The sequence below is a fragment of the Rhizobium sp. P1_E1 genome, from assembly GCF_056406015.1.
Window position 1 is genome coordinate 1 of sequence record NZ_JBFUAY010000026.1, and the last position, 55890, is coordinate 55890.

The 55890-nt window shown below is 61.5% G+C and carries 43 protein-coding genes, 1 pseudogene and 1 riboswitch; of the genes and pseudogenes, 24 read left to right on the forward strand and 20 right to left on the reverse strand.

The window, feature by feature from the left end; all coding sequences use genetic code 11:
* A partial coding sequence (locus AC1D1Z_RS12285; protein ID WP_477850678.1) for a pilus assembly protein TadG-related protein occupies nucleotides 1-1589 on the reverse strand: 1589 nt, incomplete at its 3' end.
* A gap of 7 nt (nucleotides 1590-1596) precedes the next feature.
* A complete protein-coding gene (locus AC1D1Z_RS12290) occupies nucleotides 1597-2019 on the reverse strand; it encodes a TadE/TadG family type IV pilus assembly protein (protein WP_130758827.1) in 423 nt (140 codons plus the stop codon).
* Nucleotides 2020-2386: 367 nt separating this feature from the next.
* Between AC1D1Z_RS12290 and AC1D1Z_RS12295 the strand changes: the two genes are divergently transcribed.
* On the forward strand, nucleotides 2387-2785 hold the full coding sequence (locus tag AC1D1Z_RS12295; RefSeq protein ID WP_113542094.1) for a GFA family protein: 399 nt from the start codon (nucleotides 2387-2389) through the stop codon (nucleotides 2783-2785).
* Between the two features lie 92 nt (nucleotides 2786-2877).
* Here the strand turns inward: AC1D1Z_RS12295 and AC1D1Z_RS12300 are convergent, their stop codons facing one another.
* A complete protein-coding gene (locus tag AC1D1Z_RS12300; RefSeq protein WP_026188414.1) occupies nucleotides 2878-3408 on the reverse strand; it encodes a DUF1003 domain-containing protein in 531 nt (176 codons plus the stop codon).
* A gap of 192 nt (nucleotides 3409-3600) precedes the next feature.
* Between AC1D1Z_RS12300 and AC1D1Z_RS12305 the strand changes: the two genes are divergently transcribed.
* On the forward strand, nucleotides 3601-5280 hold the full coding sequence (locus tag AC1D1Z_RS12305) for an NAD+ synthase (protein ID WP_130652518.1): 1680 nt from the start codon (nucleotides 3601-3603) through the stop codon (nucleotides 5278-5280).
* A 25-nt stretch (nucleotides 5281-5305) separates the two neighbouring features.
* Nucleotides 5306-6133, forward strand: a complete 828-nt coding sequence (locus tag AC1D1Z_RS12310) for a TolB family protein (RefSeq protein WP_477850650.1) — start codon at nucleotides 5306-5308, stop codon at nucleotides 6131-6133.
* On the opposite strand, the gene AC1D1Z_RS12315 is transcribed toward AC1D1Z_RS12310, so the two are convergent.
* The 4 genes from AC1D1Z_RS12315 to AC1D1Z_RS12330 all read right to left on the reverse strand — a co-directional run bounded on the left by AC1D1Z_RS12315 (nucleotide 6130) and on the right by AC1D1Z_RS12330 (nucleotide 11780).
* The gene (locus AC1D1Z_RS12315; protein WP_130758825.1) at nucleotides 6130-7191 is read right to left on the reverse strand and encodes a 3-deoxy-7-phosphoheptulonate synthase; all 1062 of its coding nucleotides are present in this window, start codon (nucleotides 7189-7191) and stop codon (nucleotides 6130-6132) included. The genes AC1D1Z_RS12310 and AC1D1Z_RS12315 overlap by 4 nt on opposite strands.
* Nucleotides 7192-7590: 399 nt before the next feature.
* Nucleotides 7591-8172: a hypothetical protein gene (locus tag AC1D1Z_RS12320; RefSeq protein ID WP_115157465.1), complete on the reverse strand. Its 582-nt coding sequence runs from the start codon at nucleotides 8170-8172 to the stop codon at nucleotides 7591-7593.
* A 60-nt stretch (nucleotides 8173-8232) separates the two neighbouring features.
* A complete protein-coding gene (locus tag AC1D1Z_RS12325) occupies nucleotides 8233-10107 on the reverse strand; it encodes a methyl-accepting chemotaxis protein (RefSeq protein WP_130652515.1) in 1875 nt (624 codons plus the stop codon).
* 269 nt (nucleotides 10108-10376) lie between these two features.
* The gene (locus AC1D1Z_RS12330) at nucleotides 10377-11780 is read right to left on the reverse strand and encodes an MFS transporter (protein ID WP_130758824.1); all 1404 of its coding nucleotides are present in this window, start codon (nucleotides 11778-11780) and stop codon (nucleotides 10377-10379) included.
* Between the two features lie 174 nt (nucleotides 11781-11954).
* A riboswitch (cobalamin riboswitch) is annotated at nucleotides 11955-12142 on the forward strand.
* A 42-nt stretch (nucleotides 12143-12184) separates the two neighbouring features.
* On the opposite strand from AC1D1Z_RS12330, the gene bluB reads away from it, so the two are divergent.
* Both bluB and AC1D1Z_RS12340 read left to right on the forward strand, forming a co-directional pair.
* Entirely contained in the window at nucleotides 12185-12871 is a 687-nt protein-coding gene (bluB, locus tag AC1D1Z_RS12335) for a 5,6-dimethylbenzimidazole synthase (RefSeq protein ID WP_130758823.1), read from the forward strand.
* A pseudogene (locus tag AC1D1Z_RS12340) lies at nucleotides 12868-13545 on the forward strand (molybdopterin-dependent oxidoreductase); the annotation flags it as partial. The gene bluB and the pseudogene AC1D1Z_RS12340, both read left to right, overlap by 4 nt.
* 109 nt (nucleotides 13546-13654) lie before the next feature.
* On the opposite strand, the gene AC1D1Z_RS12345 reads toward AC1D1Z_RS12340, so the two are convergent.
* Entirely contained in the window at nucleotides 13655-14839 is a 1185-nt protein-coding gene (locus AC1D1Z_RS12345) for a phosphatase PAP2 family protein (RefSeq protein ID WP_477850653.1), read from the reverse strand.
* Nucleotides 14840-15370: 531 nt separating this feature from the next.
* Nucleotides 15371-16213 carry a PhzF family phenazine biosynthesis protein gene (locus AC1D1Z_RS12350; protein WP_130652512.1) on the reverse strand — a complete coding sequence of 281 codons (843 nt, stop codon included), beginning with the start codon at nucleotides 16211-16213 and terminating at the stop codon, nucleotides 15371-15373.
* Nucleotides 16214-16527: 314 nt separating this feature from the next.
* Here AC1D1Z_RS12350 and AC1D1Z_RS12355 point away from each other — a divergent pair, with 314 nt between their 5' ends.
* Nucleotides 16528-17274, forward strand: coding sequence for an SDR family NAD(P)-dependent oxidoreductase (locus AC1D1Z_RS12355; RefSeq protein WP_018242250.1), 747 nt, complete (start codon nucleotides 16528-16530; stop codon nucleotides 17272-17274).
* 117 nt (nucleotides 17275-17391) lie between these two features.
* Here the strand turns inward: AC1D1Z_RS12355 and AC1D1Z_RS12360 are convergent, their stop codons facing one another.
* Nucleotides 17392-18477 carry a DUF2865 domain-containing protein gene (locus AC1D1Z_RS12360; RefSeq protein ID WP_026230486.1) on the reverse strand — a complete coding sequence of 362 codons (1086 nt, stop codon included), beginning with the start codon at nucleotides 18475-18477 and terminating at the stop codon, nucleotides 17392-17394.
* A 495-nt stretch (nucleotides 18478-18972) separates the two neighbouring features.
* Between AC1D1Z_RS12360 and AC1D1Z_RS12365 the strand changes: the two genes are divergently transcribed.
* Nucleotides 18973-19506 (forward strand): ribonuclease H family protein, encoded by a 534-nt coding sequence (locus tag AC1D1Z_RS12365; RefSeq protein ID WP_018445154.1) that lies wholly within the window; start codon nucleotides 18973-18975, stop codon nucleotides 19504-19506.
* A 157-nt stretch (nucleotides 19507-19663) separates the two neighbouring features.
* Here the strand turns inward: AC1D1Z_RS12365 and AC1D1Z_RS12370 are convergent, their stop codons facing one another.
* Nucleotides 19664-21976: an NADP-dependent malic enzyme gene (locus AC1D1Z_RS12370; protein ID WP_018445155.1), complete on the reverse strand. Its 2313-nt coding sequence runs from the start codon at nucleotides 21974-21976 to the stop codon at nucleotides 19664-19666.
* A gap of 232 nt (nucleotides 21977-22208) precedes the next feature.
* Here AC1D1Z_RS12370 and AC1D1Z_RS12375 point away from each other — a divergent pair, with 232 nt between their 5' ends.
* A complete protein-coding gene (locus AC1D1Z_RS12375) occupies nucleotides 22209-23648 on the forward strand; it encodes an FAD-binding oxidoreductase (protein WP_477850657.1) in 1440 nt (479 codons plus the stop codon).
* Between the two features lie 60 nt (nucleotides 23649-23708).
* Here the strand turns inward: AC1D1Z_RS12375 and AC1D1Z_RS12380 are convergent, their stop codons facing one another.
* Nucleotides 23709-24269 (reverse strand): TetR/AcrR family transcriptional regulator, encoded by a 561-nt coding sequence (locus tag AC1D1Z_RS12380; protein WP_026230488.1) that lies wholly within the window; start codon nucleotides 24267-24269, stop codon nucleotides 23709-23711.
* A 237-nt stretch (nucleotides 24270-24506) separates the two neighbouring features.
* Between AC1D1Z_RS12380 and AC1D1Z_RS12385 the strand changes: the two genes are divergently transcribed.
* Both AC1D1Z_RS12385 and AC1D1Z_RS12390 read left to right on the forward strand, forming a co-directional pair.
* Nucleotides 24507-25679 carry an efflux RND transporter periplasmic adaptor subunit gene (locus tag AC1D1Z_RS12385; protein ID WP_032994236.1) on the forward strand — a complete coding sequence of 391 codons (1173 nt, stop codon included), beginning with the start codon at nucleotides 24507-24509 and terminating at the stop codon, nucleotides 25677-25679.
* Nucleotides 25680-25684: 5 nt separating this feature from the next.
* Complete coding sequence (locus tag AC1D1Z_RS12390; RefSeq protein WP_115157469.1) at nucleotides 25685-28837, forward strand: efflux RND transporter permease subunit; 3153 nt, start codon at nucleotides 25685-25687, stop codon at nucleotides 28835-28837.
* A gap of 69 nt (nucleotides 28838-28906) precedes the next feature.
* Here AC1D1Z_RS12390 and AC1D1Z_RS12395 read toward each other — a convergent pair whose 3' ends face one another.
* Complete coding sequence (locus tag AC1D1Z_RS12395) at nucleotides 28907-29656, reverse strand: histidine phosphatase family protein (RefSeq protein ID WP_113542084.1); 750 nt, start codon at nucleotides 29654-29656, stop codon at nucleotides 28907-28909.
* A gap of 242 nt (nucleotides 29657-29898) precedes the next feature.
* On the opposite strand from AC1D1Z_RS12395, the gene AC1D1Z_RS12400 reads away from it, so the two are divergent.
* Nucleotides 29899-30708, forward strand: coding sequence for a UDP-2,3-diacylglucosamine diphosphatase (locus AC1D1Z_RS12400; RefSeq protein ID WP_018445163.1), 810 nt, complete (start codon nucleotides 29899-29901; stop codon nucleotides 30706-30708).
* A 164-nt stretch (nucleotides 30709-30872) separates the two neighbouring features.
* Complete coding sequence (locus AC1D1Z_RS12405; RefSeq protein WP_130758821.1) at nucleotides 30873-32093, forward strand: MFS transporter; 1221 nt, start codon at nucleotides 30873-30875, stop codon at nucleotides 32091-32093.
* Here AC1D1Z_RS12405 and dgcA read toward each other — a convergent pair.
* Entirely contained in the window at nucleotides 32045-33028 is a 984-nt protein-coding gene (gene dgcA, locus AC1D1Z_RS12410; protein ID WP_130758820.1) for an N-acetyl-D-Glu racemase DgcA, read from the reverse strand. The genes AC1D1Z_RS12405 and dgcA overlap by 49 nt on opposite strands.
* A gap of 100 nt (nucleotides 33029-33128) precedes the next feature.
* Between dgcA and AC1D1Z_RS12415 the strand changes: the two genes are divergently transcribed.
* The 5 genes from AC1D1Z_RS12415 to AC1D1Z_RS12435 all read left to right on the forward strand — a co-directional run bounded on the left by AC1D1Z_RS12415 (nucleotide 33129) and on the right by AC1D1Z_RS12435 (nucleotide 38562).
* Nucleotides 33129-34298, forward strand: coding sequence for an MlaE family lipid ABC transporter permease subunit (locus AC1D1Z_RS12415; RefSeq protein WP_477850661.1), 1170 nt, complete (start codon nucleotides 33129-33131; stop codon nucleotides 34296-34298).
* Between the two features lies 1 nt (nucleotide 34299).
* On the forward strand, nucleotides 34300-35145 hold the full coding sequence (locus AC1D1Z_RS12420) for an ABC transporter ATP-binding protein (protein ID WP_018445167.1): 846 nt from the start codon (nucleotides 34300-34302) through the stop codon (nucleotides 35143-35145).
* Nucleotides 35146-35154: 9 nt separating this feature from the next.
* Nucleotides 35155-36525, forward strand: coding sequence for an MlaD family protein (locus AC1D1Z_RS12425; protein WP_018445168.1), 1371 nt, complete (start codon nucleotides 35155-35157; stop codon nucleotides 36523-36525).
* 24 nt (nucleotides 36526-36549) lie between these two features.
* Nucleotides 36550-37161 (forward strand): ABC-type transport auxiliary lipoprotein family protein, encoded by a 612-nt coding sequence (locus AC1D1Z_RS12430; protein ID WP_477850664.1) that lies wholly within the window; start codon nucleotides 36550-36552, stop codon nucleotides 37159-37161.
* 147 nt (nucleotides 37162-37308) lie between these two features.
* The gene (locus tag AC1D1Z_RS12435) at nucleotides 37309-38562 is read left to right on the forward strand and encodes a sensor domain-containing diguanylate cyclase (RefSeq protein ID WP_477850666.1); all 1254 of its coding nucleotides are present in this window, start codon (nucleotides 37309-37311) and stop codon (nucleotides 38560-38562) included.
* 148 nt (nucleotides 38563-38710) lie between these two features.
* On the opposite strand, the gene AC1D1Z_RS12440 is transcribed toward AC1D1Z_RS12435, so the two are convergent.
* Nucleotides 38711-39586 (reverse strand): D-alanyl-D-alanine carboxypeptidase family protein, encoded by an 876-nt coding sequence (locus tag AC1D1Z_RS12440; RefSeq protein WP_130758816.1) that lies wholly within the window; start codon nucleotides 39584-39586, stop codon nucleotides 38711-38713.
* A gap of 300 nt (nucleotides 39587-39886) precedes the next feature.
* Here AC1D1Z_RS12440 and AC1D1Z_RS12445 point away from each other — a divergent pair, with 300 nt between their 5' ends.
* Nucleotides 39887-41233 (forward strand): caspase family protein, encoded by a 1347-nt coding sequence (locus AC1D1Z_RS12445; protein ID WP_165420882.1) that lies wholly within the window; start codon nucleotides 39887-39889, stop codon nucleotides 41231-41233.
* Between the two features lie 182 nt (nucleotides 41234-41415).
* Here the strand turns inward: AC1D1Z_RS12445 and AC1D1Z_RS12450 are convergent, their stop codons facing one another.
* The gene (locus tag AC1D1Z_RS12450) at nucleotides 41416-48327 is read right to left on the reverse strand and encodes an apolipoprotein A-IV repeat region-like domain-containing protein (RefSeq protein ID WP_477850669.1); all 6912 of its coding nucleotides are present in this window, start codon (nucleotides 48325-48327) and stop codon (nucleotides 41416-41418) included.
* Between the two features lie 462 nt (nucleotides 48328-48789).
* On the opposite strand from AC1D1Z_RS12450, the gene AC1D1Z_RS12455 reads away from it, so the two are divergent.
* Together AC1D1Z_RS12455 and AC1D1Z_RS12460 are read left to right on the forward strand one after the other, a co-directional pair.
* Complete coding sequence (locus AC1D1Z_RS12455; protein WP_017964526.1) at nucleotides 48790-49173, forward strand: Hpt domain-containing protein; 384 nt, start codon at nucleotides 48790-48792, stop codon at nucleotides 49171-49173.
* 262 nt (nucleotides 49174-49435) lie between these two features.
* Nucleotides 49436-49756: a 2Fe-2S iron-sulfur cluster-binding protein gene (locus AC1D1Z_RS12460; RefSeq protein WP_003540151.1), complete on the forward strand. Its 321-nt coding sequence runs from the start codon at nucleotides 49436-49438 to the stop codon at nucleotides 49754-49756.
* A 316-nt stretch (nucleotides 49757-50072) separates the two neighbouring features.
* Here the strand turns inward: AC1D1Z_RS12460 and AC1D1Z_RS12465 are convergent, their stop codons facing one another.
* Complete coding sequence (locus AC1D1Z_RS12465; RefSeq protein ID WP_018242231.1) at nucleotides 50073-50699, reverse strand: DUF922 domain-containing Zn-dependent protease; 627 nt, start codon at nucleotides 50697-50699, stop codon at nucleotides 50073-50075.
* Nucleotides 50700-50800: 101 nt separating this feature from the next.
* On the opposite strand from AC1D1Z_RS12465, the gene folP reads away from it, so the two are divergent.
* Genes folP through folK form a run of 3 tightly spaced genes read left to right on the forward strand, consistent with a single transcriptional unit; the run spans nucleotide 50801 to nucleotide 52543 of the window.
* Nucleotides 50801-51670 carry a dihydropteroate synthase gene (gene folP / locus AC1D1Z_RS12470; RefSeq protein ID WP_115157472.1) on the forward strand — a complete coding sequence of 290 codons (870 nt, stop codon included), beginning with the start codon at nucleotides 50801-50803 and terminating at the stop codon, nucleotides 51668-51670.
* On the forward strand, nucleotides 51667-52032 hold the full coding sequence (gene folB, locus AC1D1Z_RS12475; protein WP_003540148.1) for a dihydroneopterin aldolase: 366 nt from the start codon (nucleotides 51667-51669) through the stop codon (nucleotides 52030-52032). The genes folP and folB overlap by 4 nt, the downstream gene beginning before the upstream one ends.
* Entirely contained in the window at nucleotides 52025-52543 is a 519-nt protein-coding gene (gene folK, locus AC1D1Z_RS12480; RefSeq protein ID WP_018242229.1) for a 2-amino-4-hydroxy-6-hydroxymethyldihydropteridine diphosphokinase, read from the forward strand. Before folB ends, folK begins: the two co-directional genes overlap by 8 nt.
* A 67-nt stretch (nucleotides 52544-52610) precedes the next feature.
* Here the strand turns inward: folK and AC1D1Z_RS12485 are convergent, their stop codons facing one another.
* On the reverse strand, nucleotides 52611-53162 hold the full coding sequence (locus tag AC1D1Z_RS12485; protein ID WP_003540146.1) for a hypothetical protein: 552 nt from the start codon (nucleotides 53160-53162) through the stop codon (nucleotides 52611-52613).
* A 9-nt stretch (nucleotides 53163-53171) separates the two neighbouring features.
* Between AC1D1Z_RS12485 and AC1D1Z_RS12490 the strand changes: the two genes are divergently transcribed.
* Nucleotides 53172-53309, forward strand: coding sequence for a hypothetical protein (locus tag AC1D1Z_RS12490; protein WP_165403381.1), 138 nt, complete (start codon nucleotides 53172-53174; stop codon nucleotides 53307-53309).
* Nucleotides 53310-53372: 63 nt separating this feature from the next.
* Here AC1D1Z_RS12490 and AC1D1Z_RS12495 read toward each other — a convergent pair whose 3' ends face one another.
* A complete protein-coding gene (locus tag AC1D1Z_RS12495; RefSeq protein ID WP_047621305.1) occupies nucleotides 53373-54452 on the reverse strand; it encodes a YcjF family protein in 1080 nt (359 codons plus the stop codon).
* Nucleotides 54449-55890: YcjX family GTP-binding protein (locus AC1D1Z_RS12500; protein WP_477850676.1), on the reverse strand; the 1442-nt coding region annotated here is incomplete at its 5' end. The genes AC1D1Z_RS12500 and AC1D1Z_RS12495, both read right to left, overlap by 4 nt.

Sequence of the window (55890 nt, forward strand, 5' to 3'; positions counted from 1 at the left end):
GCGCTCTGCACCACTGTTTTCGATAGGCCGATGCCGAGGCCGAGAATGCTGACCTGGATATCGGTCTCCTTCACCAGCGACGCCATGGCAGAGGTCAGCGTGTCCTTGGTCGAAACGTTCTTGATGGTCTTTGCCGCGATGTCGGCCGGCTGGAAGGTCAGCTTGGTCTTGCTGAGATTGGTCAGGTTGACATGGGCGAGTCCGGAGACGCTGAGCAGCGGCGCGTTCATCATCGTGGCGCGGCTGACACGCGGCGCGCTGCCGAAATTGACGAAGGCGTTGGGATCGACGTCGCCGAGCGACAGTTCCGCGACGCCGGGCACGACATCGACGCCGACGCTGGCGTTTCTGGCGCCGCCGCCGAGACAGGAGATGCTCGCAAGCTTGGCCTCGGCATGGGCGACTTCGAGATAAAGGGGCACGCGCACCTTCAGCCCGGCAAGCGAATTGGCGCCGAGCGCCGAAACATCGAGAGCCAGGCGCACCTGTGCGGTGCGGACGGTGGCGCCGGTGGCGCCGATCCCGTTCGAAGCGGCGTCCTTCGGCATCTCGCCGATCGCAAGCGTCAACTTGACCGTGGCAAGTCCAGGCACGGAGCCGTTGAGATTGGCTGCGACCTGCTTCTCCTGGTTTGCCGCAACGGCTGCCGCCGAAACAATATCCATCACGCTCGCCTCGGCCGAGAGGTGAGAACCGCTGCCGATGAGGCGCTCGCCGGCCGGGCCGAGGTTGAAGAGATCCTCGAGCCTGATCTTGACCTGCGAGGTGCCGAGCGCCTTTTCGATCGCGTCGAGCGCCTTGGTGACGKTGAGTGTCAGGCCGCCGGACTTGCCGAGCGTTTTCAGCAGGCGCGGATAGGAGATGTCGGTTGCCAGCAGCTCGTCATAGGTGCCGGCGGTGAGGTTGAGATCGGTCGCCAGCATATCGAGGAAGGGGAGCAGCTTGATATCGGCTGACGTGAGCGCCTCGTAATCGGCGACCTTCAGCGAGAGACTGGTGCCGAGCAGGCTGCCGAGCAGCGTGTTCAGCACGCCGCCATTGAGGCTTGCCAGCCGCGAGCCGATCGAGAAGGCAGCGAGTTTGGAGGCCGAGGCGGTGCCGACCGCCCTGAGGTTGGGAGCGGCGGCGAAGGCGGTGGCGAAGATCAGCTCCGCCTTCTGAGTGATGCCGACCTTGACGGCGTCATAGGGCTGGATGCCGGCGGCAAAACGGCTGCCGAGCGGTACCGAGGCATCGGCGAGATAGGTGCCGGGAGTGAATTCGGCGACGGCGTCGAATTGCTTGAGATCAGCCGTTGCCGGCAGCGAGCCCGTCTTCGTCGCATAACCCGTGTTGGTGCGGACGGCGATGTTGACGCCGTTCTGATCGAAATTGGCGACGAGGTTGTCGGCGGCGTGGCTGATGTCGGCGGCGGCGACGATGGCGCCGATATCGCTCAGCTGCTGCAGGCGGCGCTGCTGCAGCGTCATCATGCCGTAATCGACGCCCAGGCCGAGCGAATAGAGGATGAGCGGGGCTGAGATCGCTGCCATGATGGCGATATTGCCTGATGCATCGGTGGCGAAGCGGCTCAGGCGGGCCCCGAACATCGGCATCTCACAGGCCTCCCATCCGGATGGTCGCGAAGCGCCGGATCATGTGGTCGGGCAGGGGAAAGGTGTAGAGGTTCCAGATCGGCAGGTTGACGGTGTCATATTCCGCCGTCACGGTGAACTGGTTGGCATTGCCGGGGTCGGTGGTAACGGTGACATGCAACTTGCTCTTTTCGAGCAGCGGATGGTCGATGGTCGACTGGCTGATGAAATCATCGACCAGCTGCGATCGCTCCTGGCTGGTCATGCCGGCAACGGCGGTGCGCGCGGCATCGGCGGTCAACTGCTGCACTGCATGGGATGCGCTCAGATAGATGCCGTAGGCGATCATCGTCAGTACCACCAGAAGGAAGAGCGGCGCGACAATGGCGAATTCGATTGCTGCGGCGCCACGTTCGTTCGAAGGGAAACGTTGGAAAATTCTCATTTTTCACCTCGCAGGCTGACCGTGCAGAGTATCGATCAACGGTTGTGACTCTAGAGCCGTGGAGGTTAATTTTGGATTATCTAATAAACGTTTTGGATGTATTAGATTATTATGAAGTTCCTTTGTTTTGTTAGGAAAATAGCATTTTATTGAGGAATTTTCCTTATGTTGCAACCTATGGTGTGTTTCCGTGTTGGCTCGGGAGGTGCGCGCATAAGGAAATGCTACTTCCTGCTCCGTGCCGAAGTGTTGGCGTGATTGGCACAGGGCCGGCGGCCTTCAAGATTCCTGATGGTTCGTTCAGGGAAATGGATTTGACGCCRGAGCAGATCGGCGGCAACGTTCCCTTGGAAACAGCGGGGCGACGATGACCGAACAGCATACAGGCGGCTGCCTTTGCGGCGCCGTGCGATTTTCAAGTACGGCAAAGCCCGGACCTGTCGTCGGCTGCCATTGCTCGCAATGCCGCCGGCAGACGGGACTTTATTATGCCGCGGTCAATGTGGCGCGCGCGGCTCTGTCGGTAGAAGGCACTGAGGCGGTTCGCTGGTACCGGTCGAGCGAGGAGGCGCAGCGCGGCTTCTGTTCGAATTGCGGCTCCGCGCTGTTCTGGCAGGCGGACGGATCGGCGGAGATTTCGGTCATGGCGGGCGCCTTCGACACGCCGAGCGGCCTTGCCTTCGGCCATCATATCTACTGCGCCGACAAGGGCGATTTCTACGAGATATCGGACGGCTTGCCGCAATATGCGGTGAATCCGACTTAAAGGGCGTCGCATCGGATTCATGCGACGCCCTTTAGGTCTTCATTTGATACATGTCGTTATCACCACCGCTGCACACTTTTGGGCGACATGCATTAGCCCTTGGCGGCGAGCGCGGCACTGAGGCGGGCCACGTCCTCGCGTAGCCCCGTCAGCTCGGTCAGTACATGCATGTCGATCTTCTGATGCAGGGAGAGCACTTCGAGCTCGGCCTTGAGATTGACCTCATAATCCTTGGCGGCTTCGAAGCGGTCGCGCTCAGCCTGACGGTTCTGCGACATCATGATGATCGGCGCCTGGATGGCGGCGAGCATCGACAGGATCAGGTTCAGGAAGACGAAGGGATAGGGGTCGAAGGCGCCGCTCACCAGAATGATGGTGTTGATGACAGTCCAGGCGACGAGGAAGACAAAAAAGGCGATGATGAAGGACCAAGAGCCGCCGATGCGGGCGATGCTGTCGGCGATGCGCTCGCCGAAGGAGGCGTCGGCTGAGAAGGCGGCGTTGACGTCGGTCGAGATGACCTTGCGTTCGTGCGCTTTCGCCAGCACGCGCTTTTCGACGTCGCCGAGTTCGTCGGCCGGCTTGTCGAAATGATGGTGCACGAAGTCCGAAAGATTAGACATTGCCTGTTTCCGATGCCGGTTGTCGATACGGTCGCTTTCGGCGCCAGTATTCCGCTCCGCTAACAAATTGCAATGCGTATCGATGCCGCGCTGTGCCATGCGCGATCCGTTCATAAAAATTTCGTCGTCGCGAAGTGTCGCTTTCGACGCGAACGTGTTGCGGTCGCGAAAGGCGCAGGCTAAATAAATGACATGACACAGGAAAACGCTCTTTCTGATATCTTCCGTATCGCCATCGGCCAGCTCAACCCGACGGTCGGTGATGTCGCAGCCAATCTCGCGAAAGCGCGCGAGGCCCGCGCCGATGCGAGCCGGGAGGGCGCGCATCTGCTCGTCCTGACCGAGCTTTTCATCTCCGGCTATCCGCCGGAGGACCTAGTGCTGAAGCCCGCCTTCATCCGTGCCTGCTGGAAGGCGGTCGAGAGCCTGGCTGCCGACACTGCCGATGGCGGACCCGGCGTCATCATCGGTTTTCCCCGGCAGGACGAGACCGGGCGCTACAATTCCGTCGCCGTGCTCGACGGCGGTAAGGTGATTGCGGTGCGCGACAAGATCGACCTGCCGAATTACGGTGAGTTCGACGAGAAGCGGGTCTTCGACCAGGGTGCCATGCCGGGGCCGGTGAATTTCCGCGGCGTGCGCATCGGCATTCCGATCTGCGAGGATATCTGGGGCGATCTCGGCGTCTGCGAGACGCTGGCCGAAAGCGGGGCTGAAATCCTGCTGTCGCCGAACGGTTCGCCCTATTATCGCGGCAAGGTCGATATCCGCCATCAGGTGGTGCTGAAGCAGGTGATCGAGACCGGGCTGCCGCTGATCTATGCCGCCCAGCTCGGTGGGCAGGATGAACTCGTCTTCGACGGCGCGAGCTTCGCCTTCAATGCCGACAAGTCGCTCGCCTTCCAGATGAGCCAGTTCGAGACCGCGCTGGCGGTGACGACATGGAAGCGCGGCGACAGTGGCTGGCACTGTGCCGAAGGGCCTATGGCGCATATTCCAGAGCGCGAGGAAGCCGATTACCGCGCCTGCCTGCTCGGCTTTCGCGACTACGTCAACAAGAACGGCTTCAAGACCGTCGTGCTCGGCCTTTCCGGCGGCATCGACTCGGCGATCTGCGCGGCGATCGCCGTCGACGCGCTGGGCGAAGAGCGGGTGCGCACCGTCATGCTGCCTTACCGCTACACCTCCGAGGATTCGCTGAAGGACGCGGCCGATTGCGCCAAGGCGCTCGGCTGCCGTTACGATATCGTGCCGATCGAACAGCCGGTGACGGGTTTCAGCAGCGCGCTCGCCAGCCTTTTCGAAGGCACGGATAGCGGCATTACCGAAGAGAACCTGCAGAGCCGGGCGCGGGGCGTCATCCTGATGGCGATTTCCAACAAGTTCGGCTCGATGGTGGTGACGACGGGCAACAAGTCGGAAATGTCGGTCGGCTACGCCACGCTCTACGGAGATATGAACGGCGGCTTCAACCCGATCAAGGATCTCTATAAGATGCAGGTCTATGCGCTTTCCCGCTGGCGCAACGAAAACGTACCGCCGGGTGCGCTGGGACCCTCCGGCGAGGTTATCCCGCAGAATATCATCGACAAGGCGCCTTCGGCCGAGCTTCGTCCCGACCAGAAGGACCAGGATTCGCTGCCGCCCTATCCCGTTCTCGACGATATTCTCGAATGCCTGGTGGAGAAGGAAATGGCGGTCGAGGAGATCGTCGCGCGCGGCCATGATGTTGCGACCGTCCACCGGGTCGAGCATCTGCTCTATCTCGCCGAATACAAGCGGCGGCAATCGGCGCCGGGGGTAAAGATCACCAAGAAGAATTTCGGTCGCGACCGGCGCTATCCCATCACCAATCGGTTCCGGGACCGCTGAGACCATAGAAATATCGGGAGGAAACATGCGCAGCTCGGTCGAGATCTACAACGTCAGGACGGGCAGGGCCCGCGAGGTCTGGCAGACGGAGAAACTGGTCGAGGCGCCAAATTTCTCGCCCGATGGTTCCTACCTGCTCTTGAACGGCGACGGGCTGCTCTATCGGTTGCCGCTCGATGGCGGCGAGGTGGTCAAGGTCGATACCGGCTTTGCCGTCAACTGCAACAATGATCACGGCATTTCGCCTGATGGGACTGAGATCGTCATCTCCGACAAGACCGAATTCGGCAAATCGGCGATCTATATCCTGCCGATCGAAGGCGGCACGCCGCGGCTTGTCACTCAGAACCTGCCGTCCTACTGGCATGGCTGGTCGCCGGATGGGCGCCAGCTTGCCTATTGCSGCATCCGTAACGATGTCTTCGATATCTACACCATCTCCGTCGATGGCGGCGAGGAGACGCGGCTGACGCATGGCGAAGGCCGCAATGACGGGCCGGATTATTCCGCCGACGGGCAATGGATCTATTTCAATTCCAGCCGCACCGGGCTGATGCAGATCTGGCGCATCCACCCCGACGGCACCGGGCTCGAGCAGGTGACCTCCGACAATCAGGGCAACTGGTTCGCTCATCCGTCGCCTTCGAATGACAAGGTGTTGATCCTCTCCTACGACCCCTCGGTTTTCGACCATCCGCGCGATCTCGACGTGCGGCTGCGGCTGATGGACATGGGCGGCGGCAATCTGAAGACGCTGTTCGAGCTCTTCGGGGGGCAGGGCACAATCAACGTGCCCTGCTGGTCTCCTGATGGCGAAGAATTCGCCTATGTCCGCTATTTTCCAGTGGCTTAACTGCGCGTCCGACGGCGCTCCTGGGCGGATTTTGCCAGATCCTCCAGAACTGCGACCGACATATCCCAGTCGATGCAGCCATCGGTGATGGACTGGCCGTAGACCAGCGGCTTGCCGGGAACGAGGTCCTGGCGGCCGGCGACGAGGTTGCTTTCGATCATCATGCCCTTGATGTCGCTGTTGCCGGCGGCAATCTGCGCGGCGACGTTCCTGACGACGAGCGGCTGGTTCATCGGATCCTTGCCGCTATTGGCATGGCTGGCATCGATGAGGATGCGCGGGGCGACGCTGAGCCTGACGGCTTCGCCGGTGACCGCTTCGACATCGGCCGCTTCATAGTTCGGCCGCTTGCCGCCGCGTAAGATCATGTGGCAGTCGTCATTGCCAGTCGTCGAGGCAATTGCTGCCTGGCCGTCCTTGGTCACCGCCGGGAAGTGATGCGGCTGCGAGGCTGCGAGGATGGCATCCAGCGCGACGCGAACGCCGCCATCGGTGCCGTTCTTGAAGCCGATCGGGCAGGAAAGGCCGGAGGCAAGCTGACGATGGACCTGGCTTTCGGTCGTGCGGGCGCCGATCGCACCCCAACTGACGAGATCGGCAATATATTGCGGCGTGATCGTGTCGAGGAATTCGACGCCGGCGGGAAGACCCATCGCATTGATATCGAGCAGCAGGCGTCTCGCAATCCTCAACCCTTCCTCGATCCGGTAGCTGCCGTCGAGATGCGGGTCGTTCATCAGGCCCTTCCAGCCGACGGTCGTGCGAGGCTTTTCGAAATAGACGCGCATGACAATCTCGAGATCGTCGGCGAAGCGGCGTCGCTGTTCCTCCAGCCGTGCGGCATATTCCCGAGCCGCAACGGGGTCATGGATGGAGCAGGGGCCGATGACGACGATCAGGCGATCGTCTTCGCCCTGGAGGATCTTATGGATCGCATCACGGTTGCTGGTCACGGTGTCCGTGACAGTAGCATTGCGGTGAATTTCCGCGATGATATCGGCAGGTTTGGTGAGTGGGGTGATCTCGACGATACGCAGATCATCAATGGTATCAGACACGGTATGGCTCCTGTTTGGTCATACCGTGCGGAACAAAAAAGCCGCCAGGTAGACTAGCGGCTGTTCGGGTTGTCGTCGCGTCGAATTCAGTTACGCATGGACCCGCATCCGCTGAGAGCAGCGGTACCAATAAAATCCCAAGGCGTTGATTGATGTGATCGACATGGGGCGTATGTAGCGCCACGCCTGCGTGATGTCACGTAGAATTTTCTGTCTGAAAATCCAGCGCTCCGGGGGACGGCGACGGCTTCTGCGGAGGGACACCCCGGCGAGGCAAGAAGCGCGTCGCACTCGATCTCGTGCATGCGACGCGCTCTAAGCTTTGTTTAAACCTGTCGCTCTAAAGATGCTCTCGGGCGACGGTCATTCGCACTGTTCTAGAAAACGCAGTTCCTGAGATCACAGGGCGTCGACGTTCACGCCGACGGTGATGGCGCCGATCGGCGTTCCCGCGTCGTCTGATATCGTGACGCTTGCCTGCGACTGGAGCGTCTGGGTCGATTCATCCTTTTCGATCTCATCGACGAAGACGGCGTCCTTGCCGGCTCCGAAGGACTTCTGGAACTTGCCCTCATCGCCCTGCCAGTAATCGGATGTGGTGTCGCTTTGACCGACATTCAGCCCCTTTGCGTCCATGACGAAGATCTCGGTGATCTTGCCGCCAGAAGCTTCCTTCTTGCCCTGAAGGAATTTCGACAGCGCATTGTTGAGCACGCCGTCGATCATGGCGTGGTCGGAGCCATCGACTTCGGCACGCCACTTCTTGTCGAGGGCGTCGATATCGGCAGCGCTGAGATTGGCGTTGGCAGCATTCTGCGCCTTGACGGCCTCGATGATGGCAGGGTCGTTCAGCCAGGGCTTTACGTCGCTCGTCACGTAGTCGGAGATCGGGGCAAGCTTGGCATCCTGTGCCAGGGATACGCCCATCGGCATGGCAAATGCGGTGCAGGCCAAAAGAAATGCGGGCACGAGTTTCGTCATAACTGTTTCCTTCCTGATTATAGGTTGTTGAGAACTAAGGCTTATCGGGCGAAGACGACGTCAGAACTCCTCCCAGGCCCCGGGAGCAGCGGCAACGGCGGCATTTCCTGCATGCCGCTGCACGGAGGCTCTCGGCTCGGGACGAGATTGGCGGGTGGGTTGAACGGCTTTAGGCTGGCTTGCCGCAGACGCGCCGACGATGAACCTGCCGGCCGAGTCCTGCAGCAGGCGTCCTTGCGACAGTAGTTCGTGGCAGGCCGCGTTGGTTTCCTCGACCATTGCCGCGTTCTGCTGTGTCGTCTGATCCATCTGGTTGATCGCGCTGTTGATTTCCTGCAGGCCCGTCGCCTGTTCGCGATAGGATTGGACGATGGAAGCGATGCTGTCGCTGATGCGGTTGATCTGCTCCTCGATCTTCAGGAGGGCATCGCCGGTCTGGTTCACCAGCCCGACGCCCGCAGCAACTTCGTCGCCGGACACATTGATCAGGTTCTTGATTTCCTTGGCTGCATTTGCAGACCGCTGGGCGAGCTCACGCACTTCCTGCGCAACAACCGCAAAACCCTTGCCGGCTTCGCCTGCACGCGCCGCCTCGACGCCGGCGTTCAGCGCCAGCAGGTTCGTCTGGAAGGCGATTTCGTCGATGACGCCGATAATGCGGCCGATCTGGCTCGACGAGGTTTGAATCCGGTCCATCGCCCCGATCGCATCACGCACCACCGTCGCCGAGACATGGGCGCTCCGCTTTGTCTCCTCGACCAACTGCCCGGCATTTTCAGCCCGTTGCGACGATGTTCTGACCGTCGTGGTCACCTCATCCAGTGCGGCGGCGGTCTGTTCCAATGCTGCTGCCTGTTGCTCGGTCCGCCTGGCGAGTTGATCTGCGGAGGTCGCCAGCTCGCTCGAGCCGGTTTCAACCGCCACGGAAGCGGTCTTGATCTCTGTCAGAGCGGCCGCGACCGCATCGACCATGTTGTTGAAATCCTGCCGCAATTTATCGAATTCGGGACCGACATCGGCCAGGTGTATCGAGAAGTCGCCGGCGGCGAGCCCTTCCAATGCATTCGCGAGAGCGTTCATGACCAGCCGTTGCGTGTTGCTGGCCTCTTCGGTCAACAATGCGTTGCGCGCCCGTTCGGCGTCGAGCGAAGCACTCTGCTCGGCAGCGGCCTGCTCTCTCTCGACTTTCGCAATCGCCTCGTGACGGAAAACTTCCAGTGCACGCGCCAGAAATCCGATCTCGTCGCCATTTTCCCTGTAGGTGACGGGAGAGACCAGATCGCCTTTCTGCAACGCACTAATTCGTTCGCTGATCACCCTGATGGGCCGGCCGACCAGGCTGCGCATGGCGAGAAGGAAGGCAACGACGGCCATGGCGGTGATCGCGGACTGCGTGAGCAGCGAAATGAGAACTTTCTGCCTGACTTCGGAAGCAATTTTTTCGACAGACCAGTTCGTGACGATGTAGCCGGTGGCCTTGCCTGCCTTATCCAGCGGAAGCGGCGCGATGATCGTGACCACGCCGGCGGAGGTTCCGCTATCATCGACAGTCGTCTTTTCCGGTTTCGCGCTGAGACGCTTCGCCAGATCGGCGGGTGCAGGCAAACCGTTGATGCCGTCGCGTGTCCACGTATCGACGGAGGCCGGTTCCGCGTTGAATGCGGCAAACTGTACAAGATCGAGCGAGGGGTCGTCGCGGTAGAGCGAATAAGCCTCGCGAACGGCGTTCGCCTTCCCCCATTTCACGCCGCCGGCGGCCAGAGATGCAAACTGCTCCGCATCCTTGGACCAGTTCGCCTTGGCGCCATCTATCAACGCCCGGGTTTCGTACATCCAGGTATAGGTGGCGAAAGCGGAAATGCCGCAGAGGTTTACGGCAACGATAATCGCCGCCAGCTTGGCTGTCAGAGGCATCGTTTTCAAAAATTGGAACATTCCGCGGCGGCCTAGAATTGCGGCTCAGTCGGACATGTTCCCGACTGGCGTATCAATACGGGCATCGACGCTGACGGTCGCATCACGAGCGCTCATGCCCATGTCCAGATAGCAACCCAAAACGCGCAAACGCAGTGTGTATTTGATGTGTGAATAAATCATAAAGTAGAAAGGAATGCGGGGCACACGCGCGCCATTCGCCTTGCCTCCCCCTGCGCCGAGCCTTGCGAACCGGTGGGTGTAGGAATGCTTCCATTGCGCCGGGGAGATCAGCTATTTTCCGCCACGGCCTCTTTCGGCTCGACGTGCCGGCGCTTGCGGCCGCGCGCCGTCAGTTCAGCGCCGGCATCGTGGGGCAGGCGCAGGAAGGTGATGCAGGCCAGCGACGAAATCGCCGAGACGCTGAAGAAGGCGATGTGGAAATCCGAGACCAGCAGCCTGCCGTCGTGAAAGCTGCTGGAAATTTCGAGTATGCCGCCGGCGATCGCCACACCCATCGCCATGGAGATACGCTGGGCAACGGCATTGATTGCGGTTGCCTGGCTGCTGTCGGCATCATCGACATCGCCGAAGGCCATGGCGTTGACGCCCGAGAAAGCCATGGAGCGGAACAGGCCGCCGATCAGCAGGCAGGCCATGATCAGGAACAGTGGCGTTTCGGCGGTGAACAGGCCGTTGATGCCGAGGAAGATCGCCGCCAGCAAGGTGGTGAGGGAGATCACCGTGCGGAAGCCGAAGGCATTGAAGGTGCGCGAGGCGGCGAATTTCGAGCCCATGGAGCCGAGCGCGCTGACGCAGGTGACCGAGCCCGATTGCAGCGGCGTCAAGCCGAAGCCGAGCTGGAGCATCAGCGGCATCAGGAAAGGCAGGGCGCCAAGTCCCATGCGGAAATTCGAGGCGCCGAGGATCGCCGCCCGAAACATCGGGTAGCGGAACATCTTCGGATCGAGAAGCGGATAGGGCACGCGGCGGGCATGCAGGAGGTAGAGGAGGCCGGCAAGGATGCCGATCGCAACCGTGACATAACCGTAGATAACGGGCACGGCCGGCAGGCTGATCACCGACAGGCCGAAGACGAAGCCGGAGAAGCCGAGGCCGCAAAGAAAGAAGCCGGGGAAATCCATCGGCCGGGGACTGCGTGGCTCAACCGCCGGCAGGAAACGGGTGACGAGGATGATGCCGAGCACGCCGATCGGGACGTTGATCCAGAAGATCCAGTGCCACGTGAGGTAGGTTGTGAGGAAGCCGCCGATCGGCGGACCCATGATGGGACCGATCAACGCTGGAATGGTGAGCCAGGCCATGGCATCGACGAGTTCGTGACGCGGCGTTCCCCGGACCAGCAGCAAGCGGCTGACCGGCGTCATCATCGAGCCGCCGGCGCCCTGGATCAGGCGTGAGATCACGAAGGCCGTGATCGAATTGGAAAAGGCGCAGGCGATCGAGCCGATCATGAAAACGAAGATCGCCATGCGGAAGATGTTGCGCGCGCCGAAACGATCGGACATCCAGCCGCTGATCGGGATGAAGATCGCCAGCGCCACGAGATAGCTCGTAACAGCGAGCTTCAGCGCGATCGGCGAGGTGCCGATATCGGCTGCGATCGCCGGTAGGCTGGTGGCGATCACGGTCGAATCCATCTGTTCCATGAACAGGGCGACCGCAAGGATCATGGGCGTGAGGCGGGGCACGGGCAACCAAAGTGCAAAGAGAAAAAGTGCGGCGCCATGGGCGTCGGTCAGGATCGGTTTGTTTCTAAGGCAGCGATGCGCCTCTGTCCATGAAGTCAATGTCGCATGCAGCGTGTCGGCGGCATGAGGGCCGGCTTGCCGCCGCCGCGCTTTCCTGAAATAGATGCGCCGTCAGGTGCCCGCCGTCCAGGCGGGAGAATCGGGAATCCGGTGCAAAGCCGGAACGTGCCCAACGCTGTAAGGCCGACGCTTGCCGCTTCATCACGCCACTGGCTTCTCGCCGGGAAGGCTGCGGCAGACGGATGAAGCCGAGTCAGAAGACCGGCCTGGCTAGATAGACCGATCCGCGCGGACGGCGGGGCGGTTGCGTTGTTGGGGATTTGACGATGCGACCCTTTGATGAGGATGCCCTTTCAGCGGCGTCCGGTTTTTCCTTGGCCGAACGCGAGGCCGTCTATCATGCGATCATGACGCGGCGCGACGTTCGCAGCCAGTTCCTGCCCGACCCCTTGCCGGATGATCTTGTGCAGCGGCTGCTGACGGCTGCCCATCATGCACCCTCCGTCGGCTTTATGCAGCCGTGGAATTTCATTCTGGTGAAAAGCGCAACCGTGCGGGCGCGCGTCCGGGATGCTTTTGCGAGGGCCAACGAGGAGGCGGCGCTGATGTTCGAAGGTGAACGACGGCAGGCCTACCGCTCGCTCAAGCTCGAAGGCATTGTCGAGGCGCCGCTCGGCATATGCGTGACCTGCGATCCTACCCGCAGCGGCAGCGTCGTGCTGGGGCGCACGCACAATCCCAGGATGGATAGCTATTCCACAGTCTGCGCCATCCAGAATCTCTGGCTTGCGGCGCGGGCGGAAGGGGTCGGGATCGGCTGGGTCAGCATCTTTCATGAAGGCGAGCTGAAGAGCATTCTCGGCATACCCCAGCATATCGAGGTGGTCGCCTGGCTCTGTGCCGGTTTCGTCGACCGGCTCTATGACGAGCCGGAACTGTCCGTCAAAGGCTGGCGGCAGCGGCTGCCGCTCGAGGAACTCGTCTTCCATGATGGATGGGGACTGAACACCTAGAGGTCGTCTTCTTCGGCACCGACAAAGGCGAGGTCACGATTCGCGACATCAAGATGCAACAGAACTTCGCTCGCAGCATGTCGCTCGCAGACGCGATGAACCCCGACAATCTGCTCTGCTACGAAATGAACGGAGCGACCCTGCCTGCCCCCAACGGTTTCCCGCTGCGGCTGATAACTCTGGGCTGGTACGGGATCGCCAACGTCAAGTGGCTGAAGGGCATCGAGGTTCGCGACACCCGCTTCATGAGCCTGCTGATGGGCCGCGACTATGTCACCATCCGGGAGGAAGAGCACAAAGGCGAGACCGTGCGGGCCGAGACCTCGGTCGGCCGGGCCTTGCTGAAATCCGCGCCCGCCAAGGTCACGCGCAACGACTCGGGTCACCGGGTCGTCGGCGCAGCCTGGGGTGCACCGATCGACCGGGTCGAACTGAAAATTGATCAAGGGCCCTGGATGCCGGCAGTCATCGATCATAGCGAGGAGGCCGAATACGCCTGGAAGATTTGGTCACTGGATTGGCCAAATCCCTCGCCTGGAGAACACACGGTGACCTCGCGCGCGATCAGTACCGCAGGGCAAATTCAACCGGCGATGGACGATCCCTTGATCGCCAAAAAGCACACATACTGGGAAAGCAATGGCCAGGTGACGCGCCGCATCCGCATCGTTTGAGAAACGTTGCTGCCTCGCACGTCGGCTGCTGAGTGAACGGAACGTTCCACCGAGAACCCTTCGCTTAGGATTGCGACATTTCAGGAGAAAGGCGCTAGCGGCCCTTCCGCTAGTCTGCCCCGTCTTTTTTTGCCCGCTCGATGAATTTCCCGGCGACTGCTTTGCCAAGTGCGGCACCGGCCCGGTTGTCCATTTCATAGTGGATGCCGGCCCAGATGCGGGAATCGCCCGCTTCCTTGCCGACCGTTCGGATGAACTCCGCCTGGTCGGGGAACAGATAGGCAAGCACCTCGCATCGGGCAGTCGACAACGTGGAGTGATTCGACGGATAACTGGGATGGGCCGGCACTGCGAACAGGGGAGTGATGCTCGGGTCAAGCATGTTGGGCCGCAGGTACCAATAAGCGTATTTCCCGTCGTTGCTTGCGATGTAGGCGTCATAGTAGACCGTTGCGAGCATCGCGTAAGCCCGTGCGGCGCGCGGCGGGTTCGAATCCGTCTTGTCCTCGAACATCCACTTGCTGGCATAGTCATACCAGTCGGTGAACAGGCCGGATGGACTTTGCCAATAGAACGCCTTGTAGCTGTTGGGGAATTTTCGCTCAAACTGGCGGACTGCATCCGTCTCGGCCTTCACGGCCGCAGACTTGCAGTCGGGCGGAGTCGGTRGCCTGAATTCATCGGCTGTCTCGAGCAGGATCGGCTTCCAGTTTGGCATGGTTGCATTGGCGGGTTTGTCTCCGACCCACATGCACGGCCCGGTCGGCACAGTGCCGGTCCAGACGGCATCGGAGCCGTCGGCCTTTGCCCGCGCAATCACTTGCTCTGCCACGCGTCGCCCCAGTTCCAGGCCGGCGGATGAATCGCTTGGGAACTGGACACCGGCAAGGACACGCGACTGTGCGGCTTCTTYGGCCATCGCCTGGAACGACGACGCCTCGTCGGGAAAGAAATAGGCAAGAACGGTCGCGGCGGCGGCGGCGGCGGCCGCGTGTTCGGATGGATAAGCGGGACTCCGAGGCGTAGGCAGCGCAGTCGGCAGTGTCGTATCCACCTCGCTCGGGCGGGGGCGATTGTAGAAGTATTTCGACTCCCAAGCCGCGATGGTGGCGTCGTAGACCGCCATCGTCAAATAGGTGTAGACGCGATGCGCATTGGGGATCGTCTGGTTTGCGAGAAGACGGTTGTTGACCAGGTCGATCCATCGATAGCCGGGCGAACCGGCGTCCCAGAATGTGATCTTGGCGGCGACCTGCGCATCGTTCTTTGCGACAAGTTCGCGGACCTGCTCCAACTCGGTTGCGGAAGTATCCGGTGGGGGCGGGACTCGGAAGTCTTTGCCCGACGTGATTACCCACGTCTTCCACATTCCAGCGTTTGGCTCTATCTGATCCGATTGGGCGAAAGCGAAGTTCCCTGACAAAAGGATTAGCGCGCAGGCCCTGCTAAAGCCGCTAAGCATTTTCGACCCCCATAGTTGATCCCCGGCCCAAAGACGGAAGGTTTTCTGTTTTGACGGCCGTCCCATTTTCTATTTTAGCCCGCTCTAATTATACCGCGAAGCGCTGCCAAGTGAAAGGATCAATGAGAGCAGGATCAAGGAGGCCGCTCTAGCCAAGATCGATCCGTATAATGGACAATCGCCTGGCCGGTTCAGGGCTGGCGACAAGCTATTGGCGTTTTTAGACAAACTCTGATCCCTGCCGGAGCTAGGGACATCGCGGTGAGGGCCGCGACGTCCATGCCGACCCCACCAATTACCGAGGAACTTTCAGTAGGCAGGAAAGCGCCAATTGCAGTCATCGGCCTCAGGTCGATGACTGTCTTAGAGGATAGCTTTTCCGTTTATGCAGGTAACGACATTGCCGCCAACCCAAATATCTTCAGATTCGAGCCGGACATGTACCCGCCCTGACCTGCCCAAGACCGTCCCTTGCGCAGCGATGTATGAAGGCGGCGCGAGATTTGCGGAAATGAGCCATTTTGCCAAACCCGCATTTAGGCTACCAGTGACTGGGTCTTCGTAACCAGCGGCGGTGAAGGCGCGGACCTCGAAATCCACACCATCGACGTCCCCCAAACATGGTGCAATCAGGCCTACCCTTAGTCCGGAAATACTCTGGTAGTTCGGACGGACACGTAGGACATCGTCTCTGCTTTTCAGGAGCAAGGCCATCCAACCGGGACCGTTGTCTACCCAACTCGCATCGACTATCATCTCAGGTGACAGACTTAGACCGCTCATAACTCGTTTCATTAGATCGTTATCGATATGTCCAGTCTTGATCAAATCTGGAGCCAGAAATGAGAGGATATCGCCGTCTCTTCTGATCCGGATCAAACCCGCCTGACATTCCTGGATGACAACTGGCTGCTTTGGCTTTCCGCCCAAGGTCAGCCATGCGTGGCAGCTACCCAAAGTCGGGTGTCCGGCAAAGGGCAGCTCCTGATGCGGCGTGAAAATTCTGACGCGATAATCAGCATCCGGGACCGTCGGCTTTAGGAGGAAGGTCGTCTCGCTTAGATTGGTCCAGTTGGCAAACTTGGCCATCGTTGATGTATCAAGATCGTCCGCATCCACTACCACCGCAAGTGGATTTCCACCCATTCGCTCCGAGGAAAAAACATCAACCTGTTGAAACGATAGCTCTTTAAGATTGCTGTTCATAGCATCTCCTACTGTTCGTTCGCTAATAGCGTGCGCCAATGTCTATACACAAGGGGGGCTGCAGAATGCCTTTCGGAGTAACGGATGCAGACAAAGATTTCCGCTTCGGGCATACCCGGTCTTCCAAAGCGTTCAAATTATGCCGAGCTTTTAATCCTTGATTACCGGAAATCTCGGGCTTTAGGGAATGGGCTCGGCATAGTTTCGGACTCGGGATAAATTCCTGACCTTCATATCGATACGCTGAAGGCGAAATCCCGGAATTTCCAATAGATATTCGGCTATCGGTGGCTCACTCGGAGGATAACGGCCCAATGAACATGATCGACTTGAAGGAACGGATCATCGTGATCACAGGCGGTGCGCGCGGCATCGGCTACGCTATCGCAGAGCGCGTCATCCAGTCTGGTGGCAAGGTGGCCATCTGGGACCTGAACGAAAACATGGCGAAGGACAGCGCTTCCGCTCTCGGATCTGGCACGGTCGCTTTCGGCGTCAACGTCGCAGATCCCGTATCAGTGAAAAATGCGGCGGCGGCGACCGAGGAGATTTTTGGCCGTATCGACGGCCTCGTCAATTCCGCCGGGATTACCGGTCCGGTCAAGCCCACGATCGAATACGATTTCGGTGAATGGAAAGACGTCGTCGATGTCTGCCTCACGGGAACCTTCAATTGTTGCCGGCACGTCGTTCCGGTCATGTTAAAGCGCGACTACGGGCGGATTGTGAACATCTCTTCGGTTGCGGGCAAGGAAGGAAATCCGAACATCGCCGCCTACAGCGCAGCGAAAGCTGGTGTGCTGGGCTTCACCAAGTCTCTTGGCAAGGAACTCGCAAAGACAGGAATCGCCGTGAACGCGGTAACGCCAACCACAGCAAAGACACCTATATTGGACGGGCTGACATCCGAGTTTATCGAATATATGCGCGTCCGCATTCCGCGCGACCGTTTTGTTGAACTTCATGAGATCGCTTCGATGGTCGTCTGGCTGCTCTCCGAGGAGAACTCCTTCACGACCGCATCGACGTTCGACCTGAGCGGCGGTCGTACGACCTACTGACCATGCTCAAGCGACCCGCATTCACATCCCGCCGCACGTTCACGTGACATCGCCGTCATCTCATGCGGCCTGGCACAACGCCGCTATTGCTCCGCCACCGCAGTTCCAGCTGTTCAATCACTGCTGCTGTTGTGGCTGCGGGCCTGGCGTTGCCGGATTGGCGAGGTCGATCGAGCCCTGATCGCCGGCCAGAAACTGCGGGCCGACCTGACGGACGCGGTTCTGCGTGGGATCGTAGGGGCGCTCGGGAACGGACGGTTGCGGCGCGGCGGCATCCTTCGCCTTGGTGCGGATGGTGGTGATCGAGCCCTGCTGCGGCGGTTCGCTCACCGCCTGCTTGCCGCGCATCTCCTCATAATAGGCTGTGAGATTGCAGGCGCAGGAGGACTTTTCCCCGGGCGTGCGGTTCTTGTAGGCAAAGGCATTTTTCATGGCGCTGTAGGGCGTGCCCGTTGCGACCGAGATCATATTCGAGGCTTCGGTGCTCGTCACGTCACGATAGAACAGTTCAGTCTCGATGCCCGGGCACATCTTGGCGCAGGTCTGAGCATCGCGGCCGAAATCGACCGACGTGGCGTTCGAGCTGATCGGGAAGAAGCCGCCGTCGCAGCTGCGCACGCACATGGTGCTGACCGGCGAGAGCATCTCGGCCCGGGGCAGGCCGTAACGCGGATCGACCTCTTCGCCGCCGCCGAGCGGAATGAAGGTATCGGTGCGTAGCGCCTGTTCCTCGACGCTTGGCGCGGGGTCGGCGGCGCTGCGATCGCTCGGGGCATAGAAGTTTTCGCTGTTGCAGCCATTGCGGTCGAGAGCCGCGACCAGTTCGCGGCGCGCGTCGTCATCGGCGCCGTTCTGGTCGGCCAGTTCGTTGCGGCGGTCCTGGAGATAGTGGATATTGTCGATCATGCGCGCTTCGGACTGCGAAAGTTCGGCGCAATAATCGTCATTCTCGCCGCCGATCACCACCATGCTGCCCGAGGTGCAGCCATTGCTGCGCAGCTCGTTGCGAACCTTGCGCAGCTCGAGGTTCTGCTCGGCCATGGCGCTGGAATATTGGCGGGCTTCCGGGCCGTTGCCATTGCCGATCGATCGCGGCAAGTCGGCAAGGCGACCGTGCAGGTCCTCACAGACGGCGCTGTTTTGCGCGGCGGCAGGCGCCGCAAAGGCAAGGAGAAGGGCAAGAGACAGGTTTCGGCGTTTCACGGCGTCGTCCCGGAATGAGCAAAGAATCGATCGGTCGATTGCGGCCTCGATCGCCGCGCGTTGTCTCTTAACGTGTTTCTCTTAATAAGCTTGGAGAAAATCCTAGCGCATTTTCGCGATCTTATCCAGCAAATGCGGGCGACCCATCTGTTGGGGGGAATTTGTTGTGCCGCCAAAAGCGGGACTTTCTTCTTTCAGTTTTCCGGGACTCGATTCTTCTTCTCGCTCGCCAGATCAGCTTTCATAGCTACCTCCGCCACTACCCCCCAACGAGGGATGGGGAGAATTCCGGTCGCTGCAATGCCGCTTGGCGCCGGGTAGGTTTACAGACGGTGCATTCTTTATGATACCGCACTTGCCACGCCTCGATGATGGCCAGTGCTTCGATGTTGACGCCGCCGCGGGAGGTGATCAAGACGTGGGATATGGGGGCAGGTCGCCGCAAGCCGCAGCGGTCTTGCGGTGGGCACGGCGAAGGCGAGAAGGACGGCGAAAATGTCAGGTATTTCCAACGAACTTCGCTCCCCTGCTGCGACAGTCGGGATACCCGAAGCCCAACACGGCCTCCACGTCTTCGTGGACGGTTGTCATGAACCCGGTTCCGGGCACGGGGGCTGGGCATTTGTCGCCTATCGTGATGCCGCAGAAATCGCCTCCGGCTTCGGTGGCGTCGAGGATTCCGCCAATAATTCGATGGAATTGACCGCCGTCCTCAGGGCGGCAATCTGGATCAACAGCGGAGCAAGCGGCGAGCCCGCGACTATCTGGTCCGATTCCGTCTATGCCGTCAAAGGCTGCAACAGCCGGCGACATATCTGGAAGAACAACGGCTGGAAGAAAAGCAATCCGAACGGGAATGCCCGAAGCCGAACGATCGCCAATGCGGAACTCTGGAAAGCGGTCGATCTTCAACTATCCCAGAATGGTCTGGTGACCATCGCCTGGTGCAAGGGCCATTCCGGCATTGCCGGCAACGAGCGCGCGGATGCGCTCGCGGATAAAGGGCGCCTGTCGCTGCGGAGTGCCTGAGACGGCATCAGGACATCTGTCGGAGCGGCTTCAAGGCCGCTTGTACCAACGGATTATATCCCAGGCTCCGCGCCTGCAAATCAACCGGCTGCAGATGCTCGGGACAAGCCCGAGCATGGCGAGGAGTTGGCCGACTTTGTCAGCAGTCTGAGCCGGCTCAGGCCGGTTGCGATGCCTCGACGACGGCGAGTGCCGCCATATTGACGACGCCGCGGGAGGTGACCGAGGGGGCGAGGATATGGGCGGGCAGGGCGGTGCCGAGCAGGATCGGGCCGACATGCAGACCGTCCGTCATCGACTTTACCACACCGAGCGTGATGTTGGCGGCATCGAGGTTCGGGAAAACCAGGAGGTTCGCCTCGTCGTGCAGCGTCGTGTCCGGCATGACGCGCTTGCGCAACGCTTCAGTGATGGCGCTTTCGCCGTGCATCTCACCGTCGACCTCGAGGTCGGGTGCGGCTTCGCGCACGAGCTGCAGGGCATTGCGCATCTTCGTGGCGCTTTCGGATTCACGCGAGCCGAAATTGGAATGCGAGACCAGAGCGGCGCGCGGGGTGATGCCGAAACGGCGGATTTCCTCGGCGGCCAGCACCGTCGCCTCGGCGATCTCTTCGGCGTTCGGATTAAAGGTGACGTAGGTGTCGGTGAAGAAAGTGGCGCCGCGCTGCGAGATCATCAGGCTGAGGGCTGAGAAATCGCGGACATCCTTGCGTTTGCCGATGATCAGGCGGACGTCGCGCAGATGCTTCTCGTAGCGGCCTTCGAGGCCGCAGATCAGCGCATCGGCCTCACCGCGCCGCAGCGCCAGCGCGCCGATGACGGTGGTGTTGGTGCGTACGATGGTGCGGGCGGCTTCCGGGATGACGCCGCGGCGGCCGACGAGGGAGAAATAGAGATCGACATATTCGCGGAAGCGCGGATCGTCTTCCGGGTTGATGACCTCGAAATCCTGCAGCGGCCGGATGCGCAGGCCGTAGCGCTTCAGGCGTGTCTCGATGACTTGCGGGCGGCCGATCAGGATCGGTTCGGCAAGGCCTTCCTCGAGCAGCACCTGGGCGGCGCGCAATACGCGTTCGTCCTCGCCTTCGGAGAAGATGACGCGCTTGCGCTCTGCGGCCTTGGCGGCGGTGAAGATCGGTTTCATGACGAAGCCGGAGCGGAAGACGAAGCGGTTCAGCTGGTCGAGATAGGCGTCGAAATCCTGGATCGGGCGGCGCGCGACGCCGCTCTGTTCGGCGGCCTTGGCGACCGCAGGCGCGATGCGCAGGATCAGGCGCGGATCGAAGGGCGAGGGGATCAGATAATCGGGGCCGAAAACCGGGGTCTCGCCGGAATAGGCGCGGGCGGCGACATCCGACGGCTCTTCGCGGGCAAGGGCTGCGATGGCGCGTACGGCCGCCATCTTCATTTCCTCATTGATCGTCTCGGCGCCGCAATCGAGCGCGCCGCGGAAGATATAGGGGAAGCAGAGGACGTTGTTGACCTGATTGGCGAAATCCGAGCGGCCGGTGCAGATCATCGCATCGGGGCGGGCAGCACGGGCGAGATCCGGCATGATCTCCGGCGTCGGATTGGCAAGCGCCATGATCAACGGCTTGTCGGCCATCTGCGCCAGCAATTCCGGCTTCAGCACGCCGGCCGCCGACAGGCCGAGGAAGACGTCGGCGCCGCCGATATTTTCGGCCAGCGTACGCGTGTCGCTCTTCTGGGCATAGATGGATTTCCATTCGTCCATCAGCTCGGTGCGGCCCTCATAGACGAGGCCTTCGAGATCGTGGACCCAGATGTTTTCGCGTTTTGCCCCGAGAATGACAAGCAGGTTGAGGCAGGCGAGGGCGGCGGCACCCGCGCCGGAGGCGACGATCTTGATGTCGGCGATGTTCTTACCTGCGAGTTCCAGCCCGTTCAGGATCGCAGCGGCGACGATGATCGCCGTGCCATGCTGATCGTCGTGGAAAACGGGGATCTTCATCTTCTCGCGCAGGCGCCGCTCGACGTCGAAACATTCCGGCGCCTTGATGTCCTCGAGGTTGATGCCGCCGAAGGTCGGCTCCAGCGAGGCTATGGTCGAAACCATCTGGTCGACGCCCGCGGCGTCGATCTCGATATCGAAGACGTCGATGCCGGCGAATTTCTTGAAGAGCACCGCCTTGCCCTCCATAACAGGTTTGGAGGCAAGCGGGCCGATATTGCCGAGGCCAAGCACGGCGGTGCCGTTGGAGATGACGGCAACGAGATTGGCGCGCGAGGTATATTCGGCTGCCATTTCGGGATTGTCACGGATGGCAAGGCAAGGGGCGGCAACGCCGGGCGAATAGGCGAGCGCCAGGTCGCGCTGATTGCCGAGCGGCTTGGTCGCCTGGATCTCCAGCTTGCCGGGGCGGGGATAGCGGTGGAAGAAAAGCGCCTGTTCGTCGAGATCGCCGCTCGTCAGATTCTTTTCCGTCTTCGATTTTTCTGGGTGATCCATCGCCGCCTCCGTGCACGTCTTTTGGGGAGTTCCCTCCATACATCAATCGGATACGGGCGACAGTATGGAAATGAGGGAGGGGAGAAGTTTTCGTGAGGTGGGCGGGGGACCCGGGACGACCATTCGACCCTGATGCCAATGGCTAATCCTTTTGGAAAACTTGTTTGACGACCTCAACAGGCGCAGGATGCCGGACGCGACGGTGCGGGGCGCCGGTCGCATGGAGGAAATCATGGACAATTTGAACCTCACGACCCTGCAAAGGGGGCAGACGATGGTCAATGACGTGGCCATCGATGCTTTTGCCGCCGGATTTCGCGGCAGTCTCCTGACCAGTAAGGACATGGATTACAACGAAGCGCGGACGATCTGGAATGCGATGATCGACCGCCGGCCCGGGCTTATCGCGCGCTGCGCCGGTGCTGCCGATGTGGTGCGGGCGGTGCGGTTTGCACGCGACAATAATCTGCTCGTTTCGGTGCGTGGCGGCGGCCACGGCATCGCCGGCAATGCTGTCTGCGAGGGCGGTATCGTCATCGACCTGTCGGCGATGAAATCGGTGCGGGTCGATCCGCAGACGCGGCGTGCCAGGATCGAGCCGGGCGCGACACTCGCCGACGTCGACAAGGAAACGCTGGCCTTCGGGCTGGTGCTGCCGACCGGCATCAATTCCACGACCGGCATCGCCGGCTTGACACTCGGCGGTGGTTTCGGCTGGCTGACCCGCAAATTCGGGTTGACGCTCGATAATCTGCTTTCGGTTGATGTGGTGACGGCCGATGGTGAGCTGGTCAAGGCGAGCGAAAAAGAAATGCCGGATCTCTTCTGGGCGCTGCGCGGCGGCGGCGGCAATTTCGGCGTCGTGACTTCTTTCGAATTCCAGCTCAACCCTCTCAACACGGAGGTTCTTGCTGGGCTCGTCGTGCATCCCTTCGCCGATGCGGAAAAGGTGCTCAAGGAGTACCGGCAGGCGCYGGAGGCGGCCCCTGACGAACTGACCTGTTGGGTGGTGATGCGTCAGGCGCCGCCGCTGCCGTTCCTTCCGGCCGAATGGCACGGCAAGGAGATCGTGGTGCTGGCCATGTGTTATTGCGGAGACATTGCGGCGGGCGAAAAGGCAACGGCCAGATTGCGCGCGATCGGAAATCCGATTGCCGACGTCGTCGGCCCAGTGCCGTTCACCGGCTGGCAACAGGCATTCGACCCGCTGCTCACGCCCGGTGCGCGCAATTATTGGAAGAGCCAGGATTTCGCCTCTCTCTCGGATGCGGCGATCGACGTCCTGCTCAACGCCGTGCGCAAGCTGCCCGGACCGGAGTGCGAGATCTTCATCGGCCATGTCGGTGGTGCCGCTGGCCGCGTACCCACCGAGGCGACCGCATTTCCGCAACGAAGCTCGCATTTCGTCATGAATGTGCATGCGCGCTGGCGGGAAGCCGGGATGGATGGAAGCTGTATCGGTTGGGCGCGGGAACTCTTCGAGGCAACCAAGCAGCATTCGGTCGGCACCGCCTACATCAACTTCATGCCGGAAGACGAGGTCGATCGGGTCGAAAGTGCTTACGGCGCCAACTACGGTCGCCTTGCCGAAATCAAGCGGCGTTACGATCCGAACAATCTGTTCCGGATGAATCAGAACGTGAAACCGATGGCGGCGGTGCGAGCTGCCTAGCCCGACCATCCCCGCGCTCGGGTGATAAACTCGGGCGCGGGATGAGGCGCCAATCGCTTGTCAACCTTCGGTGAGTTCGATCAATTCCTGCAACAACGCCGTGTCGTCCGAACCGGTGTGGTCGTCAGGCCTCAGAACATGGGCAAGCCATGCTCCGTCCGCCGCCAGGCGAACGATTTCGAGCCGCATTCCGGCGTCGGTTTCGGCGTGCCTGACAAGCCGGTCATTCATCCATCTATGCCAGAGGCTTTTAGAGTAGGGGTCGGCAAGCACGGTCATCGTCTGCGCCGACCACGGGCTGTTGTTGAGGGCGCGGTCAGAAAACAGGGTGCGGACATAGGCGCGGGTGAATGTGCCGTGGCCGCCCTTGTCCCTTTCCAGTTCCTGATCGATCTCGCGGTCGAGGTTTTCCATCATGCCGTCGAACACGGCCTCTATAAGCGCCTGCTTATTGGGGAAATGGTGGAACAACCCTCCCTTGGTCACACCGGCTGCGCTGGCGACCGCCTGTAGGCTGACGGCGGCCAGACCATGCTCGAGCGCCAGCTTGGTGGCGCAATCGAGAAGAGCTTGCCGCACGACGTCCGGCTGTTTCTTTCTGTTGCGGGGGCTATCTACCAATGCATGACCTGTGTTCGAGATAAGCTTCGCGCCGAGGCGCCCGAGAGGATCAGTATCACTCCCGGGATCGCCGGGCCATGGGAACTCCAAATATGATAATGATATCATACCGACCGGTAGGTATCTTGCAAAGCGAAAAAAGATCGACTATCTGTCGGCTGAGGAGGCCCGCCGAACGTCATTTCGGCGGGCTGTGCTTTTTTGGATCCCGGCGGGACCATCGGAAGGCTTTTGAACATGCTTCTTCACACGAAATCATTGTGTTACGCGCTAACGCTGGCACTTTTTCTGGGCGCAGGCCTGCCGGCTCACGCACAGGAAGGCGGCGCGATGCCGCCTGCTGCCGTCAGCGTCCTGACGCTTAGTGCCCGCCCACTTCCCGTGGTCAGCGAACTGCCCGGCCGCATTGCCGCAACGCGCGTCTCGGAAGTGCGGGCCAGGGTTTCGGGCATCCTGCAGCAGCGGATCTTCGAGCAGGGCAGCCTCGTTCAGCAAGGCGATGTGCTCTACCGTATCGATCCAGCGCTGTTCCGGGTTCGGGTGGCAAGTGCCGAGGCAAGCCTCGAGCGTGCCAAGGCGACGCAGCTGAATGCCCGCCAGCAGTTGGACCGGCAGAAGTCGCTGCGCGACCGCGATGTTGCAAGCGGTATCGAATATGATGCGGCAGCCGTCGCCCTTGCCCAAGCCGATGCCGATGTTGCGCTGGCGCAGGCCGCGCTCGACGAAGCGAAGATCAATCTCGGCTATACCGAAGTTCGTGCGCCTATATCAGGCATCATCGGCGGCGCGCTGGTGACGGAAGGCGCGCTGGTGACGGCCGACGCCGGCAACGCGCTGGCGATGATCCAGCAGATCGACCCCGTTTATGCCGACTTCACGCAATCCTCCGGAGACCTGCTGGCGCTAAAGCGGGCGGTCGAGAACGGCCGCCTCACATCGACCGAACCAGGCAAGGCCGACATCAAGCTCGTCTTCGACGACGGCACGGTTTATGGCGAAGCCGGTAAGCTTCTCTTCAGCAGCGCCAGCGTCGATGCGACGACGGGTCAGGTCACCCTTCGCGGTGAATTCCCCAATCCGAAGGGCGACCTGCTGCCGGGCCTTTACATCAGGGTCCGCATCGAGCAGGCCGTCCGGGAGAAGGCAATCCTTATCCCGCAGCGCGCCGTCATCCGCACGGCCGACGGCAAGGCGCAGGTCTATGTCGTCCAGGAGGGAGACGTGGCGCAACCGCGCGACGTTGAGCTTGGTCAATCCGCCGGCAATGAATGGGTGGTTGAAAGCGGCCTGTCATCAGGCGAACGTCTCGTCGTCGACGGCGTGCAGAAACTGCAGCCGGGCGCAAAGGTCGCGCCGGAAGAATGGCGGGATGGCCAGCTCGCGTCCGGTGACGCCAAGAAGCCGGAGTAAGGTCGATGGCACGTTTCTTTATCGATCGCCCGATCCTGGCCTGGGTCTTTGCGATCTTCATCTCCATCGCCGGCCTGATCGCGCTGCCGTTCCTGCCGGTCGCCCAATATCCCAAGGTCGCGCCGCCGCAGCTCAGCATCACCACCAGTTATCCCGGCGCATCGCCGCAGGATATCTATCAGGGCGTCACCCGCCAGATCGAGGAAGAACTGAACGGGGTCGAGCACCTTTCCTATTTCGAGTCGACGTCGGATACATCGGGCGCAATGACGATCACCGCGACCTTTGCGGCCGGCACCGATATCGACCAGGCCTCCGTCGACGTTCAGAATGCCATCCGCCGCGTCGAGCCGCGGCTGCCGCAATCCGTCAAGGATCAGGGCATCACCGTCGAGGAGGCTTCGTCCGGCTTCCTGATGTTCATCTCGCTGACTTCGACGGACGGGAAGACCGACGAGGTGGCGCTCGGCGACTATCTCAACCGGAACGTCATCGGCGAGCTGCGCCGTCTCGACGGCGTCGGCCGCGCGCAGCTGTTTGCTTCGCAGCGGGCGATGCGCATCTGGATCGATCCCGACAAGATGGTCGGCTTGAACCTCACCGCATCCGACATCAGCGCGGCGATATCGGCGCAGAACGCCCAGGTCGCAGCTGGCCAGATCGGCGCGGCGCCCAATCCGATCTCGCAGGACCTGACGGCGACGGTGCTGGTGAAGGGGCAACTGACCGACATCAGGGAGTTCGGAGACATCGTGCTGCGCGCCAATGCCGACGGATCGAATGTCAGGCTGCGGGATGTCGCGCGCATTGAAGAGGGCAGCGAGAGCTACAGCTTCTCCACCCGCTTGAACGGGCAGCCGAGTGCTGCCATCGCCATCCAGCTGTCGTCGACGGGCAATGCCGTCAACACGTCCAACCTGGTCAAGGCGAAGATGGAGGAGCTCTCACGCTTCTTCCCGGCGGGAGTCGAATATTCCGTTCCCTATGATACCAGCCCGTTCGTCTCGGCATCGATCGAGAAGGTGGCGCATACGCTCGCAGAAGCCGTCGCGCTCGTCTTCGTCGTCATGCTCATTTTCCTGCAGAGCTTCCGCTACACGATCATTCCGACGCTCGTCGTTCCCGTCGCGCTGCTCGGGACGCTTGCTGTCATGTATGCCGCCGGCTTCTCGATCAACGTGCTGACGATGTTCGCGATGGTGCTTGCCATCGGCATTCTCGTCGACGACGCCATCGTGGTGGTGGAAAACGTCGAGCGGCTGATGGCGGTGGAAGGGCTGTCACCGAAGGAAGCCACCAAGAAGGCGATGCGGCAGATCACCGGCGCGATCCTCGGGATTACGCTGGTTCTCTCCTGCGTCTTCGTGCCGATGGCGTTCTTCCCGGGTTCAACCGGCATCATCTATCGCCAGTTCAGCCTGACCATGGTTGTTTCAATCCTGTTTTCGGCCTTCCTGGCGCTGTCACTGACACCGGCTCTCTGCGCCACCTTCCTGAAGCCGATCAAAGGGCATCACGAGAAGAAGGGCATCGCCGGCTGGTTCAACCGCAACTTCGACCGCCTGACCGGCCGTTATGCCCGCACCGTCGGGGGACTGGCCAAGCGCTCCTGGCGGGTCATGGCCGTCTATGTCGCGCTGCTCGTCGGCCTTGGCTATCTCTTCGTCAACCTGCCGAGCAGCTTCGTGCCGGATGAGGATCAGGGCTTCCTGATCGTCGACGTGCAGGGACCGCCGGAGGCGAGCCGCAACCGCACGGTGGCCTCGCTCGAAAGCATCGAGGCAATCTTCAAGAAGGAGCCGGCCGTTGCCAATGTCGTCGCGATCCAAGGCTTCAGCTTCTCGGGACAGGGACCGAACGCCGCCCTGGTGTTCGTCACGCTCAAGGACTGGGCCGAACGCGGCGCCGGCAATTCGGTGCAGGAGATTTCAAACCGCGCCAATATGCAGCTGTTCGGCCTGAAGGATGCGACGTCCTTCGCGCTGTCGCCGCCGCCGATCGAGGGTTTCGGCACGACCAACGGCTTTACCTTCCGCCTCCAGGATCGCGGCGCGAAGGGCCAGGCGGCACTGACCGAGGCGGCGGGAATGCTGATCGGCACAGCATCTGAGAATCCCGTCATCGCCGGTATCCGCCCTGAGGGCATGCCTGATTCGGCCCAGCTCGTGCTGGTCATCGACCGCGAAAAGGCAAATACCTTCGGCGTTGCCTTCGCCGACATCAACAGCACGATCACCGCCAATCTCGGTTCGAGCTATGTCAACGACTTCCCGAATTCGGGCCGCATGCAGCGCGTCATCGTGCAGGCGCAGGACAAGAGCAGGCTTCAGGCGGAAGACCTGATGAAGCTCAATGTCCGCAATGCGAGCGGCGGCATGGTGCCGCTGTCGTCCTTTGCCGTCGCCGAATGGCAGAAAGGGCCGGCGCAGATCGTCGGTTATAACGGCTACCCCTCAGTGCGCATTTCGGGCGCTCCGGCGCCTGGATATTCATCGGGCGCGGCAATTGTCGAAATGGAGCGGTTGGCCTCGGAACTTCCCGACGGCTTCGGCTTTGAATGGACCGGCCAGTCGCTGGAAGAGCTCAGATCGGGATCGCAGGCGCCGTTCCTGTTCGGCCTCAGCATTCTCTTCGTCTTCCTGCTGCTGTCGGGGCTTTACGAGAGCTGGTCCATCCCGTTGTCGGTGATGCTGGTCGTGCCGCTCGGCGTCATCGGCTGTGTGCTCGCGGTGATGAGCCGCGACATGTCCAACGACATCTACTTCAAGGTTGGCCTGATCGCGATCATCGGGCTGTCGGCGAAGAACGCCATCCTGATCGTCGAATTCGCCAAGGACGGGTTTGCCGAGGGGAAGTCGCTGATGGATGCCGCGATCGAAGGCGCCCGTCTGCGCTTCCGGCCGATCATCATGACCTCGCTTGCCTTCACTTTGGGCGTGGTGCCTCTGGCGATCGCCACCGGGCCAAGTGCGGCCAGCCAGAATGCCATCGGCACGGGCGTGCTTGGCGGTATGATCTCAGCGACGGTGCTGGCGATCTTCTTCGTTCCCGTCTTCTTCGTCTTCGTGCTGCGTCTCTTGAGGACGAAGCGGCCGGAGACTGTGAATGAGGAGGCTCCGGCCGGGCAGGAAGCTGCGCCGGTGACGTCGCCGAGCTGAGGTGAAGAGGTTGGCGGGTTGCCTTACGCAAACCCGCCACAGACCTTTGCGACGGTTCGATTTAAGGAGTTATGCAGTCGGCTTCGGCGTAAGCGTCACGTCGGCGCCATAGGCATCGCGCAGCTCGCCCTCCTGTCCCGGCTGCCGGTCGGCGGCCTGATGCAGCAGGATCGACTCGTATCCTTGCGAGCGAGTCCCCTCGATCAGCGTGATATCGGCGTTTCCAGGATTGTCGGAGCGCTCGAACCACTCGACCGGGCGGTGCAGGAAATTCATTTCGACCGCCCGGTTGGTGACGCCATGACCGACGATCACAACGTTGCGGTCGCTATTTTCGGCATCGTGCATAACGGTCTGCAGGAACAGGCGCACCCGCTGGGCCACATCCGCCCGACTTTCGCCATCCGGCGGTCGTGCGTAGAACTTGCCGCTGTTGCTGCGCAGCCTCGCCCATTTTTCGAACTCCTCGGGAAACTTCTGCTTCTGTTCGGCGTGGTCATAGATTTCGGTGAAGAGACCGAAATCCTGCTCGCGTAGCAGATAATCCTCCCTGATATCGCCGACGACGCTTTGCGGCAGGGCTTCGAGCAGCGCATCCTTGCTCTGCCGCGTCCTCAGAAAGGGCGAATACCAGATCTGCAGCTTGCCGAAACCCGCGCTCGGCAATGCCTTCAGGTAGGAGGCGATCACGCCGCCTGCCTCGAGTGCCTGCCGATGGCCCCACTGCGTCAGCGGCACGTTGTGATCGCCGAATTGGCGGTAGGCCTGTTCGTTGATGTTGCCGAGGGATTCGCCGTGGCGAACGAGAAAAAGACGCATCAGCCATCCCGCATTGTCGGATATGAATCGCCGCCATCATGAACGCCCTGAATGCGCAGGGCAACATGGCCGGTAGGCCTGGCGGCGACGGGCGTCCTGCCCGCGCGGCGACAGGCATTCTGCCCGCGCGGAATGATCGGGTTTGCAGCGCGTTTCCACACCTTGTCATCTTCCTGAAACACGAGTCTGATTTTGGAAGGCTAGATGAAAGATGGGACATGAGCGGCAGCTCGTGAAAAGACATGATGGAACCCAGACATTTCCGCACGCTCTTCATTTCCGATGTCCATCTCGGCTCGAAGGCCGCGAAGGCCGACTTCCTGCTGGATTTCCTGCGCCACCACGAGGCCGATACGATCGTGCTCGTCGGCGACATCGTCGACGGCTGGCGTCTCAAGCGCAGCTGGTACTGGCCGCAGGTCTGCAACGACGTCGTCCAGAAGCTGTTGCGCAAGGCGCGCAAGGGCACGCGCGTCGTCTATATTCCCGGCAATCACGACGAATTCCTGCGGGCCTTCCCGGGCATGCATTTTGGCGGCATCGAAGTCGTCGAGCGCATGATGCATGACGGCGCAGACGGCAGAAAATACCTGATCCTGCACGGCGACGAGTTCGACGTCGTCGTCCGCAATGCACGACTGCTCGCCTATCTCGGCGACTGGGCCTATGACACGGCGATCCGCATCAATATCATCCTGGCGGCGGTGCGCCGTCGACTTGGCATGCCCTACTGGTCGTTCTCGGCCTGGGCGAAACTGCAGGTCAAACATGCCGTCAATTTCATCGGTGAATTCGAGCGCGTCGTGGCAGAGGAAGCCCGCAAAAATGGCGCCGATGGGGTGATCTGCGGACATATCCATCATGCCATCATCCAGGATATGGACGGTATCCGTTACATCAACACCGGTGATTGGGTGGAAAGTTGCACGGCGGTCGCCGAGCACGAGGACGGCACGTTCGAACTGATCACCTGGCGGGCGCTCGCCAGCAGTGTGACAGCACTTGCCGCCGTCGAGCGGGAAGACGCAGAACTGGCTCCTCAGGCCGCCTGATTTTGGCGCCGGCCATCCGCGCCTGCGCTCCCTCGAATTTAGCCGTTACCGTTAGGCGACAGGCCCTATTTATTTTCTAAAACGTTTCAGAACGGCTATTTCTCGTAATAGTCGCCTCCAGGGTGGTGTGTTAGGACAACGTCCAGTTTCCTTCAGGTCCACCCATGATTCCCGCTCAAAATTCCCCGACGGGTGAGGGAGCGCCGCCGCGCTTCCGGATGCTTAGCGCGCTTTCCTATTGCGCGCCGCTGCTCGTCAACGGCATCGTCCTGCCGTTTTTTCCCGTGTGGCTCGCAACCCACAGCTTCAGCGACCACGAGATCGGCATCATCCTTGCCATACCGATGGTGGTTCGCGTGTTGGTGGCGCCTGTCGTCGCCATGATCGCCGATCGATTGAAGGAGCGCGCCGACGTGCTGCTTTGGTCGGGTTGCCTGTCGCTGCTGACGGCGATCGCGCTGTTCTGGACGACGACCTTCTGGCCCGTGACGATCGTCTATGCGCTGCAGGGCGCCACTTTCGCGCCCTATGTGCCCGTCGTTGAATCGATCGTCATCTCGGGCGTGCGCCGCTGGGGGCTCGATTACGGATCGATGCGCGTGTGGGGCTCGATTGCGTTCATCATCTCGACGCTGGTCGGTGGCCAGCTGATCAGCCGGTGGGGCGGCGAAATGGTGCTGCCGGTCATGGTCTTCGGCTTTATCATGACCGTTGTCATGGCGATCTTCTGTCCGCGCATCGGACCGACGCGACGGCGCGGCCAGCCGATCAACATTCCGGCAGCCACCGGCAGCGGTCTGCGCGAGCCGCACCTTCTGCTGCTTCTGATCGGCGTCGCCATCCAGCAGTCGAGCCATGCGGTGCTGAACGCCTTTTCCTCGATCTACTGGCATCATCTCGGCTTCTCCGGCACGCAGGTCGGCCTGCTCTGGAGCGCCGGCGTCGCTTCGGAAGTGACTGTGTTCTTCCTGTCGAAGCGTCTCAACCGTCGCTTCGATGCCTGGACGCTGATCCGCTTCGGCTGCGCCATCAGCGTCTGCCGCTGGATCCTGTTTCCGATGAATACAGGCTTTGCCGGTTTCTTCCTGCTGCAATGTTTCCATGGCTTTACCTACGCGTTCGTGCATACCGGCGTGCAGCGGCGGATCGTGGCGACCGTGCAGGAAACGCAGGAATCCTCGGCGCAGGGCGCCTATTTCTTCTATGTCGGCATGGCGATGGCGCTGATGACCCTGGCGTCGGGTTATCTCTATGCCTGGCTCGGCGTCGTCAGCTATTACGTCATGGCCGTGGTCGCGTTCTCCGGCCTCGGCCTCGTCATCTCAGCCTATTATCTTCAGCCCCAGAGGGTGGTTTCGGGCGGAAAGACCAGGGAAGCGGCGTAACGAAGACCGGGTTCGCGGTCGCGGGCAAGCAGCAGCGGACCGTCGAGATCGACAAAATCGGCATTCTGAGCAAGTAGAACGGCGGGCGCCATGGCAAGCGAGGTGCCGACCATGCAGCCAATCATGATGCTGAATCCAAGCCGTTCGGCCTCGGCCTTCATCGACAGCGCCTCCGTCAGGCCGCCCGTCTTGTCGAGCTTGATGTTGATCGCGTCGTAGCGGTCGGCAAGGCTTGCGAGATCGCCGGTGTGGTGGACGCTCTCGTCGGCGCAGACGAGGAGCGGGCGGCGGATTTCAGCAAGCAGCCCATCGCGGCCGGCCGGCAGCGGCTGCTCGACGAGGGCCACACCCGCTTGCGCCGCGATATTGAGGTGACGTTCCAACACCGCTTCCGGCCAGCCTTCATTGGCGTCGAGGATGATTTCGGCATCGGGCGCGGCGGCGCGGACGGCGCGGATGCGGCTTTCATCGTCGCCGGTGCCGACCTTGACCTTGAGCAGGGCGCGGCCGGCATGCTCGCGCGCCTGGGCGGCCATCACCTCCGGTTCGCCGAGCGAGATGGTGTATGCGGTGGTGAGCGGCTGCGGAGCGGAAAGGCCGAGGCGGGCGGCGACGCTGTCTCCAGTCTGCTTCGCCTCGAGGTCCCAGAGGGCGCAATCGACGGCGTTGCGGGCCGCACCCGGCGGCATGGCGGACAGCAGGTCGCTGCGCGAGATGCCGGCCTCGATCAGCGGTCGAGCCGCCTCGATTTGGGCGAAAACGCTCTCCATCGTCTCGCAATAGCGGCGATAGGGCACGCATTCGCCGAGCCCCTGCGCTCCCTCTTCGACAAGCGTGCAGGTGATGACCTCGGCTTCGGTCTTTGCCCCGCGCGAGATGGTGAAGGTCCCGGCAATCGGAAAGGAATTCATCTGGATATCGAGGGTGCGCGGCATTATTGCTCTCCTGCAAGCATGGAAATTGCACGGTGCTTCTGTATATTGACGCGCCGGGCGAACGATCTGCTTCGCGATTCGCGCAATGTCGCTGTAAGCCTTGAAAGACACAAGTATCTTGAACGCCGAGAATCGCAACGCCGCCTCACTGCAAGTGGACGACCAGGCTGATGGCTCGGGACAGCGTGTGCGTCTTCAGGGAAATTGGCGCAGCGCCTACATCCATCTGGTGCTGCGCGATTTCGAAAAGCTCCTGCAGAAGAAGACCGGCGACCTGACGGTAGACCTCTCGGACATTGCGGAGATCGACACAGCCGGCATCTGGCTGCTGTGCCGGCTGAAGAAACAAGAAGAGGCTGGCGGGCGTACGGTTCGCTTCGAAGGCACCAACCCGCATATCGACGAAATGCTGGAGATGTTTTCCGAGGAGCCGGCCAAGCCCGAGCCGGAGCAGACGGAAAGAGTATCGCTTGCCGCGCGCATCTTCGCGCCGATCGGCAAGATGACCTACGACCTCTGGGACAATTTCGCCGCCTCCATGTATATCCTCGGCTCGGCGGTGCGCGGCGCGCAGATGAAGTTCGGCCGCGGCAGCGGCGTTTCGCCAGCCTCCATCGTCAACCAGATCGACCATATGGGCGTTCGCGCCGTTCCGATCATCTTGCTGATGTCTTTCCTGATCGGGGCGATCATCGCCCAGCAGGGCGCCTTCCAGCTGCGCTATTTCGGCGCGGAGGTTTTCGTCGTCGATCTCGTCGGCATCCTGCAATTGCGCGAAATCGGCGTGCTTCTGACGTCGATCATGATCGCCGGCCRTTCGGGCAGCGCCATCACCGCCGAAATCGGCTCGATGAAGATGCGCGAGGAGATCGACGCGCTGAAGGTGATGGGGCTGAACCCGATCGGCGTGCTGATCTTCCCGCGGCTGGTGGCGCTGACCATCGCGCTGCCGCTCTTGACGGTGCTCGCAAATTTCGCTTCGCTGGGCGGGGCTGCCGCCGTCGCCTGGGGCTATTCCGGCATTACCTTCGCCAATTTCCTGTCGCGCCTGCATGAGGCGGTGACCCTGTCGACGGTGCTCTCAGGTATGATCAAGGCGCCCTTCATGGCGCTGGTGATCGGCATCGTCGCCGCCGTCGAGGGGTTGAAGGTTGGTGGCAGCGCGGAATCGCTCGGCCAGCATGTGACGGCCGCGGTGGTGAAGGCGATTTTCGTCGTCATCCTGATGGACGGGCTTTTTGCGATGTTCTATGCAGCGATCGATTTCTAGGATGGCGGACCGCGTGGACGAGAAACCGATCGATACGGAAGACAAGGACGAAAGGGACATCGTGCTGTCGGCGCGTGACGTCACCGTCGGCTTCGGCTCCAAGGTCGTGCTCGACAATCTGAACCTCAATATCTACCGCGGCGAGATCCTGGGCTTCGTCGGCGCGTCCGGCACCGGCAAATCGGTGCTGATGCGCACCGTGCTCCGGCTGCTGCCGCGCCGCTCCGGCACGATCAAGATCCTCGGCCAGGATTTCGACGAACTCGACGAGCCGCAGCGCAACGCGCTCGACATGCGGCTCGGCGTGCTGTTCCAGCAGGGGGCGCTGTTCTCGTCGCTGACAGTCAAGGAAAACATTCAGGTGCCGATGCGCGAGTATCTCGATCTGCCGACCTCGCTGATGGACGAGCTGGCGCATCTGAAGATCCGTATGGTCGGGCTTGCAGCCGATGCCGCCGACAAATATCCATCCGAACTGTCCGGCGGCATGATCAAGCGCGCAGCCCTTGCGCGCGCGCTGTCACTCGATCCGGAACTCGTCTTCCTGGACGAGCCGACCTCCGGCCTCGACCCGATCGGCGCGGCCGAATTCGACGAACTGATCGCCAACCTGCGCGATAGTCTGGGATTGACCGTGTATATGGTCACGCACGACCTCGACAGCCTGTTTTCGGTCTGCGACCGTATTGCCGTGCTCGGAAAGAAGCGAGTAATGGTGGAAGGCACGATCGACGACATGCTGGCCTATGACGATCCGTGGGTGCAGGCCTATTTCAAGGGCAAACGCGCGCGGTCGATCGTGCCGCAGAACGATGCTGCCGCGCGGCACGACAGCAGCGGAAAGTGACCGGATAAGATGGAAACCAAAGCCAATTACACGATTGTCGGTTTTTTCACGGTGCTGGTGATCGCAGCTGCCTTCGGCTTCGTCTACTGGATGGCCGAATATGGCCGCGGCGGCCCGATGACGGAACTGATCGTTCGTATTCCGGGTTCGGCCAACGGTCTCAGCGTCGGCTCGCCGGTGCGCTTCAACGGCATCCAGATCGGCTCGGTGCAAACACTGTCGATCGATGCCGACGATCCGCAATATTCGCTGGCCTTCACCCAGGTGCGCACCGATGCGCCGATCTACCCATCCACCAAGGCCGCCCTGGAAATCCAGGGTTTGACCGGGGCTGCCTATATCGAACTGTCAGGCGGCCGCAAGGGCGAGGAAAGCATCCTCCAGCATGCGATCGACAACGGCAAACGCGCCGTCATCGTCGCCGACCAGTCGAGCGTCACCAACCTTCTGGCGACGGCCGACAAGATCCTCGATCGCGCCAACGACGCCGTCGGTGAACTTCAAGGTTTCATCGAGGATTCGCGCGGGCCGCTGACCGAGACTTTCAAGAACGCCGAGACGTTCTCGGATGCGCTTGCCAAGAATTCCGGCAATATCGACGCCTTCCTGCAGAGCGTCGGCCAGCTCTCGGAGACGGTGAAGGCGGTTTCCGGTCGTGTCGATTCGACGCTTCAAGCCGTCGAATCGCTGGTCAAGGCGGTCGATGCACAGAAGATCGACAACATCGTTTCCAATGCCGAGAAAATTACCGCCAATGTCGCGGATGCCTCGGGCGACCTTAAGGGCGCGATCCAGAAGTTCGACCAGACGGCCACCACCTTCAATGATTTCGGCAAGCAGGCGCAGGCGACACTCGACCGCGTCGATACGCTCGTTGCCCAGATCGATCCGGCGAAGGTGAAGGGCTCCGTCGACGATATCTCGCAGGCGACCAAGGATGCGCGCGCCGCCGTCGCCTCGATCCGCGATGTCGCCAACACGGTTTCGGCGCGTCAGAAAGATATCGACCAGACGATCCAGGACGTGTCGCAGCTTTCCAACAAGCTGAATTCGGCCTCGACCCGCATCGACGGCATTCTCATCAAGGTCGATGCGCTGCTCGGCACCGACAATACGCAATCGCTGTTCACTGAAGCGCGCGATACGCTGGAATCCTTCAAGAAGGTCGCCGACAACCTGAATTCGCGCATTGGGCCGATTGCCGACAATCTGCAGAAATTCTCGAGCGGCGGCTTGCGCGACGTGCAGACTCTCGTCAACGACATGCGCGGAACCGTGAGCAATCTGAACGATACGATCACCAACTTCGACCGCAATCCGCAGCGCCTGATCTTCGGCGGGGACACGGTGAAGCAATATGACGGCCGGACGCGGCGTTAACTGGGAAATCAAGGGTAGCCTAATATGGTCGCATCGCATCTGTTGTCGCGCCGTTCTTGGATCAGGGGAACGGTGATCGCGCTGCCGCTGACGGCGATGATTCTTTCGGGGTGCGGCACCGCGGCCAAGAACGACACCTATGACCTGCCCGCCGCCGTCGACGGCAGCGGACCCGCGGCCAAATCCCGCCAGGTCCTGATCGCCAGCCCCACAGCGCTAAGGTCGCTCGACAGCGAGCAGATCGTGATCCGTGTTTCGCCTTCGGAAATCCAGTATCTCTCAAAGGCGCAGTGGGGCGACAAGCTGCCGCGCATCGTGCAGTCGAAGCTGGTGGAAGCCTTCGAGAACTCGGGCAAGCTCGGCGGCGTCGRCATGCCGGGGCAGGGGCTGGCGATCGACTACCAGATCGTCACCGATATCCGCTCCTTCGAGATCGATGCTTCGAACGGCAACCAGGCGGTGGTCGAGATCTCCGCCAAGATCCTCAACGATCGCAATGGCTCGGTGCGCACTCAGAAGGTGTTCCGCGCCATGGCGCCGGCCGGCGGCGACAATGACGGCTTCGTCAAAGGCCTCGATCGCGCCTTCTCCACGGTTGCCTCCGAGATCGTCAGTTGGACCCTGCGCTCAATCTGAACTGGAATTCCGAGGCCACCCCGTGAATATCGGGGGTTGTCGATTGTGAAAATTATTTGATCCCATGGCATAGGGGTCGTCATCGTATTCAATTTCTTCATGAATTTGTGGAACGCATCATGTTATCGCTGTCAGGAGGCATGCTGCATGGTGGCTGCACGAGTATTCGGGAAATCGTCATTGGAGGCGATCCAACGCGAAAATGATCGCCTGGCTGCGCTGCAGCAGCTCGATCTCCTCGACACTCCGAGGGACGAGGGCTTCGAGCGCATCGTACGCCTGATAAAGGAAATCTTTTCCATCGACATCGGCATCGTGTCGCTGATCGATGCGCATCGGCAATGGTACAAGGCTTGCTCCGGCCTTTCGGCCGACGAAGTGTCGCGCGAAGACACGTTCTGCCGCTACGTCGTGGACTGTGAAAGGCCTGTTGTCGTGCAGGACGCCACCAAGGACTCGCGGTTTTCACAGCATCCTTCGGTGACGGGCGAGGACAATATTCGTTTTTACGCCGGCGTGCCGTTGAGAACAAAAGCCGGGCACATGATCGGAACGGTATGCGCGATCGACCGCAGGCCACGATCGTTCGGCAACAGAGATCTCGGCATTCTCGAGGAACTGGCGGGGGCTGCGATGGACCGCATCGAGCTCATGCAGTCGGCCGCGATTGACAGCCTTACCGAGGCGATGACGCGGCGGGCCTTCAAGCAGGAGGCCGATCAGCTCATTTCGCTCGCTCTGCGGCACAAGCACGACCTCTCATGCATCGTCTTCGATATCGACCAGTTCAAGAAGGTGAACGATACGCATGGACATGCCGCCGGAGACGAGGTCCTCAAGGTGGTGGCATCGACCTGCAAGGCGACCCTTCGAGCCGGTGATCTGTTCGGCCGTCTTGGCGGCGAGGAATTTGCCGTCATCCTGCCGCATGTCGATCGGGAAGGTGCTGTCGCAGTCGCCGAGAAACTCAGAGCCGCCATCGCCTCTGAGATCATTCGCGGCGATCATGGCGCTCTGACCGTTACAGCCAGCTTCGGAACTTCGGCACTCTCGATCGTCAGCAAAGAGATCGAAGCCCTGCTGGCTCAGGCGGATGCGGCGATGTATCAGGCCAAGCATGGCGGACGGAATCGTTGCGTGTCGTGGAGTTCCATCCACGCCGATCACGCCATTGGCGCTCGACGGCGGGTGCTGAAGGCGGGTTCGATCCTGTTCAACGATCGACGCTCGACCATCGACTGCACAGTCAAATCCATTGGATCGGAGAGCGCCGGCATTTCCGTCTCCAATACATCAGGCATTCCTTCGGAATTCATTCTGGCCATCAAAGGCGAAGGATTCGAAACGAATTGCAGGGTGATCGCGCAAGACCGGCAGCATCTGGAAGTGGCTTTCAGATAACCCGTTAGAGCGCCGTGCGTCCTTTTGGACGCATTAAGGACGCTCTAACTCATTCAATCCTCGCATCGTGCTTTCCGAAAATCGAATCCGATTTTCGGAAAGCACGGTGCGCTAGCAAAAACCTKCCGGCAGGTCTCTGCTCATCGGCCTATTTGGTCGGCTGCGAATCCGTCATCGTCGCTCCCGGCTGGCTGCCTGGCGTCGTGGAAGCTGTGGCGGTCGATGACGGCGAGAGAGTGCTGTCCAGCAGGCTTGCCATCTTGTCGTCGCGTATGCTCGCGGTCTTTTCGCCCATGACGACGCCGACCACGCGGCGGCCATCCTTCAGCGCCGACGTCACGACATTGTAGCCCGATGCGTCGGTGTAGCCGGTCTTGATGCCGTCGACGCCGTCATAGCGATACATGAGGTTGTTATGGCCGCGCAGCTTCATGCCGCGGAACTGGAATCCGCGCATGGAGAAGAGCTTGAACTCCTCGGGAAAGTCGCGCATCAGCGAAACGCCGAGTGTCGCCATATCTCGCGCCGTGGTGACCTGCTCAGGATCGGGAAGGCCCGACGGATTCTTGAAGACCGTATCCTTCATGCCGAGCTGACGTGCCCTCTCGGTCATCGCCTTGGCGAAAGCCTGTTCGGAGCCGCCAAGCTGCTCGGCGATCGCCACGGCCGCATCGTTGGCGGACAGCACGACAATCCCTTCGACCGCTTCGCGCAGCGTCACCTTGCGGCCGGCGCCGACGGCGAGCTTGAAAGGCTCCTTGCTCTCGGCATTTTCCGACATGGTGAGCTTCTCATCCCAGTTGAGGCGTCCGTCATGCAGGGCCTCGAAGGCGAGATAGAGCGTCATCATTTTGGTCAGCGACGCCGGATAGTTCAGATCGTCCTGATTGGAGCCTTCAAGGACCTGACCGGACTGCACATCAACGACGAAGCTTGCCTGGCCTGCCTGAGCCAGAGTGAAAGCGCCCATCAGGAAAACAGAAGAGAGCGCGGTGGCAAGGAGCCGGGATGTCGTCTTGGTCATCAATGTTGCTGTCTCTATCGTTTGGATGGTGGAGTGAGCCATTCGCTTTAATGTGAGCGGATCAGAAAAGTTTGTGACGGAATGAAGGACAGGGGGCAATAAAAAAGGATCATCCACAGCTGATTCCTTTTGTCTCACCATTCAGGCTTTGGCCTTGCCGACGTCGAGCGTCTTTCGGCCTTCAGCGAGGAATGAAGCGTCGGATCTCGCACAATCCTTGCGGGCACGCTCATTTCGATCTAAGGCGCTGGAAGACAGCATTACGCTGCGTGAGGTGGGATTTCTATGATGCGCTCGGCAATGGTTTTGGTCGTTGGCATATGTGTGCTCATCTTCTCTGCTCTTTCCAGCCTTGCGTCATCTGGACGCGTTGCGCTGGTGATTGGCAACTCGGCCTATAGCCAGGTCGAAAAGATTCGGAACCCCGGAAATGATGCGACTGCTATCGGTGCAGCGCTTCGGCGAATGGGTTTCGAGGTGACGGTCGTCCATGATGCGACAAAGGTTGAATTCGATTCCGCTCTGTCGACGTTTTCCGATGTTGCGGCCGGGGCAGATATTGCCGTGGTATTCTACGCCGGACACGGAATGGAGCTTAACGGCTCCAACTATCTCATTCCGACAGATGCCACTTTAAGCACAGATGCGCAGGCGACCTCTGAAACCGTGACGTTGGACAACGTTCTGGATGCTGTTCGCAGCGTCAAAGGTCTTCGCATCGTCCTTCTCGACGTATACCGCAAGAATCCCTTTGTGCTGAAAATGAAGCCAAACGGAGCCAGCCGTTCCATCGGACGAGGGCTTGCGGGGATCGAACCAAAGCCGAATTTGCTCGTCAGCTATTCGGCGGAGGCGGGCGCCACTGCAAATGGCGTCGATTCCGATCACAGCCCCTATACCGAGGGCCTGCTGAAGTTCCTAGAGATGCCCGGGCTTGAGGTGAATTTTCTTTTCAGACGCGTCTCTGCCTATGTCCGAAATAAAACCGATGGCCAGCAGACACCGTTCGAATATTCCAGCTTGCCCGAGGAACCTGTCTATCTCAGCCCATCCTCCGCCACCAATTTGCCGGCTACCAAAGCTCAAATGGTTCTCTATGAGGAGAGAGTTGGGATGCCGGAGCCGACGGCATTGGCTGGCTCGGTGACTTGGTCAATCGATATGCGGACTGACGCCAAGGGCCACTCCGATCCAGTCGTGCGGGGCCACATGGAAATTCCGCAGCGTAACCTGACGGCTGTACTGACGCTGGAAAGAAATACGGATCCATCGATCGCTGCGAGCCATCTCTTCGAACTATCGTTTCAGATCGCGGCAGGATTTGAAGGAGGAGGAATTAATAGTTGGACGAGCATGTCGATGAAGACCACGGAAGGCGCTCGCGGTGACATGTTGATAGCCGTGGCCGGCAAGGTCACTGACACTCTCTATATGCTGGCGCTCAATGGTTTGCCTGATGCTCGCGCCAAAAACATCGAATTGCTTGGTAAACGCCGATGGATTGATTTGCCGATCTTTTATCAGAACGGCACACGAGCGCTGCTGACGCTTGAAAAGGGCGAGGATGGTGAGCGTGTGTTCAATCAGGCAATTCAGGCTTGGGCGTCAGATGATCTGGCCCGGACTGATGGCGGCAATGCTCAATAGAAAGATGGCAGCATCAAATCCGGTCTACGAACTGCCGCCCTAGTTTTCAGGTTCAGACCGCGGCCCATGGTCACCAACGAAAGCCGCCTGACGTCAGTTCAAACGGCTTTCTCCCATTCGACGATCGAATTGGCCTCCGTTCGCTCGGGCGGTTTTCGCCCGAGGGTATCAGTCAGTCAGGCTCAGCCGAGCCTGCCTGCGGCGTGGGCGAGCATGGTGTAGACCTTGCCCGTATCCGAGGTGAGGTAGGACTGCGTCACCGTCCGGTTCGGGTCGGTGCGGGCGACGTCGGCGAGCAGCTTTTCGAAATCACCAATGTAGCGGTCGACGGCGGTGCGGAACTCCGGTTCGCGGTCGTATTTGCGCTTGATCTCGTCGAAGGTCTGTTGGCCCTTCAGCGTGTAGAGGCGGCGGGTGAAGACGTCGCGCTCTCCGCGCTGGTATCGACGCCAGAGATCGACCGAGGCGTCATGGTCGATGGCGCGGGCGATATCGACCGAGAGCGAGTTCAGCGATTCGACGACGTGACGCGGATTGCGGCTGTCGTTGCTGCGCGCGACCGGTGCGGCAGTTTCCGCCGGGCGGGCCGGAGCACGGGCAGCCGCCTCGTCGGCGGCCTCCTCACGCGATGCGCCACGCAGGAGGTCGCTGATCCAGCCGCCGCTTTCCGGACGCGCGGGCTCCTGACGGCCTGTTTCCTGGCGAGTGGGGGCAGGCTGCGGGGCGGCGCGCTGGGGAGCGGCAGCCGGCGCAGATGGTGCGATCGTTCCGCGCAGACCTGCCGCTTCGATCGGCGGGGGTGCTGCCGGCTGCGGCGGCTGGGCTGCGACCGGCTGGGCGGGACGCGGGGCAGGCTGCACCTGAGCGAGCGTGCGGGCGACAGGCTCGGAGATCTCGAGCTGCTGGCTGGAGCGGCCGACGAGCTGGGAGATATCCTGCAGCGCCTTGATCTGCTCGGCGACGGCCCGGCGCATGGCCGAGGCGCTTTCCTTGGCTTCCTCGGGAAGATCGAAGGCGCCACGCTTCAGCTCGGCGCGGGTGGCGTCGAGCTCGTTACGGATGTCGGCGGCGGAGCGGCGGATATCCTCGGTGGCGCCGGAGAAGCGGCCGACGGCATCATCGATCGCCTCGCGCAGCGCTTCCCGCATGTTCTGGGCGGCACCGTCGGAGGCACGGCCGGCTTCCCCGAGCATACGCTCGACTTCCGACAGCGAGGCCGTGAGACCGCCGCGAATGCGATTGGAGAGATCGCCGGAACGGCGTTCGACATTGGCGAAGGTGCCGTCGATCGTCGTATTCGCCTCGTCGCCGGCGCGGGTGATCGCCTCGCGCATCGTCTCTGCCGCTTCCTGGGCACGCTTCTCGGTTTCGGTGAGAATGCGGCCGATATCGGCGAAGGAGGATTGCACACCTTGGCGCAGATTGCCGGTGACCTGGTTGGAGCGTTGCTCTGCCCGCTCGAACACAGTCTCGATCATGCTGCCGAGGCCTTGCATGGTCTTTTCGATCTCGGCGGAGCGCTGGACGAGGCCGACAGAGAGTGTCTGCAGCGCGCTCTCGCGCTCTTCGAGCGTCGAGGCGAGGTTGGACTGGGCGGCGCCGAGAAGCTGCGAGGCCTGAGTCAGGACCTTGGAGTGTTCGTCGAAGCGGCCGATGATCCCGCCGACCTGCGCCAGCGTCTGGCCCGAGATGTCGGAGAGGCGGTCGATCTTGCCTTCGAGGAGCCTGGTCGAGGCGGAGACCATTTCAGCGGCCTTGGTGGCGGAGTCGGCAAAGCGCGTGGTGGTGTCGCCGAGAAGGCCGTCGACGCTGGCCAGTTGTTCGGCGGAGCGGTTCATCATCATCGCCATCGCCGCACTGCTTTCCGACATGCGCTGGACGAGGCCGTTGACGTTGCCGACCAGGCTGTTTTCGATGGCGCTGACGGCATTGGCGACATTCTCGGTGCGGGCGGCAACGGCGCTGGCGAGTGCTTCGTTTTCGGCGCGCAGACGCTCGGCGCTGAGATTGGCCGCGGCGGTGATGCGGGCGGCAGCCTGCTCGCCGGCATCGGTGTAGCGGTCGATGATCGGGCGGGCCGTTTCGTCGAGGATGCGCGTCAATTCGACCGAACGGCCTGATAGCATCGAGTTGAGGTCGCGGGTGCGCTCTTCGAGCGTCGAGCGGATCGAGTTGCCGCGCGTTTCCAGTGCCCGGTCGATGTCGGAGAACGTCGTATCGATTTCGCGGGCACGCTCCTCGAGATTGGTGCGAATGGCGCTGCTGCGGGCTTCGAGCGCCCGGTCGACATCCGCCATGGTGGCGGAAATCTCGCTGCCGGCGCCCGACAGTGTCGAGCGGATGGCATTGCCGCGTGTCTCCAGAGACTGGCCGGCATCCGACAGCACCTTGGAGATGGCATTGACTTGCGTGCCGACGATGGTCTCGGCCTCGGCGACCTTGTTGACGATGGCGTTACCGGCTTCCGAGAAGGTCTGGGCGACGGCAGCGGCCTGGCTTGCCAGCCGGTTCTGAGCTTCAGCGACACGGGTGACGATCTGCGACGAGCGCTCATCCATGGTGCGGGTGAATTCGTCGCTTTTCGCATTGAGATCCTCGGCGAATTGCTGGCCGGTCTTGCCAAGCAGTTCGGTGGTTCTCGTCGCTTCGCCTTCCATTCCCTGGGCCGCGTCGGCAACCGCGCTACGCAGCGTCGAGGCGAGACCGGCGGCCTTGCCTTCGATGGTGCGGTTGACGGCCTCGAGGCCGACGGTCAACGCACGGTCCATGGTGGAGAGGCGTTCCTCGATGCGTTCATTGCCGCGGTCGAGCGTTTCGCCGAGGCTCGCGGTGCGGCCCTCGATGGCGCCCGTCAGGCTGGTGGTGCGGCTGTCCAGCGTCTCGGCCAGGTTGGCGGTGCGGCTGTCGATCGCCTGGGTGAGGTTAGCAGCACTGCCTTCGAGCGTCGCGGAGATGCGCCGAGTGGTATCGTCGCTGAGCGCGCCGAGACGGGAGACGCCGTCGGCAAGCACGCCGGACAGCTGGCCGGTGGCCGCTTCGACCTTTTCGGCAACGCCGCCGACGCCGTCGCGGATGCGGGTCTCGATCGCTGCGAGACCGGTTTCCACACGTGATCCGGTTTCTTCAAAACGGCCCGTCAGGCTTTCGACCGACCGATCAAGATGGGCGGAGAAATTCTGGGTGGAACTCGAAATCGCATGTGCCGCCTCCTGGAAGCGGCTGGCGATCTGGCCGGCGCCGGCATGCATGCGATCTTCCAATGTCTGGGCGCCGGCATCGATCGCCTGGCGGATCGCGGCTTCACGGTGCTCCAGCGACAATTCGAGCATGCCGACACTCGTCGCCACCGATGTGCCGATGCTGGTCGCCTGTTCGGCCAGCGTATCGCTGATCAGCGCATGGGCCTGGTTCAGCGATAGGTCGATGGCGTTGGCGCGGTCTTCGAGCGTCGTGCGGATGCGCTCATGGGCAGAGGCGAGCCCACCCTCGATGCGCGCTGCGGCCTCGTCGGCGAGGCCTCCGAGCCGTGTATGTGCATCGGTCAGACGGCCTTCGATGCGGCCGGTCAAACCGCCGACGAGATCCTCGAAGCGGGCGCCGCCGGTATCGAGAACGCCCGAGAGGGCGGCGCTATGTTCGGAAAGCGCATTTTCGAGCCGCTGCTGATTGTCGGTATAGGCGGTGCGGATCGCATCGGTCTTGTCGGAGAAGGCGCCGGCGACTCGTGCCTCGGCACCGGAGACGGCCTCCATAATGGCGTTGCTGCGGGCTTCGAGCACACTGTCGAAGCGGCTCTGGTTATCGTCGAGCGAAATGGCGAGCGCCATGGTCTTTTCATCGAGCGTATCGGTGAGCCGGTCGTGGGTTGCCGTCACGGCGCCGATGATCGCGGCGGTGCGGTGCCCCAAGGCTTCCTCGAGGCGGGCCTGGCCTTCATTCAGCGAGGCGGCAAGGGCGGCGGCCTTCTGGTCGAGCACACCGTTCAGGCCTTCGTGCGTGCCGGAGACCGCATTGGTGATCGCTTCGGCGCCTGTTGTCATTGTCTCCTCGAGACGGCTCTGGCTCTCGTTCAGCGAGATGGCAAGCGCCATCGCCCGATCGTCGAGCGTCTCGGACAGGCGGTCGTGGGTGGCGGAGACCGCATTGAGGAAGGATTCCGAGCGGCTCTCCAGCGTGTCCTGCAGGCGGCTCTGGCCCTCGTTCAGGGAGGCGGCGAGCGCCGTCGCTTTTTCGTCGAGCGTGTCCTCGATACGCGTCTGAGTTTCGTTGAGCGAAATGGCGAGCGTCATCGCCTTTTCGTCCAGCGTCTCGGAGAGGCGATCATGGGTGCTGGAGACGGCATTCAGCAGAGCTGCGGAGCGGGTTTCGAGCGTATTCTCGATACGGGCCTGGCCTTCGCTCAGCGAGGTGGCAAAAGCTGCCGCCTTGCCGTCCAGAGTCTCCGAGAGACGGTCATGAGTGCCGGAGACGGCGTTCAGCAGGGCCGCGGAACGGGTTTCGAGCGTGTCCTCGATGCGGGCCTGGCTCTCGTTCAAGGTAATGGCCAGCGCCATGGCCTTCTCGTCGAGCGTCTCGGCAAGGCGATCGCGCGTGCCGGACACGGTGTTCAGCAGCGCCTCGGCGCGCGCTCCAAGCGCATCCTCGATGCGGGCATGGCGCTGGTCGAGCGAGGTCGTAAGGGCGGCCGCCTTGCTGTCCAGCGTTTCTGACAGGCGATCATGCGTGCTTGATACGGCGTTGAGGAAGGCCTCGGAGCGGGTCTCGAGCGTATCCTCGATACGAGCCTGGTTTTCGTTGAGCGAAATGGCGAGAGCCATCGCCTTTTCGTCGAGCGTCTCGGAGAGGCGGTCATGCGTACTTGATACCGCATGCAGCAGCGCTTCGGAGCGGGTCTCGAGCGTGTCCTCGATGCGGGCCTGGCTCTCGTTCAGAGAGATGGCCAGCGTCATCGCCTTTTCGTCGAGCGTCTCGGCAAGACGGTCATGGGTACCGGAGACGGCATTGATGATGGCGTCGGAGCGGGTCGCCAAGGCTTCCTCGAAGCGGCCGTGATGGGTGGTCAGCGCCTCGACGAGCGCGCCACCGCGCTCTGCCATGACGCTGTCGATACGGCCGTGGGCCGTGCCGAGCGCTTCGCTGATTTCTGCCGCACGGGCAGTAAGCACGCCGCTTAGCTCCTCGGCGCGACCGCCGAAGGCAGTGGTCACCTGCTCGGTGCCGGCGGCAACGGCAGTCGTCAGATCGGTGGTGGTGGTGCGCAGAGTGTCGCGGAATTCGGCCGAGCGTGTCTGAAGGTTGTTCTGCAGCTCGGAGGTACCGGTCGCAAGCGTCAGCGCGATGTCAGACGTAGCGCTCTGCAGCGCCGAGGTCAGTTCGCCGGTACGGCTGGTGAGTACTGTGGTGATTTCGTCCGCGCGGCTGCCGAGGGTGCTTTCCAGGACTTCGTGGCCGGTGGCGAGCGTGGTGGCGAGCGCCAGCGACTGGTCGGTCATCGACGAACCAAGGCGGTCGATGCCGGAATTCAGGATGCCGTCGATCGAATCCGAGCCGCCGGTCAGCGTCTCGTCGATACGGGCGAGGCTCTCCATCAGCTTGGTGTCGAGCGAGCCTGTGCGTTTGTCGAAGGCGCTGGTGAATTCGGCGACGCGTTCGTCGAAGGCGGTCGACAACTGGGCGACAGTCGTCTGCAGCCGCTCCTCGAAGAAGCCGGAGCGCACGTCGAGATCCATGACGGCGTCGTCGGCGGTGGTTTGCAGGCTCTGGCGGAAGCTTGCACCCTTTTCGTCGAGCGCGCTGTTCAACTTCGACAGCACGTCGTCAAGCGTGCCGCCGATCGTGCGTTCGCCTGACGTCAGGCTCTCGTTGATCTCGCGGGTGCGGGCGATCAGGATCTCATTGAGCTGGTGCGTACGCTCGTTCAGCGCCGCATTCAGCTTTTCCGTGCTGCTGTCCATGGTCGAGGCGCGCGTCTCGAACTGGCTGAGCAGCCTTTCGCCATGATCGTTGAGATTGACGGAGAGGGCTTCGAGGCGGTTGTCGAATTCGGTAGCCAGCGCAAAACCCGATGCGTTCAGTGTCTGCAACAGCGTATCTGTCTTGGCTGCGAGCAGGCTGCCCATCGACTGCAGGGCGCTGTCCGACTTTTCCAGGATCGTCGCGGCGCGTGTATCGATGAGCGAGGCGAAGGCTTCGCCCGATGTGGCAAGCCGTACCGCGATCTCTTCGGTCGCAAGCGACAGCTCTTCCTTCAACTGATCGTGTACGCTGCCGATCGAGGTGCGGATACGGTCGGCATGGTTGACGATCGCTTCGCGCTCGGAGCCGAGTTCGTGGACGAGACCGCGCACGCGCAACTCGTTGTCGGCATAGGAACGTTCAAGGGCATTGACTTCGGAATGGACGAGCGTTTCCAGCTCGGAGGCACGGGCGATGGTGCGCTCGATGCCCTCATTCATGGCCGAGACCTCACGGCGCACGGCCTGGCCGACCGTCATGATGCGCTCGGAGGCGATGGTTTCCGGCTCTGCCAGGCGCAATGCCACTTCTGCCATGGAGCGGGCGGCGTTGCGCATGTCCTGGGCGCGGGAGATCATGATGGCGAAGGCATAGAACATCATCACGGGAATGATGATGCCGACGAGGCCGGCGATGACGCCGGGCAGGGCGACGAGATCGGCGAGCGAACGGATCTGCCAGATCTGCGGAGAATAAAGCAGCGACATCAGACCGAGGCCGGCCATGACCCAAAGCACAGAAAACAGGGTGGCGGTACGCACCGCCGAGCGGCTGGAGGCGCCGTCAAAGGATTTCAGGATCGACGCGGGCGTATTGCGGCTGGCATCGTTGGCGGGCGCGAAGGTCGGGCCCCTGGAAGCCTGCTCGCCGGCGGCACCGCGGCGGCTGCGGCGCTGCGCTTCTTCCTGGGCCTGCTGATTGCGCGCATTTACTGGATCAGACACATTAGCCTCCGGGGCCTGGGGCGCGTCGCCGCGGCGAGACGGTACGTTATCCTTGCTGAAGTCGATCTGGAGCGCCTCGTCCAATGCCTTGAACGCCTTGTCCTCAATCGACTCGTTATATTTGTTGTTCGCCATTCGGGTATGCCTCGTTACTGTCAGCCGGCCCAACCGCGCATCCGGGGCTTCCGCCTCACCCGGGAACAACTTTGCCGTTCCAGCCTCCCATCCCAACGAAGGACGGATAAGCATGTCATTTCAGAGTAGATAGCCGCTTTTTCAAACGGAAGGTATCAAAACACTACCATTATCCACTCGCTCGGCAAAGGCGCGTACCATAAACCCGCTCCACCAGTATCGTAGTGACACATCTGAGCTCTTCACACAATTAATGAAGGCTTGAGATTCACGGCCCGTTAACCCGTTGTTAACATCTTTGAATCCTAGACACCGCTTAAAAACCAATAATTTAGGGATGTTTAACGGACGTTAACCATATGGCGAGATTTCCGCCCTGAGTGTGCCGGAATTTAACGTGATAGCCACCCTCCTGACGCAGAACTGTTGCAACTGCGGACGACAGAGACGGGAGAATTGGCAATGGCAGCCCAGATGGCAGCATTGAACATCGTATTCGAGGCGCCGGATAATGCAAAGGGACCGTGTCCCTCGAAGGTCCGGCCGATCGATCTGGTCCATCTCGCAAAGCAGACGATGGGCGACAAGACGCTGGAAATCGAAGTCCTTCAGATGTTTGCGCGCCAGGCCCGTGCATGTCTACAGGATATTGCGAGCGGTGAAACCATCCGTATCGGGGCAGCCGCGCATCGGCTGAAGGGCGCGGCAAGCTCAGTCGGCGCGTTCCGCGTGTCGCAGACGGCGGAAGCGGTCGAGGAAACCGGCGGCGATGCCGGCGCGACGGCAGCGCTGGGTGCCGCCGTCATCGACGCCGAGAATTTCATCTTGAAGCTCTGCCGCGGCTGATCTCTAAGTCTTTATTTAATGCATGTCATTGTCCCAAAACCGCTGCACACTGTTGGACGACGTGCAGGAGATAGTGTTTTAACGAGGCCCGTTGTTCCATTGCGGAACCGCGGGTCTTTTTGCGACGTCCCGTATGACGCTTTGAAGACGGCGGGCGAAGGCCCGATCTGCGAGGCTATGGCGGATTTCGCCAATATTGACTGACGCGTCGAATTGTCGGAAGAAAATCCGCCCACCCACCTGAAGACCGGAAATAGTCCTGATGCCCAAACTTACCATCGTCGCCTTCGACGGCACGCGCTTCGACCTCGACGTCGACCAAGGCTCCACCGTGATGGAGAATGCCGTGCGCAATTCGGTGCCCGGCATCGAGGCCGAATGCGGCGGCGCCTGCGCCTGCGCGACCTGTCATGTCTATGTCGATGAGGAGTGGACGGAAAAGGTCGGCCAGCCGGAAGCGATGGAAGAGGACATGCTCGACTTCGCCTTCGATGTGCGCCCGACCTCGCGGCTGTCCTGTCAGATCCGGATGAAGGCTGTCTATGACGGGCTCGTGGTCCACGTGCCGGAACGCCAGGCCTGAAGCACGTCACGCTTCAAACGTCGCCGCAACATTCGATATCAAAAAAGACGCCTCGCGCGCTTGAGCGAGCGAGGCGAGGCGGGCGCATTACCTACGGATGAGGGAGGAACATCCGCGGCTTCGGAACGCGCCAGGAGAACCCAGCGATGAAAGTGCAGATGCCGTACCTGAACTTTCGAATGTGTTCATATTAACGCGTTCCGGTTGAGTCTGCCAGGATGAAAAATGACCATTCAATCGCTGGGGAGGGTGCAAGTTTCGCACAAGTTTCGTTGTGCAGCTAAGGTTTTCCGCTCGCAACCAGATTGAAAAAGCCTTATTTTTCGCCGGCTCGACCGTTGATTCGATTATTCAGCAACCTCAACATTCGCTTCTGAAAATTGACCGCCTCGACCCGGTCGAAGCGCGCCTGCTGCCGGTCGTGCTCCTCTATACCGCGAGCTGATTCGTTGGAGACGAGTTCCTGCATGGCTTCGCAGCTGCGCTGCTGGCGTAGCGCCCGAATGGCGCGCTCCATGGCGCGAGCCTGATCGCGGGCGATCTCGGCATGGCGCTCCTCGTGGCGCTTGATATCGCTCGACAGCGCGTCCCAGATCATCGACAGCTCCTTGCTGGCGCCCTTGCGGCTGCTCCAGCGCGGCAGGATGATCTGGGTGTGGACCGTGACCTTGACGTTGCCGACGCGGCAGCGCCCGTTATCCTGGATATAGGTTGCCTCGCCGCCGAAGCGGATCTTCGTGGCGCCGGGATGGCGGGCAGAGGAACCGCTCGCCGTCGGCCCCCGCCGGCTGAGTTCGCGGTCGAGCTCATCCGCTGTTTTGCCGCGAATGTCGAAATAGGAATAGCTTTTCGATGCGATCACTTCGGCCGCCACGGGGCTGCAAAGGGAAAGAGCAATGGAAAAGGCGATAGGAAGGACCATATAACGCACTGCAAGCGGCATTCTGAACGCAACCCGTGTTGAAATCGACAGGAGCTTGGGGCATAGCCACCGCAAGCGCAATATCGGATGGCGCTTTTTTCGTCCTCAATGGGATAAGTCTGGTGACAGGGCTCGAAGGCAGTATATGGCGTGTCGGCCATGGCCGGGAGATCGAACTCGGCCGTCGTTCGACGATCATGGCGATCATTAACGTGACGCCGGACTCCTTTTCAGACGGCGGTCGCTTTGAAACCGTCGATGCGGCGGTCGAACAGGCGCTGCGAGCGGTGAGCGAGGGCGCCGGCATTATCGATATCGGCGGCGAATCGACCCGGCCGAACGCAGCAACCGTCAGCCCTTCGGAGGAACAGGCGCGCGTGCTGCCCGTCATCGAGGCACTGCGCGGGCGCACCCAGGCGCTGATTTCCATCGACACCTATCGCGCCGAGACGGCGCGGCTTGCGATCAGCGCTGGCGCCCATATCGTCAACGACGTCTTCGGGCTGCAGAAGGAGCCCGATATCGCCAATATCGTCGCGTTGACCGGAGCCGGGCTCTGCATCATGCACACCGGCCGCGATAGGGTAAAACTCGTCGATGTGATTGCCGATCAGGTACATTTTCTCGAACGGTCGCTTGCGATCGCCGCTGCATCAGGCGTCAACCGCGACTGTATCGTACTCGATCCCGGCTTCGGCTTCGCCAAGGAGACGGCGGAGGAGAACCTGGAGCTGATGGCGCGGTTTTCTGAACTTTCCCGTTTCGGCCTGCCGCTGCTCGCCGGCACGTCGCGCAAACGCTTCCTCGGCGCGGTGACCGGCCGTGAGGCTCAGGACAGGGATGCGGCGACGGCTGTGACCAGCGCGTTGCTCAGAATTCAAGGGGCTGCGGTTTTCCGGGTGCACAATGTCGCAATCAACAGGGATGCGCTCGATATCGCCGATGCTATGCTCAATGCGCGCCAGGAATTCGAGAGGAAGCGGCCGACATGACCACCTACACGATCACGCTGCAGAACTGCGCCTTCTTTGCGCGCCACGGCGTGCATGACGAGGAGGAATTCCTCGGCCAGCGCTTCTTCGTCGATGCAGAGCTCGATGTCGTCGCCGGCGAGGCGCTGGAAAGCGATTCGATCAACGATACCGTCAATTACGGCATCGCCTTCACCGTGATCGAGCAGATCGTCACCGGCAAGCGGCGCTACCTGATCGAGTCCCTGGCGCTCGATATCGCCAAGGGGCTTTGCGAGACATTCCCGCAGATCCGGCGGGCGAAGATCACGGTGCGCAAGCCGAACGCACCGGTGCCGGGCGTGCTCGATTTCGTGCAGGTGAGCGTTGAGCACTTTGCCTGAGGCCGCATTGCAATCCGCCACACTCGGTCTCGGCGGCAATATCGGCGATCCCGTGAAGGCGATGGCGGCCGCGCTGCAGAGGTTGGACGGGCGGGACGACTGCCGGGTTACGGCGGTGTCGCGGCTCTATCGCACGCCCCCCTGGGGAAAGACCGACCAATCCTTCTTCTTCAACGCCTGCGCCGCCGTCAAGACCAGCCTGGAGCCCGAGGCTTTACTCGATGTCTGCCTGTCGATCGAACGTGAGATGAAGCGCGAACGCATCGAGCGTTGGGGGCCACGGACGCTGGATATTGATGTGCTGACCTATGGCGACGTGATCCAGGACGCGCCGCGGCTGGAACTGCCGCATCCGCGGATGACCGATCGCGGTTTCGTGCTGATGCCGCTTGCCGATATCGCGCCGGGTCTTCTCGTCAGGGGCAGGGCGGTGAGTGACTGGCTTGATGATGCCGAGGTGACCGGCATCGAGGTTGCCGACAACAATCGAGACTGGTGGCGGAGCGCCTGAAGCAGGGAGCTGAAACGGAAAACGGCGGGAAACCCGCCGCTTCAGGAAAATCCGCTGTGCGGTTTGTCTACTGGATAGAACCGACGGCCATCTCGTCGACCTGRCGGGTCAGCGTCAGGCCGATCACCGGGATCATCTGGCTTTCGACTTTGACCGAAACGGTGACGTTCATCGTCTTGTCGTCGCGCACGCGGGCGATCATCGCACCGTTCAGCTTGGCGCGGTTGATGCCGACAACGACAGTATCCTCGGAGACGGCGCCGGAGACGACGTCAAGGCCCTTGCCGGCGGCGCCGTCGAGGAACTTGCCCTTGTAGCTAGAGCCCGACTGCGAGATGACGGCGGTCATCGGCTGCTTGAAGACGCCGACGCGGCAGGTGCCGTCGAGCTTGATGCCGGCGCTGCTGTCGCCGGTGGGCTCACCGATCAGGTTGCAGGTGAATTTTGTGCCCTTGTACTTGCCGGCGACGATTTCGCCGGGGCCCTTCCAGGAGCCGGCGACGGAATCGAAGAAGGCCTTGTCACGGGTTGCAGCGGTGGCTGCCGGAGCGACATCTGCAACGGGAGACAATGCCGCGGCGGCCAGGCCGCATACGATGAGAAACTTGCGCGAATACATGGATTTTCCTTGGCAAACACCACTCACGAACTGGCTGCAAGTTTTGCCGAAGAATGGTTAATCCTTCCTTTCGATTGTGCCGAAATGCAAGGCAATACAGGGTTTTTGCGCGGTGATGATTTTAAAATACCGTCACTAGAGCATTGAATCTGCTCAAATTTCTCTGGCATTACCCTAGGGGAGGCGAAAGCTGCGGAATCGCTGCTTCGTTCAAGGATTGTTGCCGCGAGGCGACATGGAGGGGGTGAGATCGCCGATGAAATCACCGATTCCCGGCCGCTTCAGGGCGTGGAAGGCAAGCGGGCGGCAGAGATCCATCGCCGCGATTCCGATGCGGGCGGTCATCAGGCCGTTGATGACACCTTCGCCGAGTCGGGCCGAGAGCTTCGAGGCAAGCCCATGGCCGAGCACCTGCTGGACCAGGCTGTCGCCGACGGCGATCGAGCCGGTGACGGCCAGGTGCGCCAGCACGTCACGCAGCAGGCGGAACATGCCGAGCGTGCCGGGACGGCCGCCGTACAGCTCGGCCATGGCGCGGATGAGGCGTACCGCCTCGTAGAGCACATAGAGCAGATCGACGACGGCGCGCGGGCTGACGGCGGTGACGATCGAGACACGCTTGGAGGCGTTGACGATGAGCGCCCTGGCCTTGCGATCGAGGGGAGCGAGCAGTTCGCGTTCGGCTAGCGCAATCAGATGTGGGGGATCGATGACCTCGCCTTCGGTCGCCTTCAGCGTCGCGCGACCCTTCGATGTCTCGGGATTTGCCGACAGCAGCGTGGTCAGCTGGGCGACGACTGCGCGCGCCTTGGCCGGCCGAGTCTCGAGTATCGCCGCCTCGGCTTCGGCCTTGATCTTCTGGACGGCGGCAAGGCGCATCATGCCTGATGTTTCGCGGATGACGAGGGCCAGCACGGCAAGAATGCCGATTGCCAGCACGGCAAGGGCTGCATAACCCAGCCAGTCGGCGCGGGTGAAGAGATCGCGGATCAGGCTATCGGTCCAGAGGCCGATGGCGAGGGACAGCAGGATGCCGAAGGCGCCGGCGGCGATCTTGCCGAAGGAGGTTCGACGTCTCAGCGGCGTTGCAACGGGGACCGCGCTCAGATCCTTCTCTGGATTGAGGAAGGGATCGTCCTCGTCAGGTGTGACAACGATATTTTCGGAGAAGCTTTCCGGCTTGCGCCGCCGCTCTCCTTGCCGGCCGTTGTCGCGCAGCTCGGCAGCCTCGTCCTCATAGGTGAAGGCAGCGGGTGCGCGGCGCGGCGGATCGGACGGGGGCTTGCTCATGCGAGACGGTCTCCGAACAGGAACTGCATGGCGCGGTCGAGGCGGATATGCGGCACCGACAGCTTGATGCCGCCGCCGGTTTCCTCGAGTTGCGGCGGGCGGAATCTGACGACGTTGACATCGGGCAGTTGCAGACCGGTGTCGCCCGCGGCGAGGCGATCGAACAGGCTTTCCGGATCCTCAGGCAGGTCGCCGGGGAAGATCGCGGTCTTTCTCTGGCCGTCAAAGCGCTCGCCGGCGATGGTTTCGCCCTCCATCGGCGTGCCGACGATGACCGGCAGTTCATGGCCATCACGTTTGACGGTCGCTTCGCGGGTGGCGCGCACGGAGGCAAGCGCCATGACGTCGATTCCGGCGCCTGCCATGCCGATGCGGTCGATGGCGCGATCCACCAGGCGGCGGGTCAGGGCATCGAGCCGGTCGTGGCTTTCATGGTGGAGATGGTCAGCCTTGGTGGCGGCGACCAGCACGCGGTCGATGCGGCGCCCGAGCAGGGAGGAGAGCAGCGAATTGGTGCCAGGGCGGAAACAGGCGAGCACATCGGTCAGCGCGCGTTCCAGATCCTGCACGGCTTCGGGGCCGCGGTTCATCGCCTGCAGTGCATCGACCAGGACGATCTGGCGGTCGAGCCGGGCGAAATGTTCGCGGAAGAAAGGTTTGACGACGACCGATTTGTAGGCCTCGTAGCGCCGCTCCATCATCGTCCAGAGCGAGCCGCGGCCGGGACGTCCGTCCGGCGGCAGCGCTAGCGGCGCGAAGGTCAATGCCGGCGACCCGTCGAGATCGCCGGGCAGAAGCAGGCGGCCGGGCGGCAGGGTGGAAAGCGAGCGCTCGTCGGCCTTGCAGGCCTTGAGATAATCGGCAAAGGCGGTGGCGAGATCGCGGGCGACCATCTCGTCGGCACCGGCATGGATATCGGCGGCGCGCGTCAGCGCCAGCCATTCCCGTGACAGCTCGGAGCGGATGCCGGTTTCGGCAAGCGCAATCGTCTCCTCGCTGAAGGCGCGATAATCCTTGCCGAGCAGCGGCAGGTCGAGCAGCCACTCGCCGGGATAATCGACGATATCGATCGACAGGCGGCCGGGCGAAAAAAGCCGGTTCCAGCCGCTGGCGCTCTGATAATCCAGCGTGATGCGCAATTCTGATATGGCGCGGGTCGAATCCGGCCAGATACGGTCCTTCACCAGCGCGCGGATATGGTCTTCGTATTGGAAGCGCGGCACGGCATCGTCAGGCTGCGGCTCCAGCCGCACCGCCGAGACGCGACCGGATTGCACGGGCTCGAACAGCGGCAAACGGCCGCCATTCAACAGATTGTGGACCAGCGAGGAGATGAAGACCGTCTTGCCGGAGCGGGAGAGGCCGGTGACGCCGAGCCGCACGGTCGGATTGACGAGGCCGCTCGCCCGATCGGCGAGATTGTCGAAGGCGATGCGGG

Excerpts from the sequence above, each read along its gene's own strand:
- AC1D1Z_RS12290 (WP_130758827.1), bottom strand. The coding sequence starts at position 2,019 with ATGAGAATTTTCCAACGTTTCCCTTCGAACGAACGTGGCGCCGCAGCA.
- AC1D1Z_RS12295 (WP_113542094.1), top strand. The coding sequence starts at position 2,387 with ATGACCGAACAGCATACAGGCGGCTGCCTTTGCGGCGCCGTGCGATTT.
- AC1D1Z_RS12300 (WP_026188414.1), bottom strand. The coding sequence starts at position 3,408 with ATGTCTAATCTTTCGGACTTCGTGCACCATCATTTCGACAAGCCGGCC.
- AC1D1Z_RS12305 (WP_130652518.1), top strand. The coding sequence starts at position 3,601 with ATGACACAGGAAAACGCTCTTTCTGATATCTTCCGTATCGCCATCGGC.
- AC1D1Z_RS12320 (WP_115157465.1), bottom strand. The coding sequence starts at position 8,172 with ATGACGAAACTCGTGCCCGCATTTCTTTTGGCCTGCACCGCATTTGCC.
- AC1D1Z_RS12325 (WP_130652515.1), bottom strand. The coding sequence starts at position 10,107 with ATGTTCCAATTTTTGAAAACGATGCCTCTGACAGCCAAGCTGGCGGCG.
- AC1D1Z_RS12330 (WP_130758824.1), bottom strand. The coding sequence starts at position 11,780 with ATGATCCTTGCGGTCGCCCTGTTCATGGAACAGATGGATTCGACCGTG.
- bluB (WP_130758823.1), top strand. The coding sequence starts at position 12,185 with ATGCGACCCTTTGATGAGGATGCCCTTTCAGCGGCGTCCGGTTTTTCC.
- AC1D1Z_RS12350 (WP_130652512.1), bottom strand. The coding sequence starts at position 16,213 with ATGAACAGCAATCTTAAAGAGCTATCGTTTCAACAGGTTGATGTTTTT.
- AC1D1Z_RS12355 (WP_018242250.1), top strand. The coding sequence starts at position 16,528 with ATGAACATGATCGACTTGAAGGAACGGATCATCGTGATCACAGGCGGT.
- AC1D1Z_RS12365 (WP_018445154.1), top strand. The coding sequence starts at position 18,973 with ATGTCAGGTATTTCCAACGAACTTCGCTCCCCTGCTGCGACAGTCGGG.
- AC1D1Z_RS12370 (WP_018445155.1), bottom strand. The coding sequence starts at position 21,976 with ATGGATCACCCAGAAAAATCGAAGACGGAAAAGAATCTGACGAGCGGC.
- AC1D1Z_RS12385 (WP_032994236.1), top strand. The coding sequence starts at position 24,507 with ATGCTTCTTCACACGAAATCATTGTGTTACGCGCTAACGCTGGCACTT.
- AC1D1Z_RS12390 (WP_115157469.1), top strand. The coding sequence starts at position 25,685 with ATGGCACGTTTCTTTATCGATCGCCCGATCCTGGCCTGGGTCTTTGCG.
- AC1D1Z_RS12395 (WP_113542084.1), bottom strand. The coding sequence starts at position 29,656 with ATGCGTCTTTTTCTCGTTCGCCACGGCGAATCCCTCGGCAACATCAAC.
- AC1D1Z_RS12400 (WP_018445163.1), top strand. The coding sequence starts at position 29,899 with ATGATGGAACCCAGACATTTCCGCACGCTCTTCATTTCCGATGTCCAT.
- AC1D1Z_RS12405 (WP_130758821.1), top strand. The coding sequence starts at position 30,873 with ATGATTCCCGCTCAAAATTCCCCGACGGGTGAGGGAGCGCCGCCGCGC.
- dgcA (WP_130758820.1), bottom strand. The coding sequence starts at position 33,028 with ATGCCGCGCACCCTCGATATCCAGATGAATTCCTTTCCGATTGCCGGG.
- AC1D1Z_RS12420 (WP_018445167.1), top strand. The coding sequence starts at position 34,300 with ATGGCGGACCGCGTGGACGAGAAACCGATCGATACGGAAGACAAGGAC.
- AC1D1Z_RS12425 (WP_018445168.1), top strand. The coding sequence starts at position 35,155 with ATGGAAACCAAAGCCAATTACACGATTGTCGGTTTTTTCACGGTGCTG.
- AC1D1Z_RS12435 (WP_477850666.1), top strand. The coding sequence starts at position 37,309 with ATGGTGGCTGCACGAGTATTCGGGAAATCGTCATTGGAGGCGATCCAA.
- AC1D1Z_RS12440 (WP_130758816.1), bottom strand. The coding sequence starts at position 39,586 with ATGACCAAGACGACATCCCGGCTCCTTGCCACCGCGCTCTCTTCTGTT.
- AC1D1Z_RS12445 (WP_165420882.1), top strand. The coding sequence starts at position 39,887 with ATGGTTTTGGTCGTTGGCATATGTGTGCTCATCTTCTCTGCTCTTTCC.
- AC1D1Z_RS12450 (WP_477850669.1), bottom strand. The coding sequence starts at position 48,327 with ATGGCGAACAACAAATATAACGAGTCGATTGAGGACAAGGCGTTCAAG.
- AC1D1Z_RS12455 (WP_017964526.1), top strand. The coding sequence starts at position 48,790 with ATGGCAGCCCAGATGGCAGCATTGAACATCGTATTCGAGGCGCCGGAT.
- AC1D1Z_RS12460 (WP_003540151.1), top strand. The coding sequence starts at position 49,436 with ATGCCCAAACTTACCATCGTCGCCTTCGACGGCACGCGCTTCGACCTC.
- AC1D1Z_RS12465 (WP_018242231.1), bottom strand. The coding sequence starts at position 50,699 with ATGCCGCTTGCAGTGCGTTATATGGTCCTTCCTATCGCCTTTTCCATT.
- folB (WP_003540148.1), top strand. The coding sequence starts at position 51,667 with ATGACCACCTACACGATCACGCTGCAGAACTGCGCCTTCTTTGCGCGC.
- AC1D1Z_RS12495 (WP_047621305.1), bottom strand. The coding sequence starts at position 54,452 with ATGAGCAAGCCCCCGTCCGATCCGCCGCGCCGCGCACCCGCTGCCTTC.